Source organism: Pseudomonas sp. HMSC063H08 (assembly GCF_001813645.1).
Taxonomy (GTDB): Bacteria; Pseudomonadota; Gammaproteobacteria; order Pseudomonadales; family Pseudomonadaceae; genus Pseudomonas; species Pseudomonas aeruginosa.
Genome location: NZ_KV813540.1, coordinates 1 through 55108 on the forward strand (window position 1 = coordinate 1; position 55108 = coordinate 55108).

Sequence of the window (55108 nt, forward strand, 5' to 3'; positions counted from 1 at the left end):
ACCCACTGTCCGGGATGGGTTGACCACTACATTTGCTGGAAGAGGGTTTTTCTGAGAAAGATGTTGAAGATGCACGTTCAAGGTTGCACAAAATCAATACAGAGCAGGGGTGGTACTGATGAATTCTGAATCAATCAAGAAAATTGTTGGTGCTCTTGGACAGAGCTATGGCGATTTGTTAAAGAAAAATTTAATACCGGAAACCCCTCTTGAGAAGCAGTACGAAGATTCTGAATGGCTTACTCTAGATGTCGATACTGGTGTTGATCTAGAGTTTTGGGGGGGAAGTAAAGTTGCCGAGAAACTCCATATAGTTCTTATAAAAACGATGGACAACATTCCAGCCTATCAAGGTGAACTGCCACCTCCCTTTTCTAGGAGTATGGATAAAACAGGTGTTCGTTCCATTCTTGGCACTCCAGAGAAGACCAAAGAGCCCTTTACAATGCCTGTGATCGGATTAGTTGGAGGTTGGGACTACTATGCTTATCCTGATCGACCTGATATTAAGGTGTTTTTCAATTATACCGCTGAAATGAAGGTTGACACTCTTTCTTTCATACTAATGAATCCTGATCATGACTGATTTTGTAGTCACTTTTTGAGGAATATAAACAGAGGCTCTCTGTAAGGAGCCTCTGCTTTTTATGTGATAGTTACTCGGTCTGCATCTCTGCTCACCCAGAGCGGGAGCCTACTCTGGCAGAGCAGTTCGATGCCAAGCCTGCCGAGGTTCGTGCGTTGTTCAGCAATACACTGGATCCGGCGCGGGCGACCGAGCTTCGGGAGAAGATGCAAAGTGCCGGACTACCGGTATGAGCGTCAGTCGCAAAGAGCGTGAGCCCGCGGTGATGGATTGCAAGCCCGGCGCATGGATTGCATGCTCGCTCGCAATTAATCTGAGCCCAGCCTATCCGTCAGTCGCAGATAATTCTGGTTGGCCGCGATGGATTACAGACCGGTGCTGATTGCAGGCCACTACAAAGTAGTTATGTAAAAGCAGGTCACTCCGCTGTTTCAAGCCCTGACTCCTTTCAGGGCATGTGGCGGGGTCAGGTCCGGATCAGCGGGCGTGGGCTGTCGAGGAGGTGGGGGCAGTCGGAGAGGGGGATCCAGGTCTTGCCTTGCCAGTGCAGGGTGTCGATCTCGGCGGTTTTCCAGTGCAGCACGGCGCGCTGGGGCGTGGCGTTGGGGCGGGACTGGCTGCGCAGGCGTGGCAGCACCGAGCCGCTGACCCAACGGCGCAAACCCCGTGCCGCGCCAGGCACTGCGAGCCAGAGCAGAGCGTAGAGCCCGGACTCGCTGACCAGGCAGTCCTGGCGTGGCCCGTGGCGTTCGTCATGGAGCCAGGCGAGCCGCCACTGATCGGCATCCAGGTGCCGTTCCAGTGCATGGCAGAGGGCGAACAAGCGCTCGCGCTGCTCCGCCGTCGCCAGCGGCCACGGCGCCTCGTCACACAACGCCGCCGGCGCCCGACCGCCCAGGTAACGGCCCAGCAGCCGTACCAGGTCGGAGAGCACGAACCAGCCTTCCTCATCCAGCAGCACGGCGTGCAGGACCCGATGGTGGTGGGTGAAACGGCTGGGGTGGGGGAGGGTGTCAGACATGGCGCACCTCCGGGGAGGTGGTGTTGGTGTCGTGCCGCGAGGGGATGAATGGGGTGGGTTGAAAAACGAATGGCATACGCATTTCCTCAATGGAATACACCGCTACTTTCGGGAGCGGTTTGCCGCTGGGTGGTATGCGTTCTTAGCGCCGAAGAATGATTATGGAGCGCACCGATAGCGGTCAACGGTAGGGCGAATAACTGCAAAGCAGTTATCCGCCGATTCTCTGAAGCCATTGCTTGTACATCGACTTGACGAAGTTCTTTCAATCCCCCGATGCTCGGGCGTTACAGGAAAATCCTGTGTAGTTGCGGATAACGCTTCGCGTTATTCGCCCTACCTCTTCCAGAGAAACATCCGACGCTCCGGTCCGCCCCATCAGGAGGCCGAGCGGAATCGTCGTGTAGGAGGTCGAATGTAGGGGCAAGCGCTTTGGTTACTTTCTCGGGGCCGGCCATCCTGCGAGGCCGAGAAAAAGACTTGGTAGCCGGGGTAGAGCGAGTAACGGCACAGCCGTTATCCGCCAGCAGACTCAAACCCGCTCCGCCGCTCGGACCTCCAAGGAAGGATCACCGGCCCAATCCTCGGGATAAAGCCCTTCAGCCACGGCCCGGTGGAAGGTGGAGAAGGGCCAATCCTTGACCGCCGTAACCAGCCCGTGTTTCACAGGGTTGAGATGGATGTAGTCGAAATGGCGCCGGTAGTCCGTGTCATTGCGAATCAGGTGTTCCCAGTAGCGCTGCTGCCAGATGGCGCGTTGTGCTCGCCGCCGTTGCGCGAAGGTAAGTGATTCGTGGCAGGGGATGCGCCGTGCGAAGCCGGACTTGATGACCTTCCAGCGGGTGGCGAAATCGGCGTCGTCGGGCGGCAGGGTCCAGAGGCAATGCATGTGCTCCGGCAGCACGACCCAGGCATCGATGCGGAAGGGATGCCGGCGCCTGGTCTGGGCGACCACGCGGCGCAGCAGGTCGATTTCGCGGGTCAGCAGGTTGGAGCGGCGGTCATGCAGGGTGACGGTGAAGAAATAGGTGCCGCCGGGGACCCAGGTTCGTCGGTAGCTTGGCATTGGGGATCGTCCGTGTATCCAGAAGGATTTCGGAGCGTACCTTGGCCAGCTGGTGGATAACGCTGCGCGTTATTCGCCCTACGGAGATTTCAGATTGAGCGAATGGTTGGGCATGTTTTTATTTCTTGTTTTCTAGGGCTGTTTGACAGTCCTCAAATAGTCTGTCGATGGTGTCTTGGGGATAGTGAGTTTGGCACATATCTTCTATTTGATTTGGTGGATTAACTTGCTGAACACCTTGGGTTTTTATTTCTCTTTAATGAAGAACCCCGCACAAGGCGGGGCTCTTCATCTCTACCACTGTCCCGAAATCCCTTTCCGGCGACAGCGTCTAACGGTCTTGACCTAAATCGAGAATCTCAATCCCAGCTCAGTGCTCCGCCCGTCTGGTACTCGATAACCCGCGTCTCGAAGAAGTTCTTCTCCTTCTTCAGGTCCATGATCTCCGACATCCACGGGAACGGGTTGGTGGTCCCCGGATACTCTTCCTTCAGGCCGATCTGGGTCAGGCGCCGGTTGGCGATGAACTTCAGGTAGTCCTCCATCATCGCCGCGTTCATCCCCAGCACCCCGCGCGGCATGGTGTCGCGCGCGTATTCGATCTCCAGCTGAGTGCCCTGGAGGATCATCTGGGTCGCCTCGTCCTTCATCTGGGCGTCCCACAGGTGCGGGTTCTCGATCTTGATCTGGTTGATCACGTCGATACCGAAGTTCAGGTGCATCGACTCGTCGCGGAGGATGTACTGGAACTGCTCGGCGGTGCCGGTCATCTTGTTGCGGCGGCCCATGGAGAGGATCTGGGTGAAGCCGCAGTAGAAGAAGATGCCTTCCAGCACGCAGTAGTAGGCGATCAGGTTGCGCAGGAACTGGCGGTCGGTTTCCGGGGTGCCGGTCTGGAACATCGGGTCGGAGATCGAGCGGGTGTACTTCAGGCCCCACGAGGCCTTCTTCGCCACGCTGGGGATCTCGTGGTACATGTTGAAGATCTCGCCCTCGTCCATGCCCAGCGACTCGATGCAGTACTGGTAGGCGTGGGTGTGGATCGCCTCTTCGAAGGCCTGGCGCAGGATGTACTGGCGGCACTCGGGGTTGGTGATCAGGCGGTACACGGCCAGCACCAGGTTGTTGGCGACCAGGGAGTCGGCGGTGGAGAAGAAGCCGAGGTTGCGCATGACGATGCGCCGCTCGTCCTCGCTGAGGCCGTCCTTGCTCTTCCACAGGGCGATGTCGGCGTTCATGTTGACTTCCTGCGGCATCCAGTGGTTGGCGCAACCATCCAGATACTTCTGCCAGGCCCAGTCGTACTTGAAGGGGACGAGCTGGTTGAGGTCGGCGCGGGCGTTGATCATCTGCTTGTCGCCGACCTGCACGCGCGCGGCGGAGCCTTCGAGGTCGTCCAGGCCTTCCTGGATGTCGAGGTCGTTCAGGGCCTTCTTGGCGCGGGCGACGGCGTCGGAGTCGTCGGCGGAAACGGCGCGCGCTTCTTCCACCGAGCCGGCGGCTTCGTCGTCCAGCTTGTCATGGCCCTGGGCAACGGCCTGGGCGGCGGCGGGCGCGGCCTTGGCTTCGGTCGGGTCTTCTTTGTCGAATTCGTCCCAGCTCAGCATCTTGCTCTCTCCTGGTCTGGCGGCCGTCTCGGCGGCCTGGATATGGGGCGTGAGGTGCACGCGAAAGCGGTGGTCCGGCACGGTCTGGCCGGGCCGTTCTTCTCCCCCGGAGGGAAGAAGGGGATTGTTCCTGGCCCTGGCGAGGGGCCTTGCGCTGCCAGCGTGGCGCTGGACGAGCGACCGTCAGGCGCCGGGCAGGCCGGACTCACGGGAGGAGTCCGGCTTACCCGGCCACGACACGGACGCCGTTCAGCGACGCGCGATCACTGGCAGGCTTCGCAGTCGGGGTTGTCGATGCTGCATGCCTGCGGCACCGGCGCCGGCTTCGGCTCGGCGGCCGGGGCGGCTTGCAGGCCGTCGTTGCCACCGGCCGACACGGCGTTGAGCTTGCCGGTGTTGATGGTGGACTTCTCGGTGCTGGTGGCGGCCAGGGCACGGAGGTAGTAGGTGGTCTTCAGGCCGCGGAACCAGGCCATGCGGTAGGTCACGTCGAGCTTCTTGCCCGAGGCGCCGGCGATGTACAGGTTCAGCGACTGGGCCTGGTCGATCCACTTCTGGCGACGGCTGGCGGCTTCGACGATCCAGCGGGTCTCGACTTCGAACGCGGTGGCGTAGAGGTCCTTGAGGTCCTGCGGGATGCGCTCGATCTGCTGCACGGAACCGTCGTAGTACTTCAGGTCGTTGACCATGACCGGGTCCCACAGGCCGCGGGCCTTGAGGTCGCGCACCAGGTAGGGGTTGATCACGGTGAACTCGCCGGAGAGGTTCGACTTCACGTACAGGTTCTGGTAGGTCGGCTCGATCGACTGCGAGACGCCGGTGATGTTGGCGATGGTCGCGGTCGGCGCGATGGCCATGATGTTCGAGTTGCGGATGCCTTTCTGTACGCGCTCGCGCAGCGGCGCCCAGTCGAGGGTTTCCGACAGGTCGACTTCGATGTACTTGGCGCCGCGCTCTTCGATCAGCTTCTTCTCCGAGTCGATCGGCAGGATGCCTTGCGACCACAGCGAGCCCTGGAAGGTCTGGTAGGCGCCGCGCTCGTCGGCCAGGTCGCAGGAAGCCTGGATCGCGTAGTAGCTGATGGCTTCCATGGACTGGTCGGCGAAGGCGATGGCCGCGTCCGAACCGTAGGGGATGTGCTGCAGGTACAGGGCGTCCTGGAAGCCCATGATGCCCAGGCCGACCGGACGGTGCTTGAAGTTGGAGTTCTGCGCCTGCGGGACCGAGTAGTAGTTGATGTCGATGACGTTATCGAGCATGCGTACCGCGGTCTTGACGGTCTTCTCCAGCTTGGCGGTGTCCAGCTTGCCGTCGACGATGTGGTTGACCAGGTTGATCGAGCCCAGGTTGCAGACGGCGATCTCGTCCTTGTTGGTGTTCAGGGTGATCTCGGTGCAGAGGTTCGAGCTGTGCACCACGCCCACGTGCTGCTGCGGGCTGCGCAGGTTGCACGGGTCCTTGAAGGTCAGCCACGGGTGGCCGGTCTCGAACAGCATGGAGAGCATCTTGCGCCACAGGTCCTTGGCCTGGACGACCTTGTGCAGCTTCAGCTTGCCGTAGCTGGCCAGGGCCTCGTAGTACTCGTAGCGCTCCTCGAAGGCCTTGCCGTAGAGGTCGTGCAGGTCGGGGACGTCGGACGGCGAGAAGAGGGTCCAGGAGCCGTCGTCGAAGACGCGCTTCATGAACAGGTCGGGGATCCAGTTGGCGGTGTTCATGTCGTGGGTACGACGACGGTCGTCACCGGTGTTCTTGCGCAGCTCGAGGAATTCCTCGATGTCCAGGTGCCAGGTCTCCAGGTAGGCGCAGACCGCGCCCTTGCGCTTGCCGCCCTGGTTGACCGCGACCGCGGTGTCATTGACCACTTTCAGGAAGGGCACGACGCCCTGGGACTTGCCGTTGGTGCCCTTGATGTAGGAGCCCAGCGCGCGCACCGGGGTCCAGTCGTTGCCCAGGCCGCCGGCGAATTTCGACAGCATGGCGTTGTCGTGGATGGCGCCGTAGATGCCCGACAGGTCGTCCGGCACGGTGGTCAGGTAGCAGCTGGAGAGCTGCGGACGCAGGGTGCCGGCGTTGAACAGGGTGGGGGTGGAACTCATGTAGTCGAAGGACGACAGCAGGTTGTAGAACTCGATGGCACGTGCCTCGCGGTCCTTCTCCTCGATGGCCAGGCCCATGGCCACGCGCATGAAGAAGATCTGCGGCAGTTCGAAGCGGATGCCGTCCTTGTGGATGAAGTAGCGGTCGTACAGGGTCTGCAGGCCGAGGTAGGTGAACTGCTGGTCGCGCTCGTGATCGATGGCCTTGCCCAGTTTCTCCAGGTCGAATTCCTTCAGCTTGGCATCGACCAGCTCGAACTCGGCGCCTTTCTCGATGTAGGCCGGCAGGGCCTTGGCGTACAGCTCGGCCATTTCGTGATGGGTGGCGCTCTCGGCCACGCCGAGGAAGCCCAGGGCTTCGGCGCGCAGGGTGTCCATCAGCAGGCGGGCGGTGACGTAGGAGTAGTTCGGCTCGCGCTCGACCAGGGTGCGCGCGGTCATCACCAGGGCGGTGTTGACGTCCTTCTCGGCGACGCCGTCGTAGAGGTTCTTCAGGGTCTCGCGCTCGATCAGCGCGCCGTCCACCTCGGCCAGGCCTTCGCAGGCTTCGCTGATGATGGTGTTCAGGCGGCCCATGTCCAGCGGCGACAGGCTGCCGTCGGCGCGGGTGATGCGGATGCTCGGGTGCGGCTGGGCGACATCGCTGGCGGCGCCGGCGTTCTTGCGCTCGGCGGCGCGGGCTTCGCGGTAGATCACGTAGTCGCGGGCGACCTTCTGCTCGCCGGCGCGCATCAGGGCCAGTTCGACCTGGTCCTGGATCTCTTCGATGTGGATGGTGCCGCCGGACGGCATGCGGCGCTTGAAGGTGGCGGTGACCTGCTCGGTCAGGCGGCGCACGGTGTCATGGATACGCGACGAGGCGGCGGCGGTGCCGCCTTCCACGGCGAGGAACGCCTTGGTGATGGCCACGGTGATCTTGTCATCGGTGTAGGGGACTACGGTGCCGTTGCGCTTGATCACGCGCAGCTGGCCCGGCGCGGTGGCGGCCAGATCCTGCGACGAATCGGCGGCCTGCGGCGCGCTGGCCTGCGGGTTCTCGCGTGTGGTGTCGGTATGCATGGGTGGGTATCTCCACGTTCTCGTAATGGTTTTGCTAGCGGGCGCCGGGGCGCCCATTCCCTTGAATCGATAAAGAGCCGGGCAGCCGGCCTCGCGGCGGCTGCTTCATTCGAATGCTGAGGGTGGGGACTGTGCGTGCCTCCCTGGCCCTGGCGGGTTCGTGGCGTTTTGCCGTCGAACACAATACCTAGTGGTGTTGACTGTCTGTTTACAGCGTCCGTTGCAACACCCGTACCGCTTTTCCATCGTCATGAAGGGCTCCTTGCGGTGAGCGCCGTCGATGCTTTCAGTACGTCTGGAAAATGCTTTTTTGCGGAGCCGCCGGAGCCATCAGAGTGGTCCGTGCGCGGTTGGTTCCGTTGTAGCCGTTCGTGCGCTCGAAACCCAAGATATAGGGGGTGGCGACGATGGGGATACAAGATAATGCGCTAATGGGGTGTTTGCAAGGTGACAGTCTGGGGGAAACCTGTGGATAAAGTGTGGGTCTTCTGTGCGTGAGTCCTAGGAAGCGTCCGTAGGCCGCGGCAGCGCTGGAGAATGCCATTCGTCGCCCTCGGAAAGCACCGGCGCAGACCTACTCCCCAACCTTTCGGGGCGCGCACCCTACCCACAATATGTAGTGTTTGCAAGATGTTCCTCGCGTGCTGCCGCGTGGCCCCCGTATTGGCTACAATGCGGGCCGCTCTGAGGGGGCCGCGCGGCGGCTCCGGGACCGCGATACGAGGAGGCTGTGTGGAGCAAGAAGCCTGGCGCATCCTGATCGTCGAGGACGATCGACGCCTGGCCGAGCTGACCCGGGAATACCTGGAAGGCAACGGCCTGAAGGTCGACATCGAAGCCAACGGCGCACTGGCGGCGGCGCGTATCCTCGCCGAACGCCCGGACCTGGTGGTGCTCGACCTGATGCTGCCGGGCGAGGACGGTCTGTCCATCTGCCGCCAGGTGCGTCCGCAGTTCGACGGTCCGATCCTGATGCTCACCGCGCGCACCGACGACATGGACGAGGTGCTCGGCCTGGAGATGGGCGCCGACGACTACGTGTGCAAGCCGGTGCGCCCGCGTGTGCTGCTGGCGCGCATCCGTGCCCTGTTGCGGCGCAGCGAGGCGCCGGAAGCGGGCGCCCAGGCGGCGGACAGCAAACGCCTGGCGTTCGGTCGCCTGGTGATCGACAACGCGATGCGCGAGGCCTGGCTGGACGGGACCACCATCGAGCTGACCAGCGCCGAGTTCGACCTGCTCTGGCTGCTGGCGGCGAACGCCGGGCGGATTCTCTCCCGCGAGGAGATCTTCAACGCCCTGCGCGGCATCGAGTACGACGGCCAGGACCGCTCCATCGACGTGCGCATCTCGCGGATTCGCCCGAAGATCGGCGACGACCCGATGCACCCGCGGCTGATCAAGACCGTGCGCAGCAAGGGCTACCTGTTCGTCGGCGAGGGCTGAGGCGCTTTTTCCTGCGGGCCGGGGCGCGGGCGTCCCGGTCGGCCAGAATCAACAGCAGCGGACAGCGGCCGGGGGCTCGCCGATGAAATCCATCTTCCTGCGCATCTATGGCGGCATGCTCCTGGCCCTGCTGCTGGTCAGCGGCCTGGGCCTGCTCGGCCTGCACTGGATCAACGAGGTGCGCGGCGAGCACTACCGCGAGGAACTGGCGCGCGGCACCTTCCGCCTGATGGCCGACAACCTGCAACCGATGACCGCCACCGAGCGCAAGCGCGCCCTGGCGCAGTGGAGCCGCTTGCTGGGGATTCCCCTGCAACTGCGCGGGCTGGATGAGCTGCGGATGGATGGACGCAGCCGCGCGCGCCTGATGAACGGCCAGGTGCTGGTGAAGCAGACCGCCGAGCACGCCGTCACCGTCTATACCCAGGCCAGCGCCGCCGAGAACCTGGTGCTCAGCGGCGAGGTGCAGCAGGTCAGCGAGCAACTGGCGCGGGCCACGGTTTACCTGCTGATGGACGAACTGGTGCGCTACCCGGCCAGCGAACAGCCTTACCACCTGGCGCGGATCGTCCGCGACAAGCGCTTCGGCTTCCCGGTGCACCTGCTCCAGGTCAAGGAGCTGGACCTCGACGACGACCAGCGCCGGCGAGTGGTGGAGGGCGACACGGTGATGGCGCTGGGCAAGGACGGCGACTCGATCCGCATCTTCGCCGGCATCCTCGACACGCCCTGGGTGCTGGAGCTGGGCCCGCTGTTCCAGATGAACCCCTATCCGCCGCAGCTGCTGTTGCTGCTCGGCGCGCTGTGCCTGAGCTTCATCGGCCTGATCACCTACCTGCTGGTGCGTCGTCTGGAGCAGCGCCTGCGCAGCCTGGAGGCGGCCGCCACGCGGATCGCCCGCGGCAGCCTGGATACTCGCGTCGAGGTGCGCGGTGGCGACTCGGTGGGACGCCTGGGCGCGGCCTTCAACCATATGGCCGAGCACATCCACCGGCTGCTGACGGTGCAGCGAGAGATGGTTCGCGCGGTGTCCCACGAGCTGCGCACGCCGGTGGCGCGGTTGCGCTTCGGCCTGGAGATGATCGAGACCGCCGAGACCGACGGCGCCCGCCTGAAGTACCTGGAGGGCATGGACAACGATATCCAGGACCTCGACAAGCTGGTCGACGAGATGCTCACCTACGCACGCCTGGAACAGGGCTCGCCGCCGCTGACCTACCAGCGCCTGGAGCTGGGCGTGCTGGTGCGCCAGGTGGTGGAGGAGATCGCTCCGCTGCGCCGCGAGGTGCTGGTCAGTTGCGAGGAGGGCGCGCTGGTGCCTGAGGAGCTGGGCAGTTGGATCGAGGCCGAGCCGCGCTACCTGCATCGGGCCTTGCAGAACCTGCTGACCAATGCGCTGCGGCATGCCGATCGTCGGGTCAGGATCAGCTACCGGGTCAGCCTGGAGCGTTGCCGGGTGGATGTCGAGGACGACGGGCCGGGGGTGCCGGAGGCGCAATGGGAGCGGCTCTTTACGCCATTCCTACGCCTGGACGACAGCCGGACCCGTGCTTCCGGCGGGCATGGCCTGGGACTGTCCATCGTCCGGCGGATCGTCTACTGGCATGGCGGCCGGGCCTCCATCGGCCGCAGCGAGACTCTGGGCGGCGCCTGCTTCACCCTGGCCTGGCCGCGCAAGGCGGGTCTGCGCGACCGCTGAAAAGCCGACGGAAATATGGCGGCTAGCTATCTGCAAGTGCATGCGCAGACGTATTCCAGGCGTAGCGAAAACATATCGAAAGGCCAGTCCCGCCGGGCGTGGCGGGTATTCCGCCAGGGGCTAAAAAAGTCCTTTTCAGTTGGACTCGTTTGTTTATACTCCGGGACGCGGTGGCTAGTGGAACGCCATTCGAAATGCCCGCTCCAACGGCATTTTGCCGGGGTCGGATAACAAGAACAGCGTTGCGCAGCCGAACCGTCGAAGTCTTCCCGGATTGGGAAGGCCACTTATAAAAAATTGCAAGTTGGAGAGTGTGGTAATGGCTGATCGTGAGGTCGGAACCGTCAAGTGGTTCAATGACGCCAAAGGTTATGGATTCATTCAACGCGATAGCGGTCCGGACGTGTTCGTTCACTACCGCGCCATCCGCGGCGAGGGTCACCGCTCCCTGGTGGAAGGCCAGAAAGTGGAATTCTCGGTGATCCAGGGCCAGAAAGGCCTGCAAGCGGAAGACGTCTCCAAGGTCTGATTCCCGCAAGCAAAAGCCCGTCGCGAGACGGGCTTTTGTCATCCAGCGCATCCACCCCGCCAGGCCCCCGTTGGGTGGCCCCTCGCAGCGCGGGGTTTTCGTCGTTCAGGCGGTGCGCCAGGTAATTTCCTCGACGCCCCCGGCGTCGACCCGCAGCCAGCGGTCGGCGTCCTCTTCGCCCTGGTTTTCCTCCCAGCCGCCCGGCGCGCAGCGGATCTCCACGCCGAGCGCGGCATGCGCGGCCCTGGCGCAGGCGAGGTCGTCGTCCCAGGGCGTGCTGTCGCTCTCCAAGAACAGGCTGTGCCACTTGCCCACCGCCTTCGGCAGCCAGGTGACGCGCACCGCGCCGTGCTCGCCGCGGGCGGTGCACTTGAGGGTCTGGCCGTGCTCCTGCCATGGGCCGCAGGGCCCCAGCGCCTGTTCCAGCCAGGCGGCGACGGCCGCGTGCTCGGCGTCTTTCAGGTAGATCTCGATATCCGGTTGGCGCATGGGGTCCTCGGGGACGGTCAGTCGCGTTGCAGCCAATCGTAGCGCACCGCCACGCTGACTTCGAAGGGTTCGGCCAGGATTCGCGCGCGGCGCTCGGGGTTGACCCGCCAGCCGTGCGGGGTCATGGCCAGGAGGTTTTCCCGCGCGTCGTAGCTGTCCAGCGCCAGGCGGAACTCGAGGGTCTCGGTGTGGCGCAGGCGCAGTTGCGCGGGCAGGCCGGCGAGGTGCTTGTCGTCGGCGTAGTCGCGCACGTCGTCATAGAGCCGCTGGCGCAGTTCCAGCAGGTGCGCGCTGGCCGGGCCCAGGCGCAGTACGCCGCCGCCGGGGGCGAGGACGCGCACGGCTTCGTTCCAGTCGATCGGGCTGAACACGCTGGCGATCAGCTCGCAACTGGCGTCGGCCAGCGGCAGCCGGGCCATGCTCGCCACCAGCCAGGACAACTGCGGCGCGCGGCGGCAGGCGCGTTTCACCGCCTCGCGGGAGATATCCAGGGCGTAGCCCTCGGCGCCGGCCAGGGCTTCGCCGAGCCGGGCGCTGTAGTAGCCCTCGCCGCAGCCGATATCCAGCCAGCGTCGCGGCGCGCGTTCGGCGGCCAGTTCGGCCAGGCGCCGGGCCAGCGGCGCGTAGTGGCCGGCGCCGAGGAACTGGCGACGGGCCTCGACCATGGCGGCGTTGTCGCCCGGATCGAGGCTTTTCTTGTGCTGCACCGGCAGCAGGTTCAGGTAGCCCTGGCGGGCGCGGTCGAAGCGGTGCCCGGCGGGGCAGGCGACGCCGTTGTCGACCTCGCCCAGGGCGGCGGAGCAGAGCGGGCAGATCAGCATCAGGCGAGCAGCCTCACCAGGGTCTGGTAGTAGATTTCGGTGAGCAGCTCCAGGTCGCTGGCCAGGACCCGCTCGTTGACCTGGTGGATGGTGGCGTTGACCGGGCCGAGTTCGACCACCTGGGTGCCCATGGTGGCGATGAAGCGTCCGTCGGAGGTGCCGCCGCTGGTCGAGGGCCGGGTCTCGCGGCCGGTGACCGCCCTGATGCTGGCGGCCACCGCATCGAGCAGTTCGCCCGGCTCGGTGAGGAACGGCAGGCCGGACAGCGCCCATTCGACGTGCCAGTCCAGGCCGTGCTTGTCGAGGATCGCCTCGACGCGTTTCTGCAGGCCTTCGACGGTGGATTCGGTGGAGAAGCGGAAGTTGAACAGCGCGGTCAGTTCGCCGGGGATGACGTTGGTGGCGCCGGTGCCGGAGTTCAGGTTGGAAACCTGGAAGCTGGTCGGCGGGAAGAAGGCATTGCCGTCGTCCCAGTGTTCCGCCGCCAGTTCGGCCAGCGCCGGGGCGGCCAGGTGGATCGGGTTCTTCGCCAGGTGCGGGTAGGCCACATGGCCCTGTACGCCGCGGATGGTCAGCTTGGCTCCAAGGGAGCCGCGGCGGCCGTTCTTCACCACGTCGCCGACCAGGCTGGTGCTCGACGGTTCGCCGACGATGCACCAGTCCAGGCGCTCGCCGCGTGCGGCGAGGCGTTCGACCACCGCCTTGGTGCCGTGGTGGGCCGGGCCTTCCTCGTCGCTGGTGATGAGGAAGGCGATGGCGCCCTTGTGCTTCGGGTGGTCGGCGACGAAGCGCTCGACGGCGACGATCATCGACGCCAGGCTGCCTTTCATGTCCGCCGCGCCGCGTCCGCAGAGCATGCCCTGGTCGTCGATCAGGGCGTCGAAGGGTTGATGCTGCCAGGCCTGCAGCGGGCCGGTGGGGACCACGTCGGTGTGCCCGGCGAAGCACAGCACCGGGCCGTCGCCGCCGCGCCGTGCCCAGAAGTTGTCCACCTCCTCGATGCGCATCGGCTCCAGGGCGAAGCCGGCGGCTTCCAGGCGGCGCATCATCAGGGCCTGGCAGTCGGCGTCGAGGGGCGTGACGGAGGGGCGGCGGATCAACTCGCAGGCGAGTTCGAGGGTCGGCGAGAGACTCGGCGAAGAGGCGGTCATGGGGAGGGTATCCTGAGCGGGTCGAGCGGAAAGGGGGAATCTTAAAGCATAAACGTGGGCGAAGGGACGCCGTTTAGGCGAGCGGGGCCGGCCGTCCCGACGCCTCGCCCGACCTCAACCGCCGATCTGCTCGGCGCCGCCGGCCAGTTCCTTGCGCGGTTTCGGCAGCGACGAGAGCAAGGCCATGACCAGCGCCGCCAGGTAGGGCAGCGATTGCACCAGGAGCATGGCGACCCAGATCAGCAGGTCGCGGCTCGGCACGCCCTGAACCGCCACGATGCCGGCCGCCGCGCCCCACAGCAGGAGCATCACGAAGACTTCCTCGCGGGCCTCCGCCAGGGCCACCAGCAGGCCGTGGCTGGAGCGCATCTTCGGCGTGCGGAAGAACGGGATGCCGCGGGTGACGAAGCCGTACAGCACCGCCTTGGCGATGGTGTGCGAGAGCGACAGGCCGGCGAGGGCGGCGAAGAACGAGTCGCGCAGGTCGACGCCGACGGTGCGCCGGTAGAGGAAGAGGATCTTGCCGACCTTGAAGACGAACAGGGCCAGCGGCAGGATCGCGAAGATCAGCAGCGGCGGGTCGACGCGCTTGGGCACGATGATCATCGCCGCCGACCAGAGCAGCGCGCCGAGGGTGAAGAAGATGTTCAGGCCGTCGGCGATCCACGGCAGCCAGCCGGCCACGAAGTGGTAGCGCTGGCCGCGGGTCAGGCGGCTGCCGTCGGGACCGCGGCCGCGCAGCAGGGCGTCGGTATGCCGCTTCATGATCTGGATCGCGCCGTAGGCCCAGCGGAAGCGCTGCTTCTTGAAGTCGATGAAGGTATCGGGCATCACCCCCTTGCCGTAGCTGCGCTCGAAGTAGGCGGCCGACAGGCCCTTCTCGAACACCCGCAGGCCCAGCTCGGCGTCTTCGGTGATGCACCATTCCGGCCATCTCAGCTCGTCCAGCACGCTGCGCCGGATCATGGTCATGGTGCCGTGCTCGATGATCGCGTCGCGGTCGTTGCGGGTGACCATGCCGATGTGGAAGAAGCCCTTGTACTCGGCGTAGCAGAGCCGCTTGAAGGCGCTCTCGTGCTGGTCGCGGTAGTCCTGCGGCGACTGCACCACGGCGATCCGCGGGTCGCCGAAGTGCGGCACCATGTGCCTGAGCCAGTCGGGGTCGACGCAGTAGTCGGCGTCGATCACCGCGACCACCTCGACGTCCGCCGCCACGTGGCCCAAGGCGAAGTTCAGCGCGCCGGCCTTGAAGCCTTCCAGCGGGGCGACGTGGAAGAAGCGGAAGCGCTCGCCCAGGCGCGCGCAGTGCGCCTCGACCGGCTGCCAGACGGCCGGGTCGCGGGTGTTGTTGTCGATCACCAGGACTTCGTAGTCCGGGTAGTCGAGGCGGGCAAGGGCGTCGAGGGTCTGCTTCAGCAGTTCCGGCGGCTCGTTGTAGCAGGGCACGTGGATCGACACCTTGGGCCGATAGGCCTGCGCGGCGGTGATCGGCAGGAACGGCCGGCGCCGCTTGTGCGTCCAGACCGCCTCGGCCAGTTCGTGGGCCTCGGTGAACAGCACGATGACCACCCCCAGCGCGCCGACGCCCAGCAACGCGCCGACGGTCAGGCTGAACCAGGTGCTGTACTGCTGGCTGTAGTCGTAGGCGATCCACACCAGCACCGAGGCGCAGGCGAACGAGACCACGGCGAGGAAGGTCCTCCCGCGCTGGCGCAGCGAGGAACTGTCGATCAGCAGCAGGGTGAAGGCGAGTACTGCGAGTACCGCCGAGGCGATGGCCAGGGCGCGCCACTTGGGAATCGGCACCACCGGTCCGGTGAAGTTGAACTTGGCCTTGCGGTCGGCGTTGTAGACGCCCCAGTAGGCGCCCACCGAGCCTTCGGCGCTGACCTTCCAGGGCTGGTCGAAGGCCTCGATGACGAAGTAGCTGTAGCCTTCGCCGTTGAGCGCGTTGGTCAGGCGCCGCAGGTAGATGGCCTGGTCCGCGGGCGTCGCCTCGGCGCTGCCGCGCATGCGCCCGTTGCTCGGCCAGCCGACCTCGGCGAGCAGCAGCGGCTTCCTCGGGAAGGCGGCCTTGAGTTCGCGCGCGCGTTCGAGCACGAAGTCCACCGCGTCGGCCACCGGCGTGGCCTCCCAGTAGGGCAGGACGTGGGCGGCGATCAGGTCGACGTGTTGCGCCAGTTCCGGGTGTTCGCGGTAGACGTGCCACTGTTCGGCGGTGGTCACCGGAACCTTGACTGCCGCGCGGACCCGGTCGAGGTAGGCGATCAACTGTTCTGCCGTCACCTCGCGGCGGAACAGCGCCTCGTTGCCGACTATCACCCGCACCACGCTCGGCGACTCGTTGGCGATGCGGATGGCGCGGGCGATCTCGGCCTCGTTGCCGGCCAGGTCCGGGCCGAGCCAGATGCCCAGGCTGACGCGCAGGCCGAACGCCTCGGCCAGCGCCGGGATGTCGCCGAGCGCGCCCTGGACCGAATAGGTGCGGATGCTGTGGGTGTGCCGGGCGACCAGTTCCAGGTCGGCGCGCATCTGTTCGGCGCTGGGGTAGCGGCCGCTCTGCGGATTCTGGTTGAGGCGGAACGGCGAGAAGGAGAAGCCGGAGATGCGTTCCGGCCAGTCCGGTACGCTGACCGGACGGTTGTACAGGGCCCAGATGCCGGTGAAGAGGGCGGCCAGGGCGACGATGACCACCAGGTTGAGCCCGATCTTGCGTGAAGACATAGAGATGAAACCAGGTTCCGGATGTTTCGCTGAACACGGGGCGGCGGATGCTACCCCGCACCCCCCGGGGTGTACAGGCGCCGGGCCGGCGGGTCTGTTGCAAGTCTAGTCCGGCCTGCGCGACGAGCCGTAAGAACGCAGGCGACGCGGCGGCCGCGGCTTTTTATAATGCGCGCGGCAATCCGCGATTCGGTTTCAGAGGTGGTTGGTGATGCAGGTGGATGAACAGCGCTTCGGCGGTATCGGCCGGTTGTACGGTCGCGAGGGGCTGCAACGCCTGGCCGATAGCCACGTCGCGGTGGTCGGCATCGGCGGGGTCGGTTCCTGGGCGGCGGAAGCGCTGGCCCGCAGCGGCGTCGGCGAGATTTCCCTGTTCGACCTCGATGATGTCTGCGTGACCAACACCAACCGCCAGGTGCATGCCATCGAAGGCTCGGTGGGCAAGGCCAAGGTCGAGGTGATGGCGGCGCGCATCCGGGCCATCAACCCGGCCTGCCGGGTCCACGCGGTGGCCGATTTCGTCACCCGCGAGACCATGGCCGAGTACATCGTCGACTTCGACTACCTGATCGACTGCATCGACAGCGTGGCCGCCAAGGCCGCGCTGATCGCCTGGTGCAAGCGGCGCAAGATCCCGGTGATCACCACCGGCGGCGCCGGTGGCCAGGTCGACCCGACGCAGATCCAGGTCGCCGACCTGAACAAGACCTTCAACGACCCGCTGGCGGCCAAGGTGCGTTCCACCCTGCGCCGCGACTACAACTTCTCGCGCACGCCGGGGCGCACCTACAGCGTGCCCTGCGTGTTCTCCAGCGAGCAGCTGCGCTACCCGAAGCCGGACGGCACGGTGTGCCAGTCGAAGAGTTTCGTCGGCGAAGGGGTGAAGCTGGACTGCGCCGGCGGCTTCGGCGCGGTGATGATGGTCACCGCCACCTTCGGCATGGTCGCCGCCGCCCGCGCCGTCGAGCGCCTGGCGGAAGGCCGCGCGCTGCGGCCGTCGCGGCGCACGCCGGGGAACGCCTGATCAGGCGCCGACCGCCACCAGGCTGAGCAGGCGTTCGTCGAGCACGGCGAACTGGGCATCCAGCTCGCTGCCGTGGCGCCACTCCGGCGACAGGTCGGTGAGCAGGCGCAACCGGGCCTGGCCGTCGGCGCGCCATTCCAGCAGTTCCGCATGTTCGAAGTAGAAGCGCTTGCCCACCAGCGGATAGAGCGCCTTGAACAGGCTTTCCTTCAGCGAGAACGCCAGGGTCACCAGCAGGCCGGTGCGTCGCTCCAGGTCGTCGGCGAAGCGCAGGCGCTCGCCTTCGGTGAGGATCTCGCCATGCAGGTAGCGCGCCCGCTCGGCTTCGAGCAGGGTCTCCACGTCCAGGCCGAGCCCGCGCCAGTCGCCGCGCGCCGCCACCAGGGCGGCGGCCCAGCGGTCGCCATGGGTGATCGAGCCGCTGATCGCGGCCGGCCAGACCGGTGCGCGGTCCTCGCCGACGGCCGGGGTCTGGGCGCGGCCATCGAGGGCGAACAGGGCGGCGCGTGCGCAGAGGCGCCCGGCGAGGAACTCGGCCTGGCGCTTGGCCACCGCGCGGAGGATGTTCGCCGGCGGCTGGATGCCGGCCAGGGCGAAGTCGCCGGGTTGCAGCAGCGCCGGGTCGAAGCGGGTGCTGCGCAGTTGCACGCCGGGCAGCGCGACGGGCAGCGGCCAGCGGTCGTCCAGCGGGGTGCAGAAGGAGGGGAGACGGTCGTTCATGGCGCGCATTGTGCCGGTTCCCGACGTGGCCCACCAGTCACGTGGCGCTTACACAAGATTGCAAAAGCGCAACAAAGGAAAACGGACCGCAAGGCCCGGTTTTGACAGACTGCGCCGCGCATTCCAGTGGAATGCAGGTGAGGTTGTTTGTTGATGACGGGATACTGTCCTGTCTCGACCTTTCAAGACGGGAGTCCCTCCGGGGACTCCCGTTTTTTTATGCGTCGGCGCAGGGTTCAACCCTGCCCGAAGATGTCCTTGAGGAACGCCTGCAGGTCTGCCCAGGAGCGTCGGTCGGCCTGGCGGTCGTAGCCGATGTCCAGGCCGTGGCCCTTGTGCGCGTCGGCGTCGGGGTTGGTGAAGCCGTGTTTGGCGCCGTCCTGGATCACCACCCGGTAGTCGGCGCCGGCGGCGCTCAGTTCCTGTTTCAGGGCGTCGAGGTCCTTGGCCGGGACCAGGCTGTCGGCGCTGCCGTGCTCCACCAGGATCTTCGCCTTGACGCTGCCCTTGCTGGCCGGGGTGGCGGTGCCGAGGGCGCCGTGGAAGCTCGCCACGCCTGCCAGCGGCAGGCCCTGGCGGGCCATGTCGAGGACGATCTTGCCGCCGAAGCAGTAGCCGATCGCGGCGATCTGGCTGGGATCGGTCTGCGGTTGCCGCTTCAGCAGTTCCAGGCCGGCGAGGAAGCGCGCCTTGGCGGCGTCGGCATCCCGGGTCGCGGCCTGCATGAAGGCCATCGCGTCCTGCGGGTGCTCGGTGTGCTTGCCTTCGCCGTACATGTCGATGGCCAGGGCGCTGTAGCCGAGTTCGGCGAGGTCGCGGGCGCGGCGCTTGGCATAGTCGTTGAGCCCCCACCATTCGTGGACCACGATGACCCCAGGGCGGATCCCCGGCTTGCTGTCGTCGTAGGCGAAATAGCCGACCATGCGCGTGCCGTCTGCGCTCCGGTAAGGCATCTCGCGGGTCTGGATAGCGGCCTGGGCGCTGGCGGCGCAGGCGATGAGCAGCAGGGCGCAGAGCAGGCGCATGGCATCTCTCCGTGAAAGGGTCCCCGATCAAGATAGACGCTTGTGCGCGGGACGCGGGGAAAACCCTCGGTGCCGGCCTTGCGCCGCTCAAACGCGGGCCATTCGGCCAGGCAAAGGCTGCGCCACTCATCTACCCTATGGGCGAGTCCCTTCCCCTCGCTAGGACACCGTCTGGATGCCTGACCTGAGTACCTGGAACCTGACCATTCCCCAGGGCCGCCCGGCCATCACCATCTCCACCAGCCAATTGCAGCGCGACTACCGCAGCGACTATTTCCAACGCACCGCCGACGGCATTCGCTTCTGGGTGCCGGTCAACGGCAGCCACACGCGCAACAGCGAGTTCCCGCGCAGCGAGTTGCGCGAGACCCTGTCCAGCGGCAGGCCCTACAACTGGCGTTACGCCAGGGCCGACAACTGGCTGGAGGCGACCCTGCGCATCGAGGCGGTGCCCTCGACCCGGCGCATGATCATCGGCCAGATCCACAGCGATGGCAGCAATAGCGGCCAGGCCGCGCCGCTGGTGAAGCTGCTCTACCAGTTGCGGCTCGACCAGGGGCGGGTCCAGGCGCTGGTCCGCGAGCGACCGGACGATGGCGGGACCAGGGCCTACACGCTGATGGACGGGATTCCTCTCGGCCAGTCGTTCAGCTACCGCATCGGCGTGTCTCGTAGCGGATTGCTCAGCGTGTCGGTGAATGGCAGCGCCCTGGAGCAGCAACTGGACCCGCAGTGGGCCTACCAGGGCCTCTATTTCAAGGCCGGACTCTATCTACAGGACAACCGCGGGCCGTCCAGCGAGGGCGGGCGGGCGACGTTCAGCGAGCTGCGCGTTAGCCATCAATGAGCGGTCGAGGCGTCTGCGCCGCGGACTTCGCGTTGCCGTGGCGTTTTGCAACTGCCAGATCTGGCAGGCGCGGAAGAGAGGAAACCGGGCGCGGGAAAAAATATCCGTATCGTTCCAAGGGGAAATAGGTCTCACGATCCGCTGATTCTGGTACTTCAGTACATGAAATCGCCTTGGCGGATCGCCCCGAATAAATGCCACGTTCTGCGCAACGCCCTGCCGGGTTTGCACAATGGGTCGAGGCCTGGCGGGATAAAATCGGCTATTGCCGTTGTCCGGCGTAGTTCTTTGCAAGTCAAAAGTTTGCCGTCAATAATTATTGTGGATAACTATTGTTTCAGGCTTTTCCTGTCAACTGTGCGAAGCGTCAGCTTATTGCCGATTTTCCCTCTCGCTATTGCTTTCTCCACGTTCCGAAGAAGTTCGGACGTACAGGTTTCTTTGCTGTTTTCAGCGAGAACCATTCGTTTCGATCATTTGAATACGTGGAGATTCAGACATGAAAAATCAGGTGAATGCCCTGGCGGTTCTAAGTGTGGGTGAAATCGAACAAGTTTCTGGCGCCGGGACTTTCCTGGGCGATGCCATCATCAATGGCGTCTACGCGGCCAACTCCTTCCTGAACTCGCCGCTGTTCTCCAGCATCGGCAACGCGGCCAGCGCCATCGGCCTCAACCGTACCCACGAGCTGGTCGACCTGCTGGCCTTCCAGGTGCCTTCGGTGGCGGCGATCACCGTCGGCAAGATTCTCGGCGGGACCGACAACCACAATGTTCCGTTGCATTACAACAAGGAAAGCGGCGAAGGGCTTTACAGCTGATCGCAACCTGTTGAAAGAGCGATTCGATGCTCAGGCATCGAGTCGTTCCTGGTTAATGCATTGATGGAGTCGATGATATGAAACGCAGGAGTGTGCTCTTGTCGGGTGTCGCCCTGAGTGGAACCGCACTGGCCAATGACTCGATATTCTTTTCGCCCTTGAAATACCTCGGGGCGGAACAACAGCGATCTATCGATGCCTCGCGAAGTTTGCTGGACAACCTGATTCCGCCGAGTTTGCCGCAATATGACAACCTGGCCGGAAAGTTGGCGCGGCGTGCGGTATTGACCAGCAAGAAACTGGTATATGTCTGGACCGAGAACTTCGCCAATGTCAAAGGCGTGCCGATGGCCCGCTCGGTGCCGCTGGGCGAGTTGCCGAATGTCGACTGGCTGTTGAAGACCGCCGGGGTGATCGTCGAGCTGATCGTCAATTTCGTCGCCTCGTTGCCGGCGTCGGCCGCCGCGCAGTTCGAGCGGATCGCCGCCGGGCTCAGCGGTGACCTGGAAGCGGCGCGCCAGGTCCACGAGGCGTTGCTGGAGGAGGCGAAGAACGATCCGGCCGCGGCCGGCAGCCTGCTGCTGCGCTTCACGGAGTTGCAGACGCGGGTGATCGCCTTGCTGACGCGGGTCGGCCTGCTGGTCGACGACATCCTCAAGAGCGCCAGCAACCTGGTTACCCAGGGTGGACAGGGCGACGGCCTGAATCGCTTCCGCGCGGTGTTCGGCACCCTACGCCTGCCGGAGGTCGCCGACAGCTTCCGTGACGACGAAGCGTTCGCCTACTGGCGGGTGGCCGGGCCTAATCCGCTGCTGATCCGCCGCGTCGATGCGCTGCCGGCCAACTTTCCGCTGGGCGAAGAGCAGTTCCGCCGGGTGATGGGCGCCGACGACAGCTTGCTGGAGGCCGCCGCCAGCCGCCGCCTGTACCTGCTGGACTACGCCGAGCTGGGCAAGCTGGCGCCGTCGGGAGCGGTGGACAAACTGCTCACCGGGACGGGCTTCGCCTATGCGCCGATCGCCCTGTTCGCCCTTGGCAAGGATCGGGCGAGGCTGTTGCCGGTGGCCATCCAGTGCGGCCAGGACCCCGCTACCCATCCGATGTTCGTGCGTCCCGCGGAGTCGGAGAGTGATCTGTACTGGGGTTGGCAGATGGCCAAGACGGTGGTCCAGGTCGCCGAGGAGAACTACCACGAGATGTTCGTCCACCTGGCCCAGACCCACCTGGTGAGCGAGGCGTTCTGCCTGGCCACCCAGCGCACCCTGGCGCCCAGCCATCCGCTGCACGTCCTGCTCGCCCCGCACTTCGAGGGCACCCTGTTCATCAACGAGGGGGCGGCGCGGATCCTGTTGCCCAGCGCGGGCTTCATCGACGTGATGTTCGCCGCGCCGATCCAGGACACCCAGGCCACCGCCGGCGGCAACCGGCTGGGTTTCGACTTCTACCGCGGCATGTTGCCGGAGAGCCTGAAGGCGCGGAACGTCGACGACCCGGCCGCGTTACCGGACTACCCCTACCGCGACGACGGCCTGCTGGTGTGGAATGCGATCCGCCAGTGGGCGGCCGACTACGTGGCGGTGTACTACGCCAGCGACGGCGACGTCACCGGTGACGTCGAACTGGCGGCCTGGGTCGGCGAAGTGATCGGCAGCGGCAAGGTGGCCGGGTTCCGCCCGATCACCGGTCGCAGCCAACTGGTCGAGGTGCTGACCATGGTGATCTTCACCGCCTCCGCGCAGCATGCGGCGGTCAATTTTCCCCAGCCTTCGATGATGACCTACGCGCCAGCGATCTGCGCCATGAGCGCGGCGCCGGCACCGGACTCGCCGAGCGGCAAGAGCGAGGCCGACTGGTTGAAGATGATGCCGCCGACCCTGGTGGCGCTGGAGAAGGTGAACATCTATCACCTGCTCGGTTCGGTCTACCACGGTCGCCTCGGCGACTACCGGCAGACCGGGTTCCCCTATGCGCCGGTGTTCTCGGACAGGCGGGTGACCGCCAGCGGCGGCCCGCTGGAGCGCTTCCAGGCACGCCTGAAGGAGGTCGAGGCGACCATTCGCACGCGCAACCAGGCGCGCCGCAGGCCCTACGAGTACCTGTTGCCGAGCCGGATCCCGGCGAGCACCAATATCTGAGACGGAGAAAGAGGACGGGGCGCCCCTGGGCGCCCCGTCGCTCTTAGCGGCCTTCGCTTTCGGCGGCGGCCGTCGGCGCGGCATGCCGCTGCTTCAACTGGCGGCGCGCCAGGAGGCTGCCGAGGAGGATCACGAACAGCGCGCCGAAGGCCGCCGCACCGTAGTGCAGGTAGGAATCCCATTGCGCGTAGGGCGACAGCCAGGGTTTCAGCGCGCTGTCGGTGAGCAGCATGCCGCCGGCGATCCAGCCGAGCAGGCCGCCGCCGAAGAGGATGATCAGCGGGAAGCGGTCGATCAGGCGCAGGATCAGCTGGCTGCCCCAGACGATGATCGGGATGCTGATCAGCACGCCCAGGGAGACCAGGAAGAAATCCCCGGCCGAGGCGGCGGACAGGGCGATGACGTTGTCCAGGCTCATCACCGCGTCGGCGATGATGATGGTCTTGATCGCGCCGAGCAGGTGGGTGCTGCCCTTGATGTCGTCGCCGTCCTCCTCCTCCGGCAGCAGCAGCTTGATGCCGATCCACAGCAGCAGGAGCGCGCCGATCACCTTGAGGTAGGGCAGGTCGAGCAGGTGCAGGGCGAAGAACAGCAGCAGGATGCGGATCAGGATGGCGCCGGCGACGCCGCCGAAGATCGCCTGCTTGCGCCGGTGCGCCGGCAGGTGCCGGCAGGCGAGGGCGATGACTACGGCATTGTCGCCGCCCAGGAGGATATCGATGGCGACGATCTGCAGCAGGGCTGTCCAGAACGTCGGGTCGCTCAACCAGTGGATCAAGGTTGTACTCCGAAACGTGTAGTGAGGGTGGAAAGCCCGGGGCGGTGGCGGGTGGCGGCCGCCCGGCTTTCCTGCGGTGGTCTGGGACCGTCGGGGCCGGCTCCGGCTTGTGGACGGAGGCGGGGAACACTGCTTGGACAGGCGAACGCCCGGCCAGTGCCCGGAAAACGGACGCGCGGGTGGCGCAGCGCGTTCGGGCACGGATGTGACGCGGCGGATCGGCCGCGAGACACCCGGCATGCGTATTCCGTCGCCAGTCTGCCCGAGCAAGGTTTCACCCGCCTTTCAGGGCGGAGATGGCGCCGCACCCGGCGGGACGGTAGGCTAGTGGCCCGTGTGGCTGACTCGACCAGTCGAACGCCGATCACCGAGTCAACCGTACAGGCCACCAGGCCTTCGGCGCCGGGGGAAGCCCGCCGGTGCCATGGATGACCGTTCACCGTACAAGGAAACCCCATGCGCAGCCTTCTTCTCTCCTCGCTGGCCCTGCTACCCGCCCTGGCCCTGGCGCAACCCGACGCCTCGAGCTTCCCTTCCTGCCTCGCCGGCCTGCAGAAGAAGGCCCAGGCGCAGGGCATTTCCGCCGACAGTTATGAGCGCTTCACCAGCGGCCTGCAGGCCGACCTCAGCGTGCTCGACCTGCTCGACGCGCAGCCGGAGTTCACCACCCCGCTGTGGGACTACCTGGCCGGCCTGGTGGACGAGCAGCGGGTCAGCGATGGCAAGGCGATGCTCGCCCAGCACGACAAGCTGCTCGACCAGGTGGCCGCGCGCTACGGCGTGGACAAGTACACGGTGGTGGCAGTGTGGGGCGTGGAAAGCGACTACGGGCGGATCTTCGGCAAGCGTCCGCTGCTGACCTCGCTGTCGACCCTGTCCTGCTACGGGCGCCGCCAGTCGTTCTTCCAGGGCGAGTTCCTCGCCACCCTGAAGCTGTTGCAGGCCGGCGACATCCGCGACGCCGGCATCACCGGCTCCTGGGCCGGGGCCTTCGGCCATACCCAGTTCATGCCATCGACCTACGCGCGGATCGCCGTGGACTTCGACGGCGACGGTCGTCGCGACCTGGTAGGCAGCGTGCCGGATGCCCTCGGTTCCACCGCCAACTACCTGAAGAAGGCTGGCTGGCGCACGGGACAGCCGTGGGGCTATGAAGTGAAGGTGCCGGCCGACTTCCCCGCCAGCCTGGCCGGGCGCGGCAAGCGCCAGCCGCTGTCGGCCTGGGTCGCCCGTGGGGTGAAGCGGGCCGACGGCCAGCCGCTGCCGGGCGGCGACGAGAAGGCCGCGATCCTCCTGCCGACCGGGGCCCAGGGCCCGGCCTTCCTGGTCTATCGCAACTACGATGCGATCTATTCCTACAACGCCGCGGAAAGCTACGCGCTGGCCATCGCCCTGCTTTCCGACCGCCTGCGCGGCGGCAGCGGCCTGGTGGCGTCCTGGCCGACCGACGACCCGGGCATCAGCCGGCTCGAGCGCAAGCAATTGCAGAAGGCGTTGCTGGCGCGCGGCTACGACATCGGCGAGGCCGACGGGCTGATCGGCACCAGCACGCGCAAGGCGATCCAGGCCGAGCAGAAGCGCCTCGGCCTGACCCCGGCCGACGGTCGCGCCGGGCGCAAGATCCTCGAGGCGCTGAAGGGCGCCCAGCCCTGATTGCGCCGCGCTGCCCGGTCCGCGGGCGGCGCTACCAGCCCTTCACCCCGGTCATGTCCGGCAGGTGGTGGGCGATCCCCTTGTGGCAGTCGATGCAGGTGGCTTCGCCGCTGGCCAGGGCGGTGGAGTGCATCTGCCGCGCGCGCACGCTCTGCCGGGTGAAGTCCATGAACTCGAAGTTGTGGCAGTTGCGGCATTCCAGCGAATCGTTGGCCTTGAGCCGTGCCCATTCGTGCTCGGCCAGCTCGCGGCGGTGATCGAGGAATTTCTCGCGGGTGTTGATGGTGCCGAAGATCTTGCCCCAGACCTCCTTGGAGGCCTGCATCTTGCGCGCGATCTTGTCGGTCCACTTGTGTGGCACGTGGCAGTCGGGACAGGTGGCGCGGACTCCGGAACGGTTGCTGTAGTGGATGGTGTCCTTGAGTTCGACGAACACGTTGTCGCGCATCTCGTGGCAGGAAATGCAGAAGGTCTCGGTGTTGGTCGCCTCCAGGGCGGTGTTGAAGCCGCCCCAGAAGACGATCCCGGCGATGAAGCCGCCGAGGGTTAGGAAGCCCAGGCTGAAATGCACGCTGGGACGACGCAGGACCCGCCAGTAACCGGCCAGCCAGGCGATGAGTGCTTTCATGCGGCCTCCCTCAGGGTTTGCGCGCCGCATTGGCGGCTTCTTTCTCGAGGATCTGGTCGATGTTCTCGAAGCGGTTGTCGACCAGCGGCTTTACGTCCTGTTGCGGCACATGGCACTGCACGCAGAAGTAGCGGCGCGGCGAGACGGCGGCCAGCGGCTGGCCGTCGCGGTCCATGTAGTGGGTGATGCTGATCATCACCGCCTGGGTTCGCGCGCTGTTGGCGCGGCTGTGGCAGGACAGGCACTTGTTGCTGTCCTTGTCGATGCGATAGCCGACGATGCTGTGGGGAATGGTCGGCGGCTGCTCGGGGTAGTTGCGCTCGCGTTTCAGGTCCTTGTTTTCCTCGGCCGCCAGCGGCGGCGCGGGGCGGCTTTCGGCCAGCGTGCCGCCGGGGCGGCGGCCGTCGGGGGCGGGCGCGTCCAGCGGGTAGCCGAGGTCGGCGGCGAAGGCCGCGGGGGCGCCGAGCAGGACGAGGAGCAGGGCAGTCAGCAGGGGTTTCATGGCGCGCTCCTCAGGCCAGGTTGAGCAGTTCGATGCGAACGGCGCACTTCTTGTAGTCGGTCTGCTTGGAAATCGGGTCGGTGGCGTCCAGGGTGACCTTGTTGATCAGCTTGTTGGCGTCGAAGAACGGCACGAACACCAGCCCCTGGGGCGGCTTGTTGCGCCCGCGGGTCTCGACCCGCGCGCGGATCTCGCCGCGCCGGCTCACCACCTTGACCTCGCTGCCGCGGCGCAGCTTGAGCTGGCGCGCATCCTCCGGGTGCATGTAGACCAGCGCGTCGGGCACCGCCTTGTACAGCTCCGGGACCCGCGCGGTCATGCTCCCGGTGTGCCAGTGTTCGAGCACCCGGCCGGTGGCGAGCCAGAACGGGTAGTCCTGGTCCGGCGCCTCGGCCGGCGGCTCGTAGGGCAGGGCGAAGACGATCGCCTTCTTGTCCGGATAGCCATAGAACTGCACGCCGCTGCCCTTGCTCACGTAGGGGTCGTAGCCCTCGCGGTAGCGCCAGCGGGTCTCCTTGCCGTCCACCACCGGCCAGCGCAGGCCGCGCGCCTCGTGGTAGGCGTCGAAGGGGGCGAGGTCGTGGCCGTGGCCGCGACCGAAGGCGGCGTATTCCTCGAACAGACCCTTCTGGATATAGAAGCCGAATGCGTCGACCTCGTCGTTGGCGTAGCCCTTGGCCAGGTCGCTGGCCGGGAAGCGGTCGACCTGGCCGTTGCGGAACAGCACGTCGTAGAGGGTCTTGCCCTTCAGCTCGGGGGCCTTCGCCAGCAGTTCCGCGGGCCAGACCTCGTCGGTGGTGAAGCGCTTGGAGAATTCCACCAGTTGCCAGAGGTCGGACTTCGCCTCGCCCGGTGCCTTCACCAACTGGTGCCAGAACTGCGTGCGGCGCTCGGCATTGCCGAAGGCGCCTTCCTTCTCCACCCACATGGCGCTGGGCAGGATCAGGTCGGCGGCCTGGGCCGAGACGGTGGGGTAGACGTCGGAGACGATCACGAAGTTGTCCGGGTTGCGCCAGCCGGGCAGCACTTCCTGCATCACGTTGGGACCGGCCTGCATGTTGTTGCTGACCTGGGTCCAGTAGACGTTGAGCACGCCGTCCTTGAGCATCCGGCTCTGCTGCACGGCGTGGAAGCCGACCTTTTCCTGGATGGTGCCGGCCGGCACCTTCCAGATCTTCTCCGCGGTTTCCCGGTGCTTCGGGTTGGTCACCACCAGGTCGGCGGGGAGCCGGTGGGAGAAGGTGCCGACCTCGCGCGCGGTGCCGCAGGCCGAGGGCTGGCCGGTGAGCGAGAAGGGGCTGTTGCCCGGTTCGCTGATCTTCCCGGTGAGCAGGTGGATGTTGTAGATCAGGTTGTTCGCCCAGACCCCGCGGGTGTGCTGGTTGAAGCCCATGGTCCAGAACGACACCACCTTGCGCTTGGGGTCGGCGTAGAGTTCGGCGAGGGCCTTCAGCCGCTCGGCGGGCACGCCGCTTTCGCGCGCGGTGCGCTCCAGGGTATAGGGCTTGACGAACTCGGCGAAGGCCTTGAAGTCGATGTCGCTCCAGGTGTTGGCCTTGTCGGCGTTCTTCGCCTTCTTCTCCAGCGGGTCGTCCGGGCGCAGGCCGTAGCCGATGTCCTCGGCGCCATGGGCGAAGCGCACGTGGCGCTCGACGAAGTCGCGGTTCACCGCGCCGCTCTCGATGATGTGGTTGGCGATGTAGTTGAGGATGATCAGGTCGGTCTGCGGCTTGAACACCATGGGCAGGTCGGCCAGCTCGAAGCTGCGGTGCTCGAAGGTGGACAGCACCGCGACCTTGACCTGCGGCGCGCTGAGCCGGCGGTCGGTGACCCGCGACCAGAGCACCGGGTGCATCTCGGCCATGTTCGAGCCCCAGAGGACGAAGCTGTCGGTGGCCTCGATGTCGTCGTAGCAGCCCATCGGCTCGTCCATGCCGAAGCTGCGCATGAAGCCCATCACCGCCGAGGCCATGCAGTGGCGGGCGTTGGGGTCGATGTTGTTGCTGCGCAGGCCGGCCTTGAACAGCTTGTTCGCCGCATAGCCTTCCCAGACCGTCCACTGGCCGGAGCCGAACATGCCGACCGACTCCGGTCCCTTGGCCTTGAGCGCGGCCTTGAACTTCTCGGCCATGATGTCGAAGGCCTGTTCCCAACTGATCGGCTGGAACTCGCCCTGCTTGTCGAACTTGCCGTCCTTCATGCGCAGCAGCGGGCGGGTCAGGCGGTCGCTGCCGTACATGATCTTCGACAGGAAGTAGCCCTTCACGCAGTTGATCCCGCGGTTGACCTCGGCCTTGATGTCGCCATGGGTGGCCACCACCTGGCCGTCGCGGGTGGCGACCATCACGCTGCAACCGGTGCCGCAGAAGCGGCAGGGGGCCTTGTTCCAGACCAGGCTGGTGACGTCCGCCTCGGTCACCAGGTTGCTGGCGCGGACCAGGATCGGCAGGCCGGCCGCCGCCGCGGCGATGGCGGCGGCGTTGGCCTTGGCGAATTCACGACGGGTGAGGTTCATCGATTGTCTCCTCGGGCGAGCACGGTATCGCGCGGTCGGTCATGGCCGCCGCGTCGTTGCTATCGTCGTCGTGCAGGATCTCGTGGTAGACCAGCACGGCGTTGAGCACTCCTGGCAGGTTCTGCAACTGGCCCAGGGTGTCGAGAATCTGTTCTTCGCGTTCGGCTTCCAGCACCAGGATCAGCTTGCCCTGCGGGCTTTCCTGGTAGATCTCCAGGCCGTCGAGCAGCGCCAGGTTGGCCTTCACCGCCGGCAGTCGCTCGGGCCGGCAATGCAGGATGAGGCTGGCGATCTGCAGGGCTTCAGGCATGTCGTGGAGACTCCTCGTTGGATAGCGCACGCAGTTGGATGGCCTGGCTCGGACAGGGCGCCAGGCAGGCGCCGCAGCCGTTGCAGCGTTGGCTGTCCAGCTCGGCCAGGGCGACGCCGCCGGGGGCCGGGCGGAAGCGGATCGCGGCGGGTTCGCAGGCGTCCTGGCAACTGCGGCAGTGGATCCCGGCCAGGGCCAGGCAGGCTTCGCCGATCGTGGCGATCCAGGGGAAGGCCGGGCGCGCGCCATCGAACAGGCCGGCCTCGCAGCGGCTGGCGCATTCCCCGCACAGCGTGCAGCCGGCGCTGGAGAGGTCGAGTTCGACGAGCCGACCGGCGCCGAGCTTCAGCACGCCTTCCGGGCAGGCCTCGACGCAGGCGGCGCAGCCTGTGCAGCCTGCGGCGAAGTCGGCGGCGGTCCACGGCGGGCGCCGCGTCGGCGGGTGCCCGCCGAGGCGGCGGAACAGCTCTCGGCGACTGCTCATACCCGACCTCAGGCCGGCGGCCCGGGCGGGCCGGCCAGTAGCTGGTACATCCAGACGCAGAAACCGAAGCCGCCGACCAGTGCGACGGACAGCAGCGGGAACAGGCAGATCACGAGGAACAGGAAGAGCCTGGCTTCCATGCCCTTGACGCGTCCCTGGTCGGGTTGTTCGTTCATTGGCCCAGCCTCTATGCAGGCGACTGTAGAAAGCCTAGACCCTACTTGCAGTACGGGCAAAAACCTCGCCGAGCCGGCGCGCGGCAGCCTGGAAACAGAGCGTTCGCCGGCAAACGCGAGTCGTTCAGCCCGGGTTCAGCAAGCGTTCAGGGGCGGTTCAGTACCCTGTCCGTACTCTGCAAGCCGTGAACGACACGACTCTCGCAGAACGGAGAAACACCATGAAAGCACTCAAGACTCTCTTCATCGCCACCGCCCTGCTGGGTTCCGCCGCCGGCGTCCAGGCCGCCGACAACTTCGTCGGCCTGACCTGGGGCGAGACCAGCAACAACATCCAGAAATCCAAGTCGCTGAACCGCAACCTGAACAGCCCGAACCTCGACAAGGTGATCGACAACACCGGCACCTGGGGCATCCGCGCCGGCCAGCAGTTCGAGCAGGGCCGCTACTACGCGACCTACGAGAACATCTCCGACACCAGCAGCGGCAACAAGCTGCGCCAGCAGAACCTGCTCGGCAGCTACGACGCCTTCCTGCCGATCGGCGACAACAACACCAAGCTGTTCGGCGGTGCCACCCTCGGCCTGGTCAAGCTGGAACAGGACGGCAAGGGCTTCAAGCGCGACAGCGATGTCGGCTACGCTGCCGGGCTGCAGGCCGGTATCCTGCAGGAGCTGAGCAAGAATGCCTCGATCGAAGGCGGCTATCGTTACCTGCGCACCAACGCCAGCACCGAGATGACCCCGCATGGCGGCAACAAGCTGGGCTCCCTGGACCTGCACAGCAGCTCGCAATTCTACCTGGGCGCCAACTACAAGTTCTAAATGACCGCGCAGCGCCCGCGAGGGCATGCTTCGATGGCCGGGCCGGAAGGTCCGGCCGCATCTCATCCGGAGGAACCTCATGAAACTGCTGGTAGTGGAAGACGAGGCGCTGTTGCGCCACCACCTCTATACCCGCCTGGGTGAACAGGGGCACGTGGTGGACGCGGTACCGGATGCCGAGGAAGCCCTCTACCGGGTCAGCGAATACCACCACGACCTGGCGGTGATCGACCTCGGCCTGCCGGGCATGAGCGGCCTGGACCTGATCCGCGAGCTGCGTTCGCAGGGCAAGTCCTTCCCGATCCTGATCCTCACCGCCCGCGGCAACTGGCAGGACAAGGTCGAAGGCCTGGCCGCCGGGGCCGACGACTACGTGGTCAAGCCGTTCCAGTTCGAGGAACTGGAAGCGCGCCTGAACGCGTTGCTGCGACGCTCCTCGGGGTTCGTCCAGTCGACCATCGAGGCCGGCCCCCTGGTCCTCGACCTGAACCGCAAGCAGGCGCTGGTCGAGGAGCAACCGGTGGCGCTGACCGCCTACGAATACCGCATCCTCGAATACCTCATGCGGCATCACCAGCAGGTGGTGGCCAAGGAACGCCTGATGGAACAGCTCTATCCCGACGACGAGGAGCGCGACGCCAACGTCATCGAGGTGCTGGTCGGCCGCCTGCGGCGCAAGCTGGAGGCCTGCGGCGGCTTCAAGCCGATCGATACGGTGCGCGGCCAGGGCTACCTGTTCACCGAGCGCTGCCGGTGATCCGTTCCCTGCGCATCCGCCTGATGCTCGGCGCCGCCGCCCTGGCGGTGCTGTTCATGCTGGCGCTGCTGCCGGCCCTGCAGCGGGCCTTCGGCATCGCCCTGGAGAACACCATCGAGCAGCGCCTGGCCGCCGACGTGGCGACCCTGGTCTCGGCGGCGCGGGTGGAGAAGGGCCGCCTGGTGATGCCCGAGCACCTGCCGGTGGAGGAGTTCAACCTGCCGGAGGCCAAGGTCCTCGGCTATATCTACGACCAGAATGGCGATCTGCTCTGGCGCTCCACCTCGGCGGCCGACGAGTCGATCAACTACACGCCGCGCTACGACGGCCGCGGCAATGAATTCCACACCACCCGCGACGCGAAGGGCGAGGAGTTCTTCGTGTTCGACGTCGAGATCGACCTGCTGCGCGGCAAGCAGGCGGCCTACAGCATCGTCACCATGCAATCGGTCAGCGAGTTCGAGAGCCTGCTCAAGGGGTTCCGCGAGCAGCTCTACCTGTGGCTCGGCGGCGCCCTGCTGGTCTTGCTCGGGCTGCTCTGGCTGGGCCTGACCTGGGGCTTCCGGGCGATGCGCGGGTTGAGTTCCGAGCTGGACCAGATCGAATCCGGCGAGCGCGAGAGCCTGAGCGAGGAGCATCCGCGCGAGCTGCTGCGCCTGACCCACTCGCTGAACCGCCTGTTGCGCAGCGAGCACAAGCAGCGCGAGCGCTACCGCCACTCCCTCGGCGACCTGGCGCACAGTCTGAAGACGCCGCTGGCGGTCTTGCAGGGGGTCGGCGACCAGCTCGCCGAGGAGCCCGGCAACCGCGAGCAGGTGCGGGTGCTACAGGGCCAGATCGAGCGCATGAGCCAGCAGATAGGCTATCAGTTGCAGCGCGCCAGCCTGCGCAAGAGCGGCCTGGTACGCCATCGCGAGCAACTGGCGCCGCTGGTGGAGACCCTGTGCGACGCGCTGGACAAGGTCTATCGCGACAAGCGGGTGAGCCTGCAGCGGGACTTCTCGCCGTCCTTCAGCGTGCCGGTGGAGCGCGGCGCGCTGCTGGAACTGCTCGGCAACCTGCTGGAGAACGCCTATCGCCTGTGCCTGGGCCGGGTCCGCGTGGGCGCCCGGCTGGGGCCGGGTTACTCGGAGCTGTGGGTCGAGGACGATGGTCCCGGAGTGCCTGCCGAACAGCGCGCACGAATCATCCGCCGCGGCGAGCGCGCCGATACCCAGCACCCGGGGCAGGGCATCGGCCTGGCCGTGGCGCTGGACATCATCGAGAGCTACGACGGCGAACTGAGCCTGGACGATTCCGAGCTGGGCGGCGCCTGCTTCCGCATACGTTTCGCTACAGTCTGAGACTTGGCGGCCGTTACCTACGTCTGAGGTGTTTCCGCGCTACGCTGAAGTCTGTTCGGCTGGCGCAGTTCCTTTGACGCAGGTACCGGGGATTCGAGCGGATGTTCAGTGGCAAAACCGACGACAGGGGCTTGTGGGCGGGCATCCAGGCCGGTGTGCTGTTCTTTCTCGCCGCCCTGGCCTGCATCTACCTGTCGCGCCAGCCTGCCACCATCGCGGCGATCTGGCTGCCCAACGCGATCCTCACCGCCGCCCTGCTGCGCGCGCCGCTGCGCCAGTGGCCGGCGATCCTGCTCTGCTCCGCCGTGGCCAACCTGGCGGCCAACCGCCTGTATGGCGACAGCCTGTGGATGAGCACGGCGTTCCTGCCGGCCAACCTGAGCGAAGCGATCTTCGCCGCGATGCTGTTACGCATCAACCGGGTGCGCGAGGACTTCGAGTTCAACCTGCATTCGGCGGTTCGCGTGCTCTGGGCCGGCGCGCTGATCCCGCCCTTGCTCGGTGCCTCGGTGGGCGCGGTGCTGGTCAGCGTCTTCGGCATGGGGCGTTTCCCGGAAATGTGGGCGCGCTGGTATGTGGGCGATGCGATGGGCATGCTCGCGCTGCTGCCGTTGTGCATGGCCAGCAACCTGGCGGCCTGGCGTCACGCTCTGTCGGGGCGGGCGGGAGTGGACAACGCGATGCTCCTGCTGGTGACCCTGGTGATCAGCTTCGTGGCCCTGACGCGCCTGCCCTACGCCTTCATCTACGTGCTCCTGCCGCTGCTGGTGGCCGCCGCCAGCACCAGCGTGTTCGGCACCGCGCTGATCGGCTGCCTGAACACCTGTTTCATCGCCGTGCTGATCGCCCTCGGCGTGTTCGTCCCCGAGTCGTCCCAGCAGCGTTTCGGCGAGCCGCTGCTGTACCTGCCGATGGCCTTGACCCTCATTCCCGCCTTCCTGGTCTCGGTGATCATGGAGCGCAGCCGCCGCGAGCAGCATCAGGTGGCCATCGGCGAGGCGCAGTTCCGCGGCGCCATGGAATTCTCGGCGATCGGCATGGCCCTGGTGTCGCTGGAGGGGCGGCTGTTCAAGGTCAACGAGGCGCTGTGCCGGATGCTCGGCTATTCCGCCGAACGCCTGGGCGAGCTGTCGTTCCAGGAGATCACCTATGTGGACGACCTGGAACTGGACCTCGACCTGGTGCGCGACCTGCTCGCCGGGCGTATCAACTCCTACCAGATGGAGAAGCGCTACCTGCGCCAGGACGGCGAAACCTTCTGGGCGCGCATCAGCGTGTCGCTGGTGCGCGACGAGGAGGGAGTCGCCCAGTACTTCGTCACCCAGGTGGAGGATATCGACAGTCGCAAGCGTGCCGAGCTGGAGCGCGAGCGCCTCGCCGAACGGATCAAGCTGGCCACCGACGCCGGGCAGATCGGCATCTGGGAGTGGGACCTGGCGCGCAACCGCCTGCACTGGGATTTCCGCATGTTCGACCTGTACGGCATCCGCAGCGGTCCCGGGGAGACCACGGTGGAGCAGTGGAAGGCGAGCCTGCATGCCGAGGATCACGACCGCGTGCTGCGCGAGCTGGAGCGCGCCGTCAGCGGGTTGCAGAAATTCGACTGCGAGTTCCGTATCGTCCGCCCCAACCGCGAGGTTCGCCACCTGCGGGCGATCGCCACGCTGACGCGCGACGAGGACAACCGTCCGGTGCGGATGATCGGCATCAACAGCGACATCACCGAGATCCGCACCCTGGCGGAAACCCTGCACGAGGAAAAGGAACGCCTGCAGGTGACCCTGTATTCCATCGGCGATGCCGTGTTGACCACCGACGCCGGCGGCCGCGTGACCTTCATGAACCCGGTGGCCGAGGCGATGACCGGCTGGACCTTGCAGGACGCCATCGGCGCGCCCCACGAACTGGTCTTCAACGTGCTCGACAGCGACACCGGCGAGGCCCTGGAAAGCCCGGTGCGACGCTGCCTGCAGAACACCCGGGTGTTCTACCTGGAGGACGGCGCCACGCTGATCAGCCGCAAGGGCGAGCAGCACGATATCCAGAATTGCGCGGCGCCGGTGCGCACCCGCGATGGCGAGATCATCGGCACCGTGCTGGTGTTCCAGAACGTCACCAAGGCCCGGGCGATGCAGCGCGAGCTGAGCTATCACGCCTCCCACGATGCCCTCACCGGGCTGTTCAACCGCACCAAGTTCGAGGAGGAGCTGCAACGCGCCCTGGCCAACGCCCAGGAGCGGGCGACCCAGCATGCGCTGTGCTTCATCGACCTCGACCGCTTCAAGGTGGTCAACGATTCCGCCGGGCACGCGGCGGGCGACATGCTGCTGCGTGAGCTGAGCCGGATTCTCGCCGACCGCACCCGCGCCTCCGACACCCTGGCGCGGCTGGGCGGCGACGAGTTCGGCCTGCTGCTGTTCGATTGCGACCTGGCGGAGGCGGAGCAGGTGGCGAGCAAGCTCATCGAGCAGATCTGCTCGGTGCGCTTCCCCTGGGAAGGGCGGCTCTACGACGTGGGCGCGAGCATCGGCATCACCGCCCTTACCGCCACCTCGCGCAGCACCAGCGAACTGATGAGCCAGGCCGACGTGGCCTGCTACGCGGCCAAGCATGCCGGGCGCAACCGGGTCTCGGTGTACCAGTTCGGCCATGAGGAAGTGGAGCGCCAGCACCGCGACATACTCCTCGCCAGCGGGCTGCGCGAGGCCCTGGAGAACGACCGCTTCCAGTTGCAGGCGCAGGAGATCGTCCCGGTCGGCCCCCGCCGCGACGGCGACCGGCACTACGAGCTGCTGCTGCGACTGTACGATCCGGATGGCCAGATGACTCCGCCGGGCGCCTTCATCCCGGCCGCCGAGCGCTTCAACCTGATGGCCAGCATCGACCGCTGGGTGATCAACGAGGCGCTGATCAACTTCGGCGCGCGGATCGCCGCGGTGGAGGGCCTGAGCATCGGCATCAACCTGTCCGGCAACTCGCTCAACGACCCGCTGTTCCTGCCTTACCTGCTGGATCGCATCGAACACTCGCCGCTGAGGCCGGAGCGCCTGTACTTCGAGCTGACCGAGACGGCGTTGATGAACCAGTTGTCGGTGGCTTCGCGGATCGTCGCCAAGCTGCGCGACCTCGGCTGCAAGGTGGCGCTGGACGACTTCGGCTCCGGCCTGAGTTCCTTCAATTACCTGAAGAATTTCGTCGTCGACGTGATCAAGATCGACGGCAGCTTCGTCCGCAACCTGGACAAGAGCCCAGTGGACCAGGCCATCGTCGACTCCATCAACCAGATCGCCCACCGCCTGGGCGCGGTGACCGTGGCCGAGTTCGTCGAGAGCCGGGAAATCCTCGATCACCTGGCGCGCCTCGGGGTGGATTTCGCCCAGGGCTACGCGGTCGGGCGGCCGCAGCCGTTCGCCACGGTGCTCGACCAACTGCGCAGCGGGCTTCGTCGCCAGGAGCTGGGCTGAGCTTCAGGCTTCCGCCTGGTGCCGGTACGCGCCGGGGGTGAGGCCGGTCCACTTCTTGAACGCGCGATGGAAGGCCGAGGGCTCGGAAAAGCCGAGCTGCTCGGCGATGTCCTGGATCGACAGCTCGTCCCGACCCAGGTGGTAGATCGCCAGGTCGCGGCGCAGGTGGTCCTTGAGTTGCTGGAAGCTGCCGCCTTCCTCGCGCAGGTGGCGTCGCAGGGTCTGCGAACTCATGTGCAGCTGGCGGGCGACCTGGTCGAGGTCCGGCCAGCGCCGGCAGTCGCGGCCGAGCAGGCGGCGGATCTGGCTGGTCAGGCTGTCGCCGCCGTCCGGGCGCGCCAGCAGGTCGGCGGGAGAGTGCTGGAGGAACTGCTTGAGGGTGCGTTCGTCCTGCAGCAGCGGCATGCCCAGGTAGCGGGCGGCGAACAGCAGGCTGGTGCAGCCGGCGGAAAACCGCCGGGGGCAGGGAAACAGCAGGTCGTACTCGGCCTGGTGGTCCGGCGCCGGGTAGCTGAAGGTGGCTTCCTCCAGGCGGATGCGCTGGCCGATCAGCCAACTGGCGAGGCGGTGCCAGATCACCAGCAGGCTTTCGGCGAGAAAGTGATCCGGGTCCGACAGGTGGCGTTCCTCGAGGCTCAGGCGCACCAGGTCGCCTTCGCGCCGCAGGTGGATCAGCGGCGCCTGGGGGAACAGGCCGTAGAACAGTTCGCCGCGCTGCAGGGCCTTTTCCAGGGTCCGGCAATGAATCAGGGTGTGGCACATCATGGCGAAGGTGCCGCGCTTGCTGCGGACTTCGCCGAAGCCCATGTATTCGTCGTCCAGCACTTCCCAGAGCAACTGCATCAGGCGGGTGAACTGCTCCGGCGCGATGCGTGCCCGCGGTTCGTCCAGCAGGGCCGGCTGGATGCCGGCGCGACGCAGCAGGGCGGGGCCGTCCAGGCCTTGGCGCGTGGCCCCGCGCAACGCGGCGCGGACGAAATGGCTGGCGATGGTGCGCTCACGCATGGCGGCGTCCTTGTTGTTGGAACGGCGATGGTAGGGCGCCACCCGGAAGACGACAAGGGTGGTGGCGGACTCCCGCCATGCTCGCGCGGCACAGCCGGCCCGCCGGGCGGTAATCCGCCACGCTTAGCCCGCTATGCAATTTTCATTTTTTATTTAACTTGTTGATATATAAGGATTTTATTTAGAGAAAGAGCATCCTGGCACAGCCTCTGCAATGCCTGGGCAAGGTTCCGCCGCGGCGGTTCACGACAAAAAATCTCCCCAGCAAGGGGGGTAACGCTACCGGTGAGCGCGTTCCAGGGAACTGGCGAAGCGCCCCCGTGAGGACTCTGCCCATGACCAAACAACCCTTCTACAAGAGCCTGTACGTGCAGGTTCTGGTCGCCATCGCCATCGGTATCGCGCTCGGCCACTGGTACCCGGAAACGGCGGTGGCGATGAAGCCGTTCGGCGACGGCTTCGTCAAGCTGATCAAGATGGCCATCGCGCCGATCATCTTCTGCACCGTGGTCACCGGCATCGCCGGCATGCAGAGCATGAAGTCGGTCGGCAAGACCGGCGGCATGGCGCTGCTGTACTTCGAGGTCGTCTCCACCGTGGCCCTGATCATCGGCCTGGTAGTGGTCAACGTGGTCCAGCCGGGCGCCGGCATGCACGTCGACCCGAACACCCTCGACACCAGCAAGATCGCTGCCTACGCCGCTGCCGGCGAGAAGCAGAGCACCGTCGACTTCCTGATGAACGTGATCCCCGGCACCGTGGTCGGCGCGTTCGCCAACGGCGACATCCTCCAGGTCCTGTTCTTCTCCGTGCTCTTCGGCTACGCCCTGCATCGCCTGGGCAGCTACGGCAAGCCGGTGTTCGAGTTCATCGAGCGCGTCTCCCGCGTGATGTTCAACATCATCAACGTGATCATGAAGGTCGCCCCGATCGGCGCGTTCGGCGCCATGGCCTTCACCATCGGCGCCTACGGCGTGGGTTCGCTGGTGCAGCTCGGCCAACTGATGCTGTGCTTCTACATCACCTGCATCCTGTTCGTGCTCATCGTCCTCGGCGGCATCGCCCGCGCCCACGGCTTCAGCATCCTGCGCTTCATCAAGTACATCCGCGAGGAACTGCTGATCGTGCTGGGCACCTCGTCTTCCGAGTCGGCCCTGCCGCGGATGATCGACAAGATGGAGAAGCTCGGCTGCAACAAGTCGGTGGTCGGCCTGGTGATTCCCACCGGTTACTCCTTCAACCTCGACGGCACCTCGATCTACCTGACCATGGCCGCGGTGTTCATCGCCCAGGCCACCGATACGCCGATGGACATCACCCACCAGATCACCCTGCTGCTGGTGCTGCTGATCGCTTCCAAGGGCGCCGCCGGCGTCACCGGCAGCGGCTTCATCGTGCTCGCCGCGACCCTTTCCGCCGTCGGCCACCTGCCGGTCGCCGGCCTGGCGCTGATCCTCGGCATCGACCGCTTCATGTCCGAAGCCCGCGCGCTGACCAACCTGGTCGGCAACGGCGTGGCCACGGTAGTGGTTTCCAAGTGGTGCAAGCAGCTCGACGAGGGCACCTTGCAGCGCGAACTGGCCGGCGAGGGCAACGCTTCGTCGCCTGCCAGCGATATTCCGGTGGGCGGCCGCGAAGCGGTCTAAGCTCAAACCTGTTCGGCAGGGGGAAGTGAAGAGCTCCCTGCCGCCCTTCGAACCCGCCCTCGTGGCGGGTTTTTTTATGCCTCGGCAGCGGCCTGCTCGCGCAGCCAGGCGAGGAACAGCGAGAGGGGTGCTCGTTGCGCCGCTCCTGGCAGGCTCACCGCGTAATAGGCGAAGCGGCTCGGCCAGGGCCGCTCGAGGGCGACCGCCAGGCGGCCGCTGGCGATCTCGGCGCGGGCATGGATCTCCCGTACCAGCGCGATACCCTGGCCGGCCTCGGCGGCGCGAACCAGCAGCAGGTCGTCGGCGAAAGCCGGACCTCTCTCGCTGCGCGGGTCGTCCTCCACCTCCATCGCCCGCAGCCACAGGCGCCAGTCATTGCGCTCCGACTCCTGCAACAGCGGGTAGGCCAGGCAATCGATCGCTTCGCGGATCTCAGGGCCTTCCGCCAGCAGGCGCGGGCTGGCCACCGGGATCAGCGGCGGGGCCATCAGCGCCTGCACGTCGAGTCCGGGGTAGTCGCCGAGCCCGTGGCGGATGGCGACGTCGATTCGTTCCCGGCGCAGGTCGGCGAGCAGTGCCGTAGCCTCCACGCGGACTTCCACCTGCGGGTGCGACGCGCTGAATTGACCGAGGCGCGGCACCAGCCATGTGGCGGCGAAGGAGGGCTCGGTGCTGACCGTGAGGGTCTGGCGGGCATTGATCGCCTCCAGCTGGGCAAGGCTCGCGGTGATCTGCTCGAAGGCCTGGCGGAAGCCGGGATAGACCTGCTCGCCCTCCGGCGTCAGGCGCATGCCATGGCTGAAGCGCTGGAACAGGACGACGCCGGTGCGCGCCTGCAGAGCCCTGAGCTGCTGGCTTACCGCGCCGGGAGTGACGCCCATGGCCGCGGCCGCGCGGGTGAGATTGCCATGGCGGGCGGTTTCGACGAAAGCGCGTAGCGCGAGGAGCGGGAGGACGGCACCCATGAATTCAGTTTTTCTATAAACAGGTTGTAGAAAGGATCGTTTTTCATCCGCCGACCTGGGCTTCAGCATGTGTGGCGAAACGAGAGACTTTAGCCTAGCTGCTTTCTTCGGTGTGCGGGAAGCGGCCGAGGCGGTTTCCCCGGTCGGCGCCGCCCCCATCGCCCAGGCGCCGGATAGTCCAGCGCTGCAAGGATACTTGCCATGCCTTCCCTCCAGCTCTACAGCGACAGTTCACCCAACGGATTCAAGATCACCATCGCCCTCGAGGAACTGGGGCTGCCCTACGCACTGCACCACGTTCGCATCGACCATGGCGAGCAACGCCGCCCGGAATTCCTGCGCCTGAATCCACATGGCCGGATACCGGTGCTGGTAGACCGGGCCGCCGGCATCACCCTGTTCGAGTCGGCGGCGATCCTGCAGTACCTGGCGGAGACCAGCGGGCGGTTGCTTCCCGACGCCCCCCGGGAACGCTGGGAGGCCCTGACCTGGCTGACTTTCCATGCTTCCAGCATGGGCCCCATCCTCGGCCAGCGCGTGCATTTCGAGATCTTCGCCGAAGAGCGGTACCCGCCGGCCATCGAACGCTATCGGCGGCTCTCCGAGGAGGTTTTCGCCACCCTCGACCAGCGCCTGGCCGGACGGCCCTGGCTGGCCGGTGAGCAATACTCCATCGCCGATATCGCCACCTTCGGCTGGACCCATACGGCGCGGATCGTCGACTTCGACTTCAGTCATTATCGCCACCTGGACGACTGGCACCGGCGCATGGCCCTGCGGCCTGCGGTGCAGCGCGGGATCCTCCTGCCGGAACCGGCGGTGGGTCCATGAGCGCCCTGCTGCAAGGCGCCTCGGCGCCGGCCTTCGTCGGGCACCCTGGCTATCGGCGCATGTTCGCCGCAGACGCGCTGACCCTGGGCCTGTTCCTGCCGTTGCGTTTCTACCAGGGCGACATGCGGGTGCTGCTGGGCCAGGCGCGGCTGGTCGAAGACATCGATCGACTGGGATTCGCCGCCGTCTGGGTACGCGACGTACCGTTGTTCGACCCACGCTTCGGCGATGCCGGACAAGTGTTCGATCCGTTCACCTATCTTGGCTATCTGGCCGGGCGGACCCGCCGTATCGCCCTGGCCACCGGCAGCGCGGTGCTTTCCCTGCGCCAACCGGTCGACCTGGCCAAGGCCGCGGCGAGCGTCGACCGGTTGTCCGGCGGACGCCTGGTGCTGGGCCTCGCCTCCGGCGACCGGCCGGTGGAGTTCCCCGCCTACGGGTTGGAGCATGCGCAGCGCGGCGAGCGGTTCGCCCAGGGCCTGGACTACCTGCGCCAGCTGCTGCACGGCTGCCGGCACGTCGCCTCGCCGCTCGGTACGCTGGACGACGCCGAACTGTTGCCGCGTCCGCCGGCCGGCGCCATCCCGCTGGTCGTCACCGGCTCCGCGCGGCAGCCGGCGGACTGGCTGGCACGCCAGGCGGATGGCTGGCTGACCTATCCGGAGTCGACTGTCGATGCGTCCGGGCCACGTCGCCTGGCCGGGAAGATCCGCGCCTGGAGGAGGTCCATCGCGGACGGCGGGTTCCGCCCGCACATGACCAACGAATGGCTGGACCTGGTGGACGACCCGGCGTATCCGCGTACGCCGTTGCACGGCGGCTACGTCCTGCGCACCGGGCGCAACGGCCTGATCGAGCTGCTCGGCGAATGGCGCGCGGCGGGCGTCAACCATGCCGCCCTGGGCATCCAGTTCTCCGCCAGGCCGGCAGCGGAAGTCATCCAGGAACTGGCCGAGGAGGTGCTGCCGTTGTTCCCGTCCCACCCGGGCGTGCAGCCGGCGAGCATGGACTGGTAGCTGACCGATTCGGTCAACCGAGCCTGAGCGCTCGCGTCATTGAGGGCGCCGGCCGGCGCCGCCTACCCTGCGGAACCACTGACCGCAGGGAGTCCCCGTACATGCAACGGCAGATCTTCGAGACCGAACACAACCTGTTCCGCGATGCCTTCCGCGCCTTTCTCGACAAAGAGGTGGTGCCGCACCAGGACGCCTGGGAAGAGGCCGGGGTGGTCGACCGCGCTGTCTGGAGGAAGGCGGGGGAGGTGGGCTTCCTGCTGCCCTGGGCGGACGAGGAGTACGGTGGCGCCGGGCTCAAGGACTTCCGCTACGAGCAGATCATGTGCGAGGAGCTGGCGCGGATCAACGAGCCGGGCTTCATGATCCCGCTGCACTCGGCGTTGTGCGGGCCGTACATCGCCGAATACGGTAGCGCCGAGCAGAAGGCCCGCCTGTTGCCGGGGATCGTCCGTGGCGAGACCATCCTCGCCGTGGCCATGACCGAGCCGTCCGCCGGCTCCGACCTGGCCGGCATGCGCAGCACCGCGGTGGACAAGGGCGACCACTGGCTGCTCAACGGCTCCAAGGTGTTCATCTCCAACGGCCTGCTGGCCGACCTGGTGATCGTCGCGGCGAAGACCGATCCGGCGAACAAGCACGCCATGGGCCTGTTCCTGGTGGAGCGCGGCATGCAAGGCTTCGAGCGCGGGCGCAACCTGAAGAAGCTCGGCATGAAGAGCCAGGACACCGCCGAGCTGTTCTTCAACAATGTGCGGGTGCCGAAGGAAAACCTGCTGGGCGACGCCAAGGGCGGCTTCTTCTACCTGATGAACATGCTCGCCCAGGAGCGCCTGACCAACGCCTGCGGCGCGGTGGCCGGGGCCGAGGCGGCGTTGCAGGCGACCATCGACTACGTGAAGGAGCGCCAGGCCTTCGGCCGGCCGGTGGCGCACTTCCAGAACACCCGCTTCAAGCTCGCCGAAATGCGTACCCAGATCGACGTGGCGCAGGTCTTCACCGACCGCTGCGTGATGGACCACAACCAGAAGAAGCTGTCCCCCGAGGTCGCCGCCGAAGCCAAGCTGTTCACCACCGAGCTGCTGGGCAAGGTGGTCGACGAAGGCGTGCAACTGCATGGCGGCTGGGGCTACATGTGGGAGTATCCGATCTGCAGGATGTACGCCAACGCCCGCATCCAGCGGATCTTCGCCGGTACCTCGGAGATCATGAAAGAGATCATCAGCCGCGGCATGAAGCTCTGACGCCACGGCCATGTCGCGCCGCGTGGCGGGTGGATAGGCTGCTCCGCAGGCGATCCCGACCAATGCCCGGCGACCCAGAGGAGGGAGCATGAAAGGCCCGTTGTCATCGTTGAAAGTGCTGGATTTCTCGACCCTGTTGCCGGGGCCGTTCGCCTCGCTGCTGCTGGCCGACATGGGGGCCGACGTGCTGCGCGTGGAGTCGCCCGGGCGCATGGACCTTGTGCGGGTGCTGCCGCCGCACGTCGACGGCACCTCGGCCAGCCATGCCTACCTGAACCGCAACAAGCGTTCCATCGGCCTCGACCTGAAGCGGCAGGGCGCACGCGAGGTGGTGCTGGAGCTGGTACGCGAATACGACATCGTCCTCGAACAGTTCCGTCCGGGGGTGATGGACAAGCTCGGCGTCGGCTACGAGGCGCTGAAGGCGGCGAACCCGCGGCTGATCTACGTGGCCATCACCGGCTACGGCCAGACCGGGCCGTACCGCGAGCGCGCCGGGCATGACATCAACTACCTGGCGCTGGCCGGCGTCGCCAGCTACACCGGGCGCCGCGAGCGTGGCCCGTTGCCGCTGGGGGTGCAACTGGCGGACCTCGCCGGCGGTTCGTTGCATGGCGTGATGGGCCTGCTGGCGGCGGTCATCCACCGGCAGCAGACCGGCGAGGGGCAGTTCGTCGACATCAGCATGACCGACTGCGTCTTCAGCCTGAACGGCATGGCCGGTGCAGGCTATCTCGCGGCCGGGGTCGAGCCGGAGATGGAGGCGCTGGCGCTGAACGGCGGCAGCTTCTACGACTACTACCGCACCCGCGATGGCCGCTGGTTCTCGGTGGGCAGCCTGGAACCGCAGTTCATGCAGCAGTTCTGCGCCGCCATCGGCCGCCCGGAACTGGCCGCCCGCGGCCTGTCGCCGAAGCCGGAAGAGCAGCGGGCGCTGAAGCGCGAGATCGAGATGGAGTTCGAGAAACGCGACTTCGCCGAATGGCAGGCGGTGTTCGCCGCCCTGGATGCCTGCGTGGAGCCGCTGCTGCCGCTCTCCGAGGCGCTGGAACACCCGCAGTTGCAGGCGCGCGGGCTGGTCGCCCGGGTGCCGCTGGCGGACGGCGGCAGCCAGGCGCAGATGGCCTGTCCGATCAAGTTTTCCGCCGGCCTGCCGGCGCCTCGCCACATCGGCGCGGCGCTCGGCGCCGACACCGTGGCGGTGCTCGAAGGCCTGGGCTACTCCGCCGAACGGATCGCCGAGCTGAAGGCGGCCGGGGCCATCGCCTGAATCACTCGCGGAGCACTTCGCCGGTGAACACCAGGGTCGCCTTGCAGCGCCGGCAGTAGTAGCGGCGCCCCTTGGCCACCAGGGTGTGGCGTTGCGGGGAGAACGGGAAGTCGTTGTGCTCCGGGCAATGGCAGCGGTACAGGTAGCGGGTGGTGGCGCGGCGCTTGACCGCGTAGGTGTGGCAGCGGTCCGGCGGCAGGCCGTAGATGCCGCGCATGATCAACTGCCACTCCTCGCCGTGGGGGCGGATGCGCGGGCCGAACAACTGGTGCGCGATCAGGTGCGCGACTTCGTGGGCCACGGTCTGTTCCAGGAAGTGCTCGCGGTTCTCGCGGTACAGCTGGGGATTGAAGCGCAGCAGGTTCTCGTCGAGATGGGCGACCCCGGCTTTCTGGCCGCGCAGGCGGAAGCTGACGGTCGGGCGGGGGAAGCTGCGTTGGAAGAAGTGTTCGGCCTGCCGATAGCAGGCCTCGACGCGGGCGTTGAGGTGTTCGGGCATTCGGGAAGACTCCAGCAGCGGGCGATTATGCCGGAGACAGGAGGGCGGGCGCAGGTGTCGGGACGACCGCTCGTCCGGGGTGCAGGATCAGGCAAGCGCGGCGGCGGGCAAGAAAAAACCGGGCGGCGGTTGCCCGCGGCCCGGTCGTACGATGCGTTCGCTGGACGTCAGCTGGTGTATTCCGGGCCGACCCCGCTGCCCCAGAGGATCACCGACAGGGCGATCATCGCCACCAGCACCACCAGGCCCACCGCCAGCACCGAGCTGGAGAACAGGAAGCCTTCGTCCTTGTGGATGTTCATGAAGGTGGGAATCCCCACGTAGAGCAGGTAGACCGTGTAGCTGATCGCCGCCACCCCGACGATCATTCCCAGCCAGAGGTGCGGATACAGCGCCGCCAGCCCGGCGATGAACAGCGGCGTGGCGTTGTAGGCGGCGAACACGATGCACTGGGTCAGGCTCGGGTTGGCGTCGTAGGTCCGCGCCATCCAGTGGATGAACGCGCCCATCACCGCCACCCCGGCGAGCATCGCCAGGTAGGTGAGGACCGTCATCTGCAACGCGCTGGCCTGGGTCAGCTTGACCGGATCGCCGCCGCCGACCACCCAGCCGACCTGGGTCGTGCCGATATAGGCGGAAATCGCCGGAATGGCAGCCAGGATCAGGATGTGGGTCAGGTACATGTGGCTGATGCTTTCTTCTTCGCCACGGATTTCCTGCCATTCCTGATCGGGATGGGTGAAGAGCCCCCATACATGATGGATCATGCCGTTTCCTCCTCGTTCTTATGTGGTCGCCCCCCAGCGAAGCGCCGGGCGCGCATGGACAGCGCCACCCGGTGCTCGGCCGACCTATGCGACCTTATGTCGCAGTATAGGAACGGCCCGACCCCGCGTCGCTCGCGGGGTTAGAGCAAATCGAAGCTTCACGGCCGGCTGTAATAGCGTTGCAGTATTTCCATCGCCTTGTTGATCGATTGCAGGCGCGCGGTGCTGCCGCCGCGGTCGGGATGGTGCTGGCTGACCAGTTGCCGGTAGCGCAGCTTGATGGCGGGATAGTCGACCGCGCCTTCCAGCTCGAACAGGGCGAGGGCGGCGGCCTTCTCCTCGCTGCCCTGCATGCGCGTCCAGAAACTCTGCAGCAACCGCTCGACGTCGGCCTCGCTGGTCTCCCCCAGGTGACGCAGGTCGAGGTAGTAGTCGCGCAGCGGATCGCCCTGTTCCAGCGCCTGCGTGCCATCCACGTAAGGATGCAGGCGCAGGCTCAGCGGGCTGATCTCCAGGTGCGCCTCGCGCTCGGCCCAGAGGTGGTCGCGCAGGTGGTAGAGCGCGTTGAACAGGAGGAAATGGGTGCGGAACAGCACCAGCTTGTCGGCCAGTTCGCGATGGGGGATATGCGTCGAATGGCGGGCCTTCAGCAGCTGGATCAACTGGTATTCGGAAAGCCCCTCGGGATGCTCGCGCAGCAGGCAGAGGATCTGCCCGGCGAGGTCGAGGCGGTGGTCGAGGTCGGGAGTCATGGGGCAAGACTAGCATCGGGCGTCGGGAGGGGCTGGGGTCGGCGTCGCTTTGTGCGTAAAATAGCCAGCTTTTCTCCTCGAACACCCGGATTCCAGAGCACCATGGGCACCCTTTCGGTCAATCAGAACAAACTGCAGAAGCGCCTGCGCCGCCTGGCCGGCGAGGCCATCACCGACTTCAACATGATCGAGGATGGCGACAAGGTCATGGTCTGCCTGTCCGGCGGCAAGGACAGCTACACCATGCTCGACATCCTGCTCTACCTGCAGAAGGTCGCGCCGATCCGCTTCGAGATCGTCGCGGTGAACATGGACCAGAAGCAGCCCGGTTTTCCCGAGCACGTCCTGCCGGAGTACCTGAAGTCGATCGGCGTCGAGTACCACATCGTCGAGAAGGACACCTACTCGGTGGTCAAGGAGAAGATCCCGGAAGGCAAGACCACCTGCTCGCTGTGCTCGCGCCTGCGCCGCGGCACGCTGTACACCTTCGCCGACGAGATCGGCGCGACCAAGATGGCCCTCGGTCACCATCGCGACGACATCCTCGAAACCTTCTTCCTCAACATGTTCTACGGCGGCACCCTGAAGGCCATGCCGCCGAAGCTGCTGGCCGACGACGGGCGCAACGTGGTGATCCGGCCGCTGGCCTATTGCAGCGAGAAGGACATCGAGGCCTATTCCCAGCTCAAGGAGTTCCCGATCATCCCCTGCAACCTCTGCGGTTCGCAGGAGAACCTGCAGCGCCAGGTGGTCAAGGAAATGCTGCTGGAATGGGAACGCAAGTCGCCGGGGCGTACCGAGATCATGTTCCGCGCCCTGCAGAACGTGGTGCCGTCGCAACTGGCCGACCGCAACCTGTTCGACTTCGCCAACCTGCGCATCGACGAGAACGCCACGCCGCGCTTCCTCGACGTGATGAACCTCTGAGCCGCGCCGCGGGTCAGTTCTTCTCTCCGGTCTGCAAGGATTCCCGATGCGCGACTACGCCTGGATGTACGAATACTGCCTGAACCGCTTCGGCTCCAGGGAGGCGCTGGAAGCGCGCCTGCCGCAGCCGAAGAGCGCCGCCGAGCTGTGCGCGCTGGGCGACGACCGCTACCTGTCGCTGATCAGCCTGCGGATCTTCCGCGCCGGCCTCAAGCACAGCCTGGTGGACGCCAAGTGGCCGGCCTTCGAGGAAGTGTTCTTCGGCTTCGATCCGCAGAAGGTCGTGCTCATGAGCGCCGAGCATCTCGAGCGGCTGATGCAGGACGCCCGCCTGATCCGCCACCTGGGCAAGCTCAAGAGCGTGCCGCGCAATGCGCAGATGGTGCTCGACCTGGCCCGCGAGCATGGCAGCTTCGGCAACTTCCTCGCGGATTGGCCGGAAACCGACATCGTCGGCCTGTGGAAGCTGCTGTCCAAGCGCGGCAACCAGCTCGGCGGCTTGTCGGCGCCGCGTTTCCTGCGGATGGCCGGCAAGGATACCTTCATTCCCAGCGACGACATGGTCGCCGCGCTGAAGGCCCAGGAGATCATCGACAAACCGCCCACCAGCCTCAAGGACCTGGCGGCCGTCCAGGGAGCCTTCAACCAGTGGCGCGAGGAGAGCGGCCGGCCGCTGTGCCAGCTGTCGGTGATGCTGGCGCATACGGTCAATCACTGAGCTAGAGGCTCAGCCGACCGCTGCCGATCATCCATAGCGCCGCCAGCGCGAGGACCAGCACCAGCGCCGCGACGCTGCCTTCGGCGCGATTGCCGAACGCCGGCAGACCGCGCTGACGACGGGCATGCAGGAAGAAGCCGAGGCCCGGCGCGTAGAGGATCATCGACAGCAGCAGGTATTTCAGCCCGGCGGCGTAGATCAGCCAAACCCCGTAGAGCGTCCCCAACAGCGCCAGCGCCAGCATCGCGCCCGAGTGCGGGCGGCGCGCCACCAGCTTCAGGCAGAAGCCGGCGCAGAGCAGGTAGGGGATCAGCGCCATCGAGGTGGCCAACTGGATCAGCGCGTTGTAGCCCGAGGCGTTGAGGAAGGCCACCAGCAGCAGCGCAGAGATCAGCGTGCTGGTCAGCCACAGTGCCGGCGCTGGGGTTTCCACCGCATTGGTGCGGCCGAACAGTGCCGGCGCGGTGTGCGTTGGGCCACGGCTGGCCAGGTAGAGCATTTCCACCGCGAGCATGGTCCAGGCCAGCAGCGCGCCGCCGACCGAAACGATCAGCCCGACGTTGATCAGCGTGGCGCCCCAGGGGCCCACCGCCGCGGCCATCACCTGGGCCATCGAGGGGTTCTTCATCTGCGCCAGTTCGTGCTGCGGCACCACGCCCAGCGACAGCACCGAGACGCAGACCAGCAACAGCAGGGTGACCACGAAGCCGAGCAGGGTTGCGCGGCTGACATCGGCCGCGTGCCGCGCGTGGCTGGCATAGACCGTGGCGCTCTCGATGCCGAGGAATACCCAGACGGTGTAGAGCATGGTGGTTTCCACCTGGCGGGTGACGCTGCCCAGTGCCGGGCTGCCCCAGAAGTCCAGGTGAAAGGTCTCGATGCGGAAGGCCAGGGCTACGCAGAGGATGAACAGGGCGATCGGCACCACCTTGGCGAGGGTTACGATAGCGTTGGTGATCGCCGCGTTGTGCACGCCGTGGAGGACGAAGGCATGCATCAGCCAGAGCACCGTCAATTCGCCGAGCAGCGCCGGCCAGGTGGTTCCGTCGCCGAAGAAGGCCAGCGCGCCGAATGAGCCGAGGGCGCTGAACAGCACCACCAGGTAGCCGGCGTTGCCGACCCAGGCGGAAATCCAGTAGCCCCAGGCGGCATTGAACCCCAGGTATTCGCCGAAGCCTTCGCGGGCGTAGCCGTAGACGCCGTCGTCCAGTTCGGGGCGGGTGGTCGACAGCCACTGGAATATCCGCGTCAGGGTCAGCATGCCGACGAAGGTGATCGCCCAGGCGATCAGGATCGCGCCTGCGCCTGCGCCTTCGGCCATGTTCTGCGGCAGGCTGAAGATGCCGCTGCCGATGATGCCGCCCACCACCAGCGCGGTCAGCGCCGGCAGCCCCAGTTTTCCCTTGTCCGAATCGGCCATGTGGCACCTCCGAAACTGCATCCGGTATGTCGCGCCAGGCGCAGGCGGAGCCTGCGCCGGGGTGCGACGGCGGGAGGCGGCGGGTCGGTCCGCCGCGGCATGGTTCAGAAGCGCAGTGACATGCAACTGACGCCGCCGTCGATCTTGCGGTATTCGGAGGTGTCCACCTCGATCACCCGGTAGCCGAGGCGGGCGATCTTCTCGCGGGTCCGGGGATAGCCGGCGGGCATGATCACCCTTTCGTTGACCCAGATGCAGTTGGCTGCGTAGGACTCCTCTTCGGGGATCTCGATGATGTTGAAGTCCTGGAACTCCGGCTTGCTGACGAACTCGCCGGCGGCCAGCAGGTTGTTGTGTTCCAGGTAGGCGAGCCCGGTCTTCAGGTGCAGGACCTTTTCCAGGCGCACCACCGAGCCGCTGAGGCCATGTTTCTCCAGGATCGCGATCATCTGCCGGGCGCCCTCGGCGTTGGTGCGGGCCGATTCGCCGATGTAGAAGTGGTCGCCGACCATCATGATGTCGCCGGCTTCCACCGTGCCGGGTGCCTCGATGCGCTCGACCTTGCCCGGATAGAAGCGCTGCACGGTTTCCTCGATGATCTCGGTCTCGCCGCGCCGCGATTCGGCGCCGGGGCGGGTGATGATGGCGCAGCGCGAGGTGCAGAGCACCGGGTCCTCGACGAACACCGAGTCGGGGAAGCGTTCGTCCGGCGGCAGCAGGGTGATGTCCACGTCGCAGGTCTGCAAGGCGCGGATGTAGGCGTTGTGCTGCTCCAGGGCCCTGGCGTAGTCCGGCTTGCCGAGGTGGCTGGAGGTCAGGCCGTCGACCAGGCTGCGGGCGGGCGTGCGAGCGATGATGTGCTTGAACATGACGATTTTCCTCGTGTGGGGACGACGAGGTCGTTGCAAGCCACGCGCCAGCCAACGCCCGGGAATTGCCTTGGAAATCCTTGATAAATCGGAGGATTTTCCTGGTTTTCCGAGGACTTGGTTGATCCACGCCAAGGATGCTCGGTCGCGCTGCGTCGAAGATGGGACAACTGACGAGATTTCGACATCCGGGAAACCGAGGGGGAGAGCATGGCGCTTGTCGAGGAGCCGACGATTTCCACGCGAAGCGGTGAACTGGCCTGGTTGGTGGACTGCCTGGCGCCGATTTTCGACGGCCTGCGGCAACCGGTCACGGTGGTCGACCCCTCCGGTCGCTTCGTCTACTACAACCGTGCCAGCGGCCTGCTCGATGGTCTCGACCCGCAGCGGGCGCTGGGCATGCACCTGTTGCAGAGCGCTCCCTGGCTGGCGGCCGAGCAAAGCACGCTGTTGCGTTGCCTGGCCGAAGGGCGGCCGTCGATCGATACGCTGCAGGCCTACGTGGGGGCCGGCGGCGAGCTGTTGCAGTATCGCCACCGGGCGATCCCGCTGCGCGGGCGCGACGGTTGCCTGCTCGGCGCGATGGAGCTCGGCGAAGTCGTCGCCGAGACCGAAGAGGCCGCAGGCCTGGCGGATTGCCCGAACATCCTGAGCGTGGCGCCGAGCCTGCTGCGGCAGTTGCAGCGCCTGGACGTTTTCGCGGCCACCGACCTGCCGCTGCTGATCCATGGCGAGACCGGCACCGGCAAGGAACTGTTCGCCCGTCGCGCCCATGCCCTGAGCCCGCGACGCAGCGGTCCGATGATCAGCCTGAACTGCGCGGCGATTCCCGAGACGCTGCTGGAAAGTACCCTGTTCGGCACCACCCGCGGCGCTTTCACCGGCGCCGAGAACCGCAAGGGCATGTTCGCCTTGGCGCAGGGCGGCAGCTTGTTCCTCGACGAGATCAATTCCATGCCGATGGCCATGCAGAGCAAGCTGCTGCGGGTCCTGCAGGACGGCAGCTACCTGCCTCTGGGCAGCCTGAGCCCGCAGCGGGCCGATGTACGCCTGATCGCGGCGAGCAACCAGCCGCCGCGCCAGGCGATCGCCGAGGGACGCCTGCGCGAGGACCTGTACTACCGCCTGGACGTGGGCAGCCTGTACATCCCGCCGCTGCGCGAGCGCCCCGGCGATGTGGAACTGCTGGCACGGGCGTTCGTCCGTCGCGATGCGCGCAGCCTCAACCCACGTGTCACCGCCCTTGGCGAACGGGCGCTGGCGCAGTTGCTGGCCTGCGACTGGCCGGGCAACGTCCGGCAACTGGAAAACGTGATCCGACGCAGCCTGTTGCTGCACGGGGAGGGCGGCGCACTGCTGGATGAGGTGGCGTTCGCCGACGACGGCGCCGAGGCCATGGGCGGCGAGGCCGCGCGCTCGATGAACAGCGCGGCGGTCGGAGGCCTGCGCGAGGCGCTGGCGCAACAGGAGCGCAACCTGATAGAAGACGCCTTGCGCCAGGCGCGCGGCAATCTCTCCCGGGCCGCCGCCCGGTTGCGGATTCCGCGCACGACCCTGCTCGGGCGCATGCGCCGGCTCGGCTTGCCGGCTTCCCTCGATCCGCCAGCCTGACAGGAGCCAACCATGGACAGCCACAGCCCGATCGCCACCGTCGCCCAGGCCCTGCGGCGCGCCGAACGCATCCTGGTCATCACCGGCGCCGGCCTCTCCGCGGACTCCGGTATGCCCACCTATCGCGGCCTCGGCGGTCTCTACAACGGTCGCACGGAAGAGGGCCTGCCGATCGAGGCGGCACTTTCCGGACCGATGCTGCGGCGCGATCCGGCGCTGTGCTGGAAGTACCTCGCGGAACTCGGCAAGGCTTGCCTGGCGGCCCGACCCAACGCCGGCCACGAAGCCATCGCCGAGTTGCAGAAGCGCAAGCCGGAATGCTGGGTGCTGACCCAGAACATCGACGGCTTCCATCGCCAGGCCGGCTCGCCGGCCGAGCGGCTGATCGAGATCCATGGCGAACTGGCGCCGCTCTACTGCCAGTCCTGCGGTGCCGAGAGCGGCGGCCTGGAGGAGCATCTGCACGGCCAGTTGCCGCCGCGCTGCGCCGCTTGCGGTGGGGTGCTGCGGCCGCCGGTGGTGCTGTTCGAGGAAATGTTGCCGGAAGAGGCGATCGATACCCTGTACCGCGAATTGCGCAAAGGCTTCGATGCGGTGCTGGTGGTGGGAACCACCGCGAGCTTCCCCTATATCGTCGAACCGGTGTTGCGCACGCGGCAGGCGGGAGGCTTCACCGCGGAGGTGAATCCTGGCGTGACCGACCTCAGCGAGCGGGTCGATGTGAAAATGACAGGACGAGCCTTAGACATCATGCCGCAGGTGGTAAGTCACATTTATCGATAAAAAACTTGCATAGGATTGATCGAGAAGGCAAATTAGCCCGCTAGTAAAACTAATGAGACACGGTCGTGCCCATGCTTAAACGCTTAGCACCCCTCGTGCCCATGAGTTTCGTTCTGCTGCTGGCCGCTTGCGCCAGCCATTCGCCGGAGCCGCAGGTCGCCAAAGAGCCGACCGCAGCCAAGAGCAGCATCGACGTCGAACGCGACGCGATCGCTTGGCAGGATGTTGAGGACGAAGGGGCGGACAATTCATCGGCTGGTACGCCTGCGCTGGCGTCCAGCATCCTCGAGCGCGCTTTCGAACTGATCGGTACGCCGTACCGTTTCGGCGGTACGACGGCGAAAGGCTTCGATTGCAGCGGCTTCGTCGGCTACCTGTTCCGCGAGGAGGCCGGCATCAAGCTGCCGCGCTCCACCCGCGAACTCATCGATATGGACGTACCGCTGGTCTCCAAGGACGAGCTGCAGCCGGGCGACCTGCTGTTCTTCAACAACCGTGGCCGTGGCCGCGTCAGCCACGCCGGCATCTACATCGGCGATGGCCAGTTCATCCATTCCGCCAGCCGTCGCGGCGGCGGGGTGCGGGTGGACAGCCTGGACTCCAGCTACTGGAGCCTGAGTTACATGGAAGCCAAGCGGGTGCTCGAACCCGGCTACAAGGACGCCCTGACGAGCAAGCGCTAAACTTAAAGTTTTACTTTAAGTATTGCGTTTAACTCCTTGTCGTAGCAAAGTGGAAGCATTCCTCACCAGGAAGGCTTCCACTATGCATGCACTGGCCCGATTCTCGATCCTCGCCTTTGCTGCGCTGCTTACCGCCTGCGCCAGCAAAGCGCCGCCCCCCGCGCCCGCCAAACAGGTCGTATTCCGTCCGGCGACGAATTTCTCGCCCGCCGCAGACGATGTGCTGTTCCGTGCCCTCGGCCTGGTCGGCACGCCCTACCGCTGGGGCGGCAACACGCCCGATTCGGGCTTCGATTGCAGCGGCCTGATCAACTTCGTCTACCGCGACATGACTGGCATCAAGCTGCCGCGCTCGACCCGCGAGATGATTTCCATGCGCGCGCCCAGCGTGCCGGTGCAGGCCCTGCAGACCGGCGACCTGGTGTTCTTCGCCACCTCCGGTGGACGCACCGTGAGCCATGCCGGCATCTACGTCGGCGAGGGTCGCTTCGTGCATGCGCCGCGCACCGGCGGCACGGTGCGCCTGGACAGCCTGCAGAACAGCTACTGGCAACGCGCGTACCTGGACGCCAAGCGCGTGCTGGTCGCGCCGTCGCCCTTGGCGCGGATGCCCTGAGGCGGGGAGGTCAGGGCCGATGACCACCCGCACCCTCAACCTCGACGATAACCTCTACCGCTACCTGCTGGACGTTTCGCTGCGGGAAACCCCGCTGATGACCCGCCTGCGCGAGGAAACCGCGAAGCTGCCCAACGCGCGCTGGCAGATCGCCCCCGAACAGGGCCAGTTCATCGCCTTGCTGCTGACCCTGATCGGCGCGCGGCGGGCGCTGGAGGTCGGCACCTTCACCGGCTACAGCGCCCTGTGCATGGCTACCGCCCTTGGCGAGCAGGGGCGCCTTACCTGTTGCGACCTGCCCGGCGACTACCATCTCACCGCGCGCCGCTACTGGCGCGAAGCCGCTGTCGAGGAGCGCATCGAGCTGCGCCTCGGGCCCGCCCTGGAAACCCTGCGTGCGTTGCTCGACGAAGGTCTGGCCGGGCAATTCGACCTGGCCTTCATCGACGCCGACAAGGCCAACTACCCCGAATACCTGGAGGCCGCGCTGGCGCTGGTGCGCCAGGGTGGGCTGGTGCTTTTCGACAACGTGCTGTGGAGCGGCCGGGTACTCGAAGCGCAGCCGAAGAGTGCGGATACCCGCGGCATCCAGCAGCTCAACCTGGCGCTGAAGAACGACGCGCGGGTGGACTACTCGCTGCTGCCGATCGGCGACGGGCTGAGCGTCTGCCGCAAGCGCTGAGCGAGGCTCAGCGCACGCCCCACGGCGGGCTGCCCAGGGCCTGCTGGAGAAACTGGACGAACAGCTTCACCTTCGGCGAGAGGGTCGCCGCTCGCGAATACATGGCGTAGATCAGGTCGTCCAGCGGCCGCTCCTGGGGCAGGGCCTCGACCAGCCGGCCGGCGGCCAGGTCTTCGGCGGCGATGAACAGCGGCAGCATCGCCAGGCCCAGGCCACGCACCGCGGCGTCGCGCATGGTCTGGCCGTTGTTGGTGTTGAAGCGTCCGCGCGGGGTGATCATCCGCGCCGGCTCGCCGGCCACCCGCGGCTCGAAGCTCCATAGCTGCGACGGGGTGTTGTGGCTGTAGCCGATGCAGGGATGGCAGAGGATGTCTTCGATACGTTGCAGCGGGCCGTGCCGTTCCAGGTATTCCGGGCTGCAACACACTACCCGGCGGCTGGTGCCCAGTTGGCGGGCGATCAGCGAGCTGTCCTGCAGGCGGGTGATGCGGATCGCCAGGTCGTAGCCTTC

50 protein-coding genes (1 of these 50 cut by a window edge) are annotated in these 55108 nt (G+C 66.3%); 25 read left to right on the forward strand and 25 right to left on the reverse strand.

The features are described 5' to 3' along the window. Positions 1 to 118: 118 nt before the first annotated feature. The gene (locus tag HMPREF2924_RS35620) at positions 119 to 586 is read left to right on the forward strand and encodes a DUF6392 family protein (protein ID WP_071536506.1); all 468 of its coding nucleotides are present in this window, start codon (positions 119 to 121) and stop codon (positions 584 to 586) included. Between the two features lie 466 nt (positions 587 to 1052). Here the strand turns inward: HMPREF2924_RS35620 and HMPREF2924_RS22455 are convergent, their stop codons facing one another. The 4 genes from HMPREF2924_RS22455 to HMPREF2924_RS22470 form a co-directional block, all read right to left on the reverse strand. Beyond that, the gene (locus HMPREF2924_RS22455; RefSeq protein ID WP_003133844.1) at positions 1053 to 1607 is read right to left on the reverse strand and encodes a BRO-N domain-containing protein; all 555 of its coding nucleotides are present in this window, start codon (positions 1605 to 1607) and stop codon (positions 1053 to 1055) included. A 532-nt stretch (positions 1608 to 2139) separates the two neighbouring features. After that, positions 2140 to 2673 carry an REP-associated tyrosine transposase gene (locus HMPREF2924_RS22460; RefSeq protein ID WP_003133840.1) on the reverse strand — a complete coding sequence of 178 codons (534 nt, stop codon included), beginning with the start codon at positions 2671 to 2673 and terminating at the stop codon, positions 2140 to 2142. Between the two features lie 359 nt (positions 2674 to 3032). Beyond that, positions 3033 to 4280, reverse strand: coding sequence for a ribonucleotide-diphosphate reductase subunit beta (locus tag HMPREF2924_RS22465; protein ID WP_003086547.1), 1248 nt, complete (start codon positions 4278 to 4280; stop codon positions 3033 to 3035). 263 nt (positions 4281 to 4543) lie between these two features. After that, positions 4544 to 7435: a ribonucleoside-diphosphate reductase subunit alpha gene (locus HMPREF2924_RS22470; RefSeq protein WP_003082358.1), complete on the reverse strand. Its 2892-nt coding sequence runs from the start codon at positions 7433 to 7435 to the stop codon at positions 4544 to 4546. A 732-nt stretch (positions 7436 to 8167) separates the two neighbouring features. On the opposite strand from HMPREF2924_RS22470, the gene HMPREF2924_RS22475 reads away from it, so the two are divergent. The 3 genes from HMPREF2924_RS22475 to HMPREF2924_RS22485 all read left to right on the forward strand — a co-directional run bounded on the left by HMPREF2924_RS22475 (position 8168) and on the right by HMPREF2924_RS22485 (position 11106). After that, positions 8168 to 8878, forward strand: a complete 711-nt coding sequence (locus tag HMPREF2924_RS22475) for a winged helix-turn-helix domain-containing protein (RefSeq protein WP_003133838.1) — start codon at positions 8168 to 8170, stop codon at positions 8876 to 8878. 82 nt (positions 8879 to 8960) lie between these two features. Then, a complete protein-coding gene (locus tag HMPREF2924_RS22480) occupies positions 8961 to 10577 on the forward strand; it encodes an ATP-binding protein (RefSeq protein WP_003086549.1) in 1617 nt (538 codons plus the stop codon). 319 nt (positions 10578 to 10896) lie between these two features. Further along, a complete protein-coding gene (locus HMPREF2924_RS22485) occupies positions 10897 to 11106 on the forward strand; it encodes a cold-shock protein (RefSeq protein WP_003082372.1) in 210 nt (69 codons plus the stop codon). Between the two features lie 105 nt (positions 11107 to 11211). On the opposite strand, the gene HMPREF2924_RS22490 is transcribed toward HMPREF2924_RS22485, so the two are convergent. From HMPREF2924_RS22490 to ndvB, 4 genes are all read right to left on the reverse strand, one after another. Beyond that, on the reverse strand, positions 11212 to 11595 hold the full coding sequence (locus HMPREF2924_RS22490) for a hypothetical protein (protein ID WP_003082373.1): 384 nt from the start codon (positions 11593 to 11595) through the stop codon (positions 11212 to 11214). Between the two features lie 17 nt (positions 11596 to 11612). Further along, a complete protein-coding gene (locus HMPREF2924_RS22495; protein WP_003101808.1) occupies positions 11613 to 12416 on the reverse strand; it encodes a putative RNA methyltransferase in 804 nt (267 codons plus the stop codon). Continuing rightward, positions 12416 to 13567 carry a succinyl-diaminopimelate desuccinylase gene (dapE, locus tag HMPREF2924_RS22500; protein ID WP_003109062.1) on the reverse strand — a complete coding sequence of 384 codons (1152 nt, stop codon included), beginning with the start codon at positions 13565 to 13567 and terminating at the stop codon, positions 12416 to 12418. The genes HMPREF2924_RS22495 and dapE overlap by 1 nt, the downstream gene beginning before the upstream one ends. 114 nt (positions 13568 to 13681) lie before the next feature. Next, entirely contained in the window at positions 13682 to 16291 is a 2610-nt protein-coding gene (gene ndvB, locus HMPREF2924_RS22505) for a glycosyltransferase NdvB (protein ID WP_003133834.1), read from the reverse strand. Between the two features lie 211 nt (positions 16292 to 16502). Here ndvB and tcdA point away from each other — a divergent pair, with 211 nt between their 5' ends. After that, positions 16503 to 17315, forward strand: coding sequence for a tRNA cyclic N6-threonylcarbamoyladenosine(37) synthase TcdA (gene tcdA / locus HMPREF2924_RS22510; protein WP_003086553.1), 813 nt, complete (start codon positions 16503 to 16505; stop codon positions 17313 to 17315). On the opposite strand, the gene HMPREF2924_RS22515 is transcribed toward tcdA, so the two are convergent. Further along, positions 17316 to 18044, reverse strand: a complete 729-nt coding sequence (locus HMPREF2924_RS22515) for a 4'-phosphopantetheinyl transferase family protein (RefSeq protein WP_003082383.1) — start codon at positions 18042 to 18044, stop codon at positions 17316 to 17318. It abuts the gene before it with no gap. Between the two features lie 227 nt (positions 18045 to 18271). Continuing rightward, a complete protein-coding gene (locus HMPREF2924_RS22520; RefSeq protein ID WP_003086555.1) occupies positions 18272 to 19060 on the reverse strand; it encodes a dienelactone hydrolase family protein in 789 nt (262 codons plus the stop codon). Between the two features lie 175 nt (positions 19061 to 19235). On the opposite strand from HMPREF2924_RS22520, the gene HMPREF2924_RS22525 reads away from it, so the two are divergent. From HMPREF2924_RS22525 to HMPREF2924_RS22535, 3 genes are all read left to right on the forward strand, one after another. Further along, positions 19236 to 19907, forward strand: a complete 672-nt coding sequence (locus HMPREF2924_RS22525) for a polysaccharide lyase family 7 protein (protein ID WP_003082396.1) — start codon at positions 19236 to 19238, stop codon at positions 19905 to 19907. 499 nt (positions 19908 to 20406) lie between these two features. Continuing rightward, entirely contained in the window at positions 20407 to 20727 is a 321-nt protein-coding gene (locus HMPREF2924_RS22530; RefSeq protein WP_003082401.1) for a hypothetical protein, read from the forward strand. Between the two features lie 77 nt (positions 20728 to 20804). Continuing rightward, a complete protein-coding gene (locus HMPREF2924_RS22535; protein WP_003123135.1) occupies positions 20805 to 22862 on the forward strand; it encodes a lipoxygenase LoxA in 2058 nt (685 codons plus the stop codon). 43 nt (positions 22863 to 22905) lie between these two features. On the opposite strand, the gene HMPREF2924_RS22540 is transcribed toward HMPREF2924_RS22535, so the two are convergent. Next, a complete protein-coding gene (locus tag HMPREF2924_RS22540) occupies positions 22906 to 23640 on the reverse strand; it encodes a TerC family protein (RefSeq protein ID WP_023094827.1) in 735 nt (244 codons plus the stop codon). Between the two features lie 456 nt (positions 23641 to 24096). Here HMPREF2924_RS22540 and HMPREF2924_RS22545 point away from each other — a divergent pair, with 456 nt between their 5' ends. Further along, a complete protein-coding gene (locus HMPREF2924_RS22545; RefSeq protein WP_003133821.1) occupies positions 24097 to 25293 on the forward strand; it encodes a lytic murein transglycosylase in 1197 nt (398 codons plus the stop codon). A 31-nt stretch (positions 25294 to 25324) separates the two neighbouring features. Here HMPREF2924_RS22545 and HMPREF2924_RS22550 read toward each other — a convergent pair whose 3' ends face one another. From HMPREF2924_RS22550 to napE, 6 genes are read right to left on the reverse strand one after another with little or no spacing between them, the layout of a single operon-like run. Then, complete coding sequence (locus tag HMPREF2924_RS22550) at positions 25325 to 25921, reverse strand: cytochrome c3 family protein (protein WP_003082412.1); 597 nt, start codon at positions 25919 to 25921, stop codon at positions 25325 to 25327. A 10-nt stretch (positions 25922 to 25931) separates the two neighbouring features. Further along, positions 25932 to 26423: a nitrate reductase cytochrome c-type subunit gene (locus tag HMPREF2924_RS22555; protein ID WP_003082414.1), complete on the reverse strand. Its 492-nt coding sequence runs from the start codon at positions 26421 to 26423 to the stop codon at positions 25932 to 25934. Between the two features lie 10 nt (positions 26424 to 26433). Continuing rightward, complete coding sequence (gene napA / locus HMPREF2924_RS22560) at positions 26434 to 28938, reverse strand: nitrate reductase catalytic subunit NapA (RefSeq protein ID WP_003107632.1); 2505 nt, start codon at positions 28936 to 28938, stop codon at positions 26434 to 26436. Then, positions 28919 to 29248, reverse strand: a complete 330-nt coding sequence (locus HMPREF2924_RS22565; RefSeq protein ID WP_003082422.1) for a chaperone NapD — start codon at positions 29246 to 29248, stop codon at positions 28919 to 28921. Before HMPREF2924_RS22565 ends, napA begins: the two co-directional genes overlap by 20 nt. Further along, on the reverse strand, positions 29241 to 29732 hold the full coding sequence (gene napF / locus HMPREF2924_RS22570; protein ID WP_003133818.1) for a ferredoxin-type protein NapF: 492 nt from the start codon (positions 29730 to 29732) through the stop codon (positions 29241 to 29243). Before napF ends, HMPREF2924_RS22565 begins: the two co-directional genes overlap by 8 nt. An 8-nt stretch (positions 29733 to 29740) precedes the next feature. After that, on the reverse strand, positions 29741 to 29908 hold the full coding sequence (napE, locus tag HMPREF2924_RS22575; RefSeq protein ID WP_003082429.1) for a periplasmic nitrate reductase, NapE protein: 168 nt from the start codon (positions 29906 to 29908) through the stop codon (positions 29741 to 29743). Between the two features lie 221 nt (positions 29909 to 30129). Between napE and HMPREF2924_RS22580 the strand changes: the two genes are divergently transcribed. The 4 genes from HMPREF2924_RS22580 to HMPREF2924_RS22595 all read left to right on the forward strand — a co-directional run bounded on the left by HMPREF2924_RS22580 (position 30130) and on the right by HMPREF2924_RS22595 (position 36296). Next, the gene (locus HMPREF2924_RS22580; protein ID WP_003082431.1) at positions 30130 to 30732 is read left to right on the forward strand and encodes an outer membrane protein; all 603 of its coding nucleotides are present in this window, start codon (positions 30130 to 30132) and stop codon (positions 30730 to 30732) included. Between the two features lie 79 nt (positions 30733 to 30811). Next, positions 30812 to 31489, forward strand: a complete 678-nt coding sequence (gene phoP, locus HMPREF2924_RS22585) for a two-component system response regulator PhoP (RefSeq protein WP_003082436.1) — start codon at positions 30812 to 30814, stop codon at positions 31487 to 31489. Next, complete coding sequence (gene phoQ / locus HMPREF2924_RS22590; protein ID WP_003082438.1) at positions 31486 to 32832, forward strand: two-component system sensor histidine kinase PhoQ; 1347 nt, start codon at positions 31486 to 31488, stop codon at positions 32830 to 32832. Before phoP ends, phoQ begins: the two co-directional genes overlap by 4 nt. Before the next feature lie 101 nt (positions 32833 to 32933). Next, on the forward strand, positions 32934 to 36296 hold the full coding sequence (locus tag HMPREF2924_RS22595) for a diguanylate cyclase (protein WP_003133814.1): 3363 nt from the start codon (positions 32934 to 32936) through the stop codon (positions 36294 to 36296). 3 nt (positions 36297 to 36299) lie between these two features. Here HMPREF2924_RS22595 and HMPREF2924_RS22600 read toward each other — a convergent pair whose 3' ends face one another. Then, positions 36300 to 37301, reverse strand: a complete 1002-nt coding sequence (locus tag HMPREF2924_RS22600; RefSeq protein ID WP_003133812.1) for an AraC family transcriptional regulator — start codon at positions 37299 to 37301, stop codon at positions 36300 to 36302. A gap of 335 nt (positions 37302 to 37636) precedes the next feature. Between HMPREF2924_RS22600 and dctA the strand changes: the two genes are divergently transcribed. After that, complete coding sequence (dctA, locus tag HMPREF2924_RS22605) at positions 37637 to 38947, forward strand: C4-dicarboxylate transporter DctC (RefSeq protein ID WP_023124744.1); 1311 nt, start codon at positions 37637 to 37639, stop codon at positions 38945 to 38947. A gap of 74 nt (positions 38948 to 39021) precedes the next feature. On the opposite strand, the gene HMPREF2924_RS22610 is transcribed toward dctA, so the two are convergent. Further along, entirely contained in the window at positions 39022 to 39912 is an 891-nt protein-coding gene (locus tag HMPREF2924_RS22610; RefSeq protein ID WP_003133808.1) for a LysR substrate-binding domain-containing protein, read from the reverse strand. Between the two features lie 201 nt (positions 39913 to 40113). On the opposite strand from HMPREF2924_RS22610, the gene HMPREF2924_RS22615 reads away from it, so the two are divergent. From HMPREF2924_RS22615 to HMPREF2924_RS22630, 4 genes are all read left to right on the forward strand, one after another. Further along, complete coding sequence (locus tag HMPREF2924_RS22615; RefSeq protein ID WP_003112463.1) at positions 40114 to 40743, forward strand: glutathione S-transferase family protein; 630 nt, start codon at positions 40114 to 40116, stop codon at positions 40741 to 40743. Further along, positions 40740 to 41759 (forward strand): LLM class oxidoreductase, encoded by a 1020-nt coding sequence (locus tag HMPREF2924_RS22620; RefSeq protein WP_003133807.1) that lies wholly within the window; start codon positions 40740 to 40742, stop codon positions 41757 to 41759. The genes HMPREF2924_RS22615 and HMPREF2924_RS22620 overlap by 4 nt, the downstream gene beginning before the upstream one ends. A 101-nt stretch (positions 41760 to 41860) precedes the next feature. Continuing rightward, complete coding sequence (locus HMPREF2924_RS22625; protein ID WP_003116345.1) at positions 41861 to 43000, forward strand: acyl-CoA dehydrogenase family protein; 1140 nt, start codon at positions 41861 to 41863, stop codon at positions 42998 to 43000. 88 nt (positions 43001 to 43088) lie between these two features. Continuing rightward, positions 43089 to 44270: a CaiB/BaiF CoA transferase family protein gene (locus HMPREF2924_RS22630; RefSeq protein WP_003125017.1), complete on the forward strand. Its 1182-nt coding sequence runs from the start codon at positions 43089 to 43091 to the stop codon at positions 44268 to 44270. 1 nt (position 44271) lies between these two features. Here HMPREF2924_RS22630 and HMPREF2924_RS22635 read toward each other — a convergent pair whose 3' ends face one another. From HMPREF2924_RS22635 to HMPREF2924_RS22645, 3 genes are all read right to left on the reverse strand, one after another. Beyond that, on the reverse strand, positions 44272 to 44769 hold the full coding sequence (locus tag HMPREF2924_RS22635) for a SprT family zinc-dependent metalloprotease (RefSeq protein WP_003082453.1): 498 nt from the start codon (positions 44767 to 44769) through the stop codon (positions 44272 to 44274). Between the two features lie 167 nt (positions 44770 to 44936). Continuing rightward, a complete protein-coding gene (locus tag HMPREF2924_RS22640) occupies positions 44937 to 45536 on the reverse strand; it encodes a Yip1 family protein (protein ID WP_003082455.1) in 600 nt (199 codons plus the stop codon). A 158-nt stretch (positions 45537 to 45694) separates the two neighbouring features. Further along, entirely contained in the window at positions 45695 to 46288 is a 594-nt protein-coding gene (locus tag HMPREF2924_RS22645) for a DNA-J related domain-containing protein (RefSeq protein WP_003082458.1), read from the reverse strand. Positions 46289 to 46390: 102 nt separating this feature from the next. Here HMPREF2924_RS22645 and ttcA point away from each other — a divergent pair, with 102 nt between their 5' ends. Both ttcA and HMPREF2924_RS22655 read left to right on the forward strand, forming a co-directional pair. Next, complete coding sequence (ttcA, locus tag HMPREF2924_RS22650) at positions 46391 to 47215, forward strand: tRNA 2-thiocytidine(32) synthetase TtcA (RefSeq protein ID WP_003082462.1); 825 nt, start codon at positions 46391 to 46393, stop codon at positions 47213 to 47215. A 46-nt stretch (positions 47216 to 47261) separates the two neighbouring features. After that, positions 47262 to 47933 (forward strand): DNA-3-methyladenine glycosylase I, encoded by a 672-nt coding sequence (locus HMPREF2924_RS22655; protein ID WP_003109213.1) that lies wholly within the window; start codon positions 47262 to 47264, stop codon positions 47931 to 47933. 1 nt (position 47934) lies between these two features. On the opposite strand, the gene HMPREF2924_RS22660 is transcribed toward HMPREF2924_RS22655, so the two are convergent. Beyond that, positions 47935 to 49353 carry a basic amino acid/polyamine antiporter gene (locus HMPREF2924_RS22660; RefSeq protein ID WP_003082465.1) on the reverse strand — a complete coding sequence of 473 codons (1419 nt, stop codon included), beginning with the start codon at positions 49351 to 49353 and terminating at the stop codon, positions 47935 to 47937. Between the two features lie 104 nt (positions 49354 to 49457). Beyond that, positions 49458 to 50222 (reverse strand): dimethylargininase, encoded by a 765-nt coding sequence (ddaH, locus tag HMPREF2924_RS22665; protein WP_003133711.1) that lies wholly within the window; start codon positions 50220 to 50222, stop codon positions 49458 to 49460. 210 nt (positions 50223 to 50432) lie between these two features. Here ddaH and ddaR point away from each other — a divergent pair, with 210 nt between their 5' ends. The 5 genes from ddaR to HMPREF2924_RS22690 all read left to right on the forward strand — a co-directional run bounded on the left by ddaR (position 50433) and on the right by HMPREF2924_RS22690 (position 54597). Continuing rightward, on the forward strand, positions 50433 to 51833 hold the full coding sequence (gene ddaR, locus HMPREF2924_RS22670) for a transcriptional regulator DdaR (protein WP_003133709.1): 1401 nt from the start codon (positions 50433 to 50435) through the stop codon (positions 51831 to 51833). Positions 51834 to 51845: 12 nt separating this feature from the next. After that, the gene (locus HMPREF2924_RS22675) at positions 51846 to 52616 is read left to right on the forward strand and encodes an NAD-dependent deacylase (RefSeq protein WP_003133706.1); all 771 of its coding nucleotides are present in this window, start codon (positions 51846 to 51848) and stop codon (positions 52614 to 52616) included. Between the two features lie 65 nt (positions 52617 to 52681). Continuing rightward, the gene (locus HMPREF2924_RS22680; protein WP_003082470.1) at positions 52682 to 53299 is read left to right on the forward strand and encodes a C40 family peptidase; all 618 of its coding nucleotides are present in this window, start codon (positions 52682 to 52684) and stop codon (positions 53297 to 53299) included. A gap of 82 nt (positions 53300 to 53381) precedes the next feature. After that, positions 53382 to 53915 (forward strand): C40 family peptidase, encoded by a 534-nt coding sequence (locus HMPREF2924_RS22685; protein ID WP_003086623.1) that lies wholly within the window; start codon positions 53382 to 53384, stop codon positions 53913 to 53915. Positions 53916 to 53934: 19 nt separating this feature from the next. After that, positions 53935 to 54597 (forward strand): O-methyltransferase, encoded by a 663-nt coding sequence (locus HMPREF2924_RS22690; RefSeq protein ID WP_003086626.1) that lies wholly within the window; start codon positions 53935 to 53937, stop codon positions 54595 to 54597. 7 nt (positions 54598 to 54604) lie between these two features. Here HMPREF2924_RS22690 and HMPREF2924_RS22695 read toward each other — a convergent pair whose 3' ends face one another. Then, on the reverse strand, positions 54605 to 55108 hold the 3' portion of the coding sequence (locus tag HMPREF2924_RS22695) for a LysR family transcriptional regulator (RefSeq protein WP_003082475.1). The gene runs 411 nt beyond the window's last position; the window shows 504 of its 915 coding nt (coding positions 412-915); its start codon lies off the right edge, out of view; it ends in the stop codon at positions 54605 to 54607.

Excerpts from the sequence above, each read along its gene's own strand:
- HMPREF2924_RS22520 (WP_003086555.1), bottom strand. The coding sequence starts at position 19,060 with ATGCGCCTGCTCTGCGCCCTGCTGCTCATCGCCTGCGCCGCCAGCGCC.
- HMPREF2924_RS22690 (WP_003086626.1), top strand. The coding sequence starts at position 53,935 with ATGACCACCCGCACCCTCAACCTCGACGATAACCTCTACCGCTACCTG.
- HMPREF2924_RS22640 (WP_003082455.1), bottom strand. The coding sequence starts at position 45,536 with ATGATCCATCATGTATGGGGGCTCTTCACCCATCCCGATCAGGAATGG.
- HMPREF2924_RS22675 (WP_003133706.1), top strand. The coding sequence starts at position 51,846 with ATGGACAGCCACAGCCCGATCGCCACCGTCGCCCAGGCCCTGCGGCGC.
- HMPREF2924_RS35620 (WP_071536506.1), top strand. The coding sequence starts at position 119 with ATGAATTCTGAATCAATCAAGAAAATTGTTGGTGCTCTTGGACAGAGC.
- ddaH (WP_003133711.1), bottom strand. The coding sequence starts at position 50,222 with ATGTTCAAGCACATCATCGCTCGCACGCCCGCCCGCAGCCTGGTCGAC.
- dapE (WP_003109062.1), bottom strand. The coding sequence starts at position 13,567 with ATGACCGCCTCTTCGCCGAGTCTCTCGCCGACCCTCGAACTCGCCTGC.
- ddaR (WP_003133709.1), top strand. The coding sequence starts at position 50,433 with ATGGCGCTTGTCGAGGAGCCGACGATTTCCACGCGAAGCGGTGAACTG.
- HMPREF2924_RS22660 (WP_003082465.1), bottom strand. The coding sequence starts at position 49,353 with ATGGCCGATTCGGACAAGGGAAAACTGGGGCTGCCGGCGCTGACCGCG.
- HMPREF2924_RS22470 (WP_003082358.1), bottom strand. The coding sequence starts at position 7,435 with ATGCATACCGACACCACACGCGAGAACCCGCAGGCCAGCGCGCCGCAG.
- napA (WP_003107632.1), bottom strand. The coding sequence starts at position 28,938 with ATGAACCTCACCCGTCGTGAATTCGCCAAGGCCAACGCCGCCGCCATC.
- HMPREF2924_RS22635 (WP_003082453.1), bottom strand. The coding sequence starts at position 44,769 with ATGCCCGAACACCTCAACGCCCGCGTCGAGGCCTGCTATCGGCAGGCC.
- napE (WP_003082429.1), bottom strand. The coding sequence starts at position 29,908 with ATGAACGAACAACCCGACCAGGGACGCGTCAAGGGCATGGAAGCCAGG.
- HMPREF2924_RS22460 (WP_003133840.1), bottom strand. The coding sequence starts at position 2,673 with ATGCCAAGCTACCGACGAACCTGGGTCCCCGGCGGCACCTATTTCTTC.
- HMPREF2924_RS22535 (WP_003123135.1), top strand. The coding sequence starts at position 20,805 with ATGAAACGCAGGAGTGTGCTCTTGTCGGGTGTCGCCCTGAGTGGAACC.
- HMPREF2924_RS22645 (WP_003082458.1), bottom strand. The coding sequence starts at position 46,288 with ATGACTCCCGACCTCGACCACCGCCTCGACCTCGCCGGGCAGATCCTC.
- HMPREF2924_RS22625 (WP_003116345.1), top strand. The coding sequence starts at position 41,861 with ATGCAACGGCAGATCTTCGAGACCGAACACAACCTGTTCCGCGATGCC.
- tcdA (WP_003086553.1), top strand. The coding sequence starts at position 16,503 with ATGCAGGTGGATGAACAGCGCTTCGGCGGTATCGGCCGGTTGTACGGT.
- HMPREF2924_RS22525 (WP_003082396.1), top strand. The coding sequence starts at position 19,236 with ATGCCTGACCTGAGTACCTGGAACCTGACCATTCCCCAGGGCCGCCCG.
- HMPREF2924_RS22630 (WP_003125017.1), top strand. The coding sequence starts at position 43,089 with ATGAAAGGCCCGTTGTCATCGTTGAAAGTGCTGGATTTCTCGACCCTG.
- napF (WP_003133818.1), bottom strand. The coding sequence starts at position 29,732 with ATGAGCAGTCGCCGAGAGCTGTTCCGCCGCCTCGGCGGGCACCCGCCG.
- HMPREF2924_RS22580 (WP_003082431.1), top strand. The coding sequence starts at position 30,130 with ATGAAAGCACTCAAGACTCTCTTCATCGCCACCGCCCTGCTGGGTTCC.
- HMPREF2924_RS22480 (WP_003086549.1), top strand. The coding sequence starts at position 8,961 with ATGAAATCCATCTTCCTGCGCATCTATGGCGGCATGCTCCTGGCCCTG.
- HMPREF2924_RS22485 (WP_003082372.1), top strand. The coding sequence starts at position 10,897 with ATGGCTGATCGTGAGGTCGGAACCGTCAAGTGGTTCAATGACGCCAAA.
- HMPREF2924_RS22600 (WP_003133812.1), bottom strand. The coding sequence starts at position 37,301 with ATGCGTGAGCGCACCATCGCCAGCCATTTCGTCCGCGCCGCGTTGCGC.
- HMPREF2924_RS22530 (WP_003082401.1), top strand. The coding sequence starts at position 20,407 with ATGAAAAATCAGGTGAATGCCCTGGCGGTTCTAAGTGTGGGTGAAATC.
- HMPREF2924_RS22515 (WP_003082383.1), bottom strand. The coding sequence starts at position 18,044 with ATGCGCGCCATGAACGACCGTCTCCCCTCCTTCTGCACCCCGCTGGAC.
- HMPREF2924_RS22565 (WP_003082422.1), bottom strand. The coding sequence starts at position 29,248 with ATGCCTGAAGCCCTGCAGATCGCCAGCCTCATCCTGCATTGCCGGCCC.
- ttcA (WP_003082462.1), top strand. The coding sequence starts at position 46,391 with ATGGGCACCCTTTCGGTCAATCAGAACAAACTGCAGAAGCGCCTGCGC.
- HMPREF2924_RS22545 (WP_003133821.1), top strand. The coding sequence starts at position 24,097 with ATGCGCAGCCTTCTTCTCTCCTCGCTGGCCCTGCTACCCGCCCTGGCC.
- dctA (WP_023124744.1), top strand. The coding sequence starts at position 37,637 with ATGACCAAACAACCCTTCTACAAGAGCCTGTACGTGCAGGTTCTGGTC.
- HMPREF2924_RS22495 (WP_003101808.1), bottom strand. The coding sequence starts at position 12,416 with ATGCTGATCTGCCCGCTCTGCTCCGCCGCCCTGGGCGAGGTCGACAAC.
- HMPREF2924_RS22555 (WP_003082414.1), bottom strand. The coding sequence starts at position 26,423 with ATGAAACCCCTGCTGACTGCCCTGCTCCTCGTCCTGCTCGGCGCCCCC.
- HMPREF2924_RS22465 (WP_003086547.1), bottom strand. The coding sequence starts at position 4,280 with ATGCTGAGCTGGGACGAATTCGACAAAGAAGACCCGACCGAAGCCAAG.
- HMPREF2924_RS22685 (WP_003086623.1), top strand. The coding sequence starts at position 53,382 with ATGCATGCACTGGCCCGATTCTCGATCCTCGCCTTTGCTGCGCTGCTT.
- HMPREF2924_RS22455 (WP_003133844.1), bottom strand. The coding sequence starts at position 1,607 with ATGTCTGACACCCTCCCCCACCCCAGCCGTTTCACCCACCACCATCGG.
- HMPREF2924_RS22490 (WP_003082373.1), bottom strand. The coding sequence starts at position 11,595 with ATGCGCCAACCGGATATCGAGATCTACCTGAAAGACGCCGAGCACGCG.
- HMPREF2924_RS22615 (WP_003112463.1), top strand. The coding sequence starts at position 40,114 with ATGCCTTCCCTCCAGCTCTACAGCGACAGTTCACCCAACGGATTCAAG.
- HMPREF2924_RS22620 (WP_003133807.1), top strand. The coding sequence starts at position 40,740 with ATGAGCGCCCTGCTGCAAGGCGCCTCGGCGCCGGCCTTCGTCGGGCAC.
- HMPREF2924_RS22655 (WP_003109213.1), top strand. The coding sequence starts at position 47,262 with ATGCGCGACTACGCCTGGATGTACGAATACTGCCTGAACCGCTTCGGC.
- phoP (WP_003082436.1), top strand. The coding sequence starts at position 30,812 with ATGAAACTGCTGGTAGTGGAAGACGAGGCGCTGTTGCGCCACCACCTC.
- HMPREF2924_RS22595 (WP_003133814.1), top strand. The coding sequence starts at position 32,934 with ATGTTCAGTGGCAAAACCGACGACAGGGGCTTGTGGGCGGGCATCCAG.
- HMPREF2924_RS22550 (WP_003082412.1), bottom strand. The coding sequence starts at position 25,921 with ATGAAAGCACTCATCGCCTGGCTGGCCGGTTACTGGCGGGTCCTGCGT.
- ndvB (WP_003133834.1), bottom strand. The coding sequence starts at position 16,291 with ATGTCTTCACGCAAGATCGGGCTCAACCTGGTGGTCATCGTCGCCCTG.
- HMPREF2924_RS22610 (WP_003133808.1), bottom strand. The coding sequence starts at position 39,912 with ATGGGTGCCGTCCTCCCGCTCCTCGCGCTACGCGCTTTCGTCGAAACC.